The sequence below is a fragment of the Lacisediminihabitans sp. genome (assembly GCF_043726815.1).
GTDB lineage: Bacteria > Actinomycetota > Actinomycetes > Actinomycetales > Microbacteriaceae > Lacisediminihabitans.
Genome location: NZ_JAYSJZ010000078.1, coordinates 1 through 55,827, shown reverse-complemented (window position 1 = coordinate 55,827; position 55,827 = coordinate 1). Strand labels below are relative to the sequence as shown.

General features: G+C 66.5%; 55 protein-coding genes and 2 tRNA genes (1 of these 57 only partly in view). 34 read left to right on the top strand and 23 right to left on the bottom strand.

The window, feature by feature from the left end; translation table 11 throughout:
* The 4 genes from ACHZD8_RS12015 to ACHZD8_RS12000 form a co-directional block, all read left to right on the top strand.
* Positions 1-274, top strand: the final stretch of a protein-coding gene (locus tag ACHZD8_RS12015; protein WP_394770661.1) for a circularly permuted type 2 ATP-grasp protein. It extends 1,388 nt beyond the left edge of the window; only the last 274 of its 1,662 coding nucleotides appear in the window; its start codon lies beyond the left edge, outside the window; it ends in the stop codon at positions 272-274.
* Complete coding sequence (locus tag ACHZD8_RS12010; RefSeq protein WP_394770660.1) at positions 268-1,197, top strand: alpha-E domain-containing protein; 930 nt, start codon at positions 268-270, stop codon at positions 1,195-1,197. Before ACHZD8_RS12015 ends, ACHZD8_RS12010 begins: the two co-directional genes overlap by 7 nt.
* On the top strand, positions 1,194-2,042 hold the full coding sequence (locus ACHZD8_RS12005; protein WP_394770659.1) for a transglutaminase domain-containing protein: 849 nt from the start codon (positions 1,194-1,196) through the stop codon (positions 2,040-2,042). The genes ACHZD8_RS12010 and ACHZD8_RS12005 overlap by 4 nt, the downstream gene beginning before the upstream one ends.
* Positions 2,043-2,132: 90 nt before the next feature.
* On the top strand, positions 2,133-4,181 hold the full coding sequence (locus tag ACHZD8_RS12000; protein ID WP_394770658.1) for an ATP-binding protein: 2,049 nt from the start codon (positions 2,133-2,135) through the stop codon (positions 4,179-4,181).
* Here ACHZD8_RS12000 and ACHZD8_RS11995 read toward each other — a convergent pair.
* Positions 4,162-5,454, bottom strand: a complete 1,293-nt coding sequence (locus ACHZD8_RS11995) for an MFS transporter (RefSeq protein WP_394770717.1) — start codon at positions 5,452-5,454, stop codon at positions 4,162-4,164. The two genes, ACHZD8_RS12000 and ACHZD8_RS11995, sit on opposite strands and share 20 nt — an antisense overlap.
* Positions 5,455-5,459: 5 nt before the next feature.
* The gene (locus ACHZD8_RS11990; protein WP_394770657.1) at positions 5,460-5,873 is read right to left on the bottom strand and encodes a MarR family winged helix-turn-helix transcriptional regulator; all 414 of its coding nucleotides are present in this window, start codon (positions 5,871-5,873) and stop codon (positions 5,460-5,462) included.
* Between the two features lie 96 nt (positions 5,874-5,969).
* Between ACHZD8_RS11990 and ACHZD8_RS11985 the strand changes: the two genes are divergently transcribed.
* The 3 genes from ACHZD8_RS11985 to ACHZD8_RS11975 all read left to right on the top strand — a co-directional run bounded on the left by ACHZD8_RS11985 (position 5,970) and on the right by ACHZD8_RS11975 (position 8,758).
* Positions 5,970-6,845 (top strand): alpha/beta hydrolase, encoded by an 876-nt coding sequence (locus ACHZD8_RS11985; RefSeq protein WP_394770656.1) that lies wholly within the window; start codon positions 5,970-5,972, stop codon positions 6,843-6,845.
* A gap of 499 nt (positions 6,846-7,344) precedes the next feature.
* A complete protein-coding gene (locus ACHZD8_RS11980; RefSeq protein ID WP_394770655.1) occupies positions 7,345-8,394 on the top strand; it encodes a biotin/lipoate A/B protein ligase family protein in 1,050 nt (349 codons plus the stop codon).
* A 67-nt stretch (positions 8,395-8,461) separates the two neighbouring features.
* On the top strand, positions 8,462-8,758 hold the full coding sequence (locus tag ACHZD8_RS11975) for a hypothetical protein (protein ID WP_394770654.1): 297 nt from the start codon (positions 8,462-8,464) through the stop codon (positions 8,756-8,758).
* Positions 8,759-8,773: 15 nt separating this feature from the next.
* On the opposite strand, the gene ACHZD8_RS11970 is transcribed toward ACHZD8_RS11975, so the two are convergent.
* Positions 8,774-9,061, bottom strand: a complete 288-nt coding sequence (locus ACHZD8_RS11970; RefSeq protein WP_394770653.1) for a GNAT family N-acetyltransferase — start codon at positions 9,059-9,061, stop codon at positions 8,774-8,776.
* 69 nt (positions 9,062-9,130) lie between these two features.
* Between ACHZD8_RS11970 and ACHZD8_RS11965 the strand changes: the two genes are divergently transcribed.
* Positions 9,131-9,982, top strand: coding sequence for a DNA-methyltransferase (locus ACHZD8_RS11965; protein WP_394770652.1), 852 nt, complete (start codon positions 9,131-9,133; stop codon positions 9,980-9,982).
* A gap of 6 nt (positions 9,983-9,988) precedes the next feature.
* Here ACHZD8_RS11965 and ACHZD8_RS11960 read toward each other — a convergent pair whose 3' ends face one another.
* Positions 9,989-10,528 carry a flavodoxin family protein gene (locus ACHZD8_RS11960; RefSeq protein WP_394770651.1) on the bottom strand — a complete coding sequence of 180 codons (540 nt, stop codon included), beginning with the start codon at positions 10,526-10,528 and terminating at the stop codon, positions 9,989-9,991.
* A gap of 156 nt (positions 10,529-10,684) precedes the next feature.
* On the opposite strand from ACHZD8_RS11960, the gene ACHZD8_RS11955 reads away from it, so the two are divergent.
* The gene (locus tag ACHZD8_RS11955; protein ID WP_394770650.1) at positions 10,685-12,193 is read left to right on the top strand and encodes an FAD-dependent monooxygenase; all 1,509 of its coding nucleotides are present in this window, start codon (positions 10,685-10,687) and stop codon (positions 12,191-12,193) included.
* A gap of 14 nt (positions 12,194-12,207) precedes the next feature.
* On the opposite strand, the gene ACHZD8_RS11950 is transcribed toward ACHZD8_RS11955, so the two are convergent.
* The 6 genes from ACHZD8_RS11950 to ACHZD8_RS11925 form a co-directional block, all read right to left on the bottom strand.
* Positions 12,208-13,230, bottom strand: a complete 1,023-nt coding sequence (locus tag ACHZD8_RS11950) for a LacI family DNA-binding transcriptional regulator (protein WP_394770649.1) — start codon at positions 13,228-13,230, stop codon at positions 12,208-12,210.
* Between the two features lie 31 nt (positions 13,231-13,261).
* The gene (locus ACHZD8_RS11945) at positions 13,262-14,707 is read right to left on the bottom strand and encodes a GH1 family beta-glucosidase (RefSeq protein WP_394770648.1); all 1,446 of its coding nucleotides are present in this window, start codon (positions 14,705-14,707) and stop codon (positions 13,262-13,264) included.
* A complete protein-coding gene (locus ACHZD8_RS11940) occupies positions 14,704-15,591 on the bottom strand; it encodes a carbohydrate ABC transporter permease (RefSeq protein WP_394770647.1) in 888 nt (295 codons plus the stop codon). Before ACHZD8_RS11940 ends, ACHZD8_RS11945 begins: the two co-directional genes overlap by 4 nt.
* Positions 15,588-16,550, bottom strand: coding sequence for a carbohydrate ABC transporter permease (locus ACHZD8_RS11935; RefSeq protein WP_394770646.1), 963 nt, complete (start codon positions 16,548-16,550; stop codon positions 15,588-15,590). Before ACHZD8_RS11935 ends, ACHZD8_RS11940 begins: the two co-directional genes overlap by 4 nt.
* Positions 16,551-16,629: 79 nt before the next feature.
* Positions 16,630-17,907, bottom strand: coding sequence for an ABC transporter substrate-binding protein (locus tag ACHZD8_RS11930; RefSeq protein ID WP_394770645.1), 1,278 nt, complete (start codon positions 17,905-17,907; stop codon positions 16,630-16,632).
* Between the two features lie 207 nt (positions 17,908-18,114).
* Complete coding sequence (locus tag ACHZD8_RS11925) at positions 18,115-19,953, bottom strand: MDR family MFS transporter (RefSeq protein WP_394770644.1); 1,839 nt, start codon at positions 19,951-19,953, stop codon at positions 18,115-18,117.
* A gap of 205 nt (positions 19,954-20,158) precedes the next feature.
* Here ACHZD8_RS11925 and ACHZD8_RS11920 point away from each other — a divergent pair, with 205 nt between their 5' ends.
* Entirely contained in the window at positions 20,159-20,935 is a 777-nt protein-coding gene (locus ACHZD8_RS11920; protein ID WP_394770643.1) for a M15 family metallopeptidase, read from the top strand.
* A 234-nt stretch (positions 20,936-21,169) separates the two neighbouring features.
* Here the strand turns inward: ACHZD8_RS11920 and pgm are convergent, their stop codons facing one another.
* Complete coding sequence (pgm, locus tag ACHZD8_RS11915; protein ID WP_394770642.1) at positions 21,170-22,789, bottom strand: phosphoglucomutase (alpha-D-glucose-1,6-bisphosphate-dependent); 1,620 nt, start codon at positions 22,787-22,789, stop codon at positions 21,170-21,172.
* A gap of 615 nt (positions 22,790-23,404) precedes the next feature.
* On the opposite strand from pgm, the gene pheA reads away from it, so the two are divergent.
* From pheA to ACHZD8_RS11900, 3 genes are read left to right on the top strand one after another with little or no spacing between them, the layout of a single operon-like run.
* Positions 23,405-24,346, top strand: a complete 942-nt coding sequence (pheA, locus tag ACHZD8_RS11910) for a prephenate dehydratase (RefSeq protein WP_394770641.1) — start codon at positions 23,405-23,407, stop codon at positions 24,344-24,346.
* A 29-nt stretch (positions 24,347-24,375) separates the two neighbouring features.
* On the top strand, positions 24,376-24,840 hold the full coding sequence (locus ACHZD8_RS11905) for a hypothetical protein (RefSeq protein ID WP_394770640.1): 465 nt from the start codon (positions 24,376-24,378) through the stop codon (positions 24,838-24,840).
* Positions 24,837-25,115, top strand: coding sequence for a hypothetical protein (locus ACHZD8_RS11900; RefSeq protein ID WP_394770639.1), 279 nt, complete (start codon positions 24,837-24,839; stop codon positions 25,113-25,115). The genes ACHZD8_RS11905 and ACHZD8_RS11900 overlap by 4 nt, the downstream gene beginning before the upstream one ends.
* A gap of 92 nt (positions 25,116-25,207) precedes the next feature.
* Here the strand turns inward: ACHZD8_RS11900 and ACHZD8_RS11895 are convergent, their stop codons facing one another.
* On the bottom strand, positions 25,208-26,203 hold the full coding sequence (locus tag ACHZD8_RS11895) for a diacylglycerol/lipid kinase family protein (RefSeq protein WP_394770638.1): 996 nt from the start codon (positions 26,201-26,203) through the stop codon (positions 25,208-25,210).
* Positions 26,204-26,241: 38 nt separating this feature from the next.
* On the opposite strand from ACHZD8_RS11895, the gene serS reads away from it, so the two are divergent.
* The 3 genes from serS (at position 26,242) to ACHZD8_RS11880 (ending at position 28,454) form a co-directional block, all read left to right on the top strand.
* Positions 26,242-27,507 (top strand): serine--tRNA ligase, encoded by a 1,266-nt coding sequence (gene serS / locus ACHZD8_RS11890; RefSeq protein ID WP_394770637.1) that lies wholly within the window; start codon positions 26,242-26,244, stop codon positions 27,505-27,507.
* Positions 27,504-28,304, top strand: coding sequence for an HAD family hydrolase (locus tag ACHZD8_RS11885; RefSeq protein WP_394770636.1), 801 nt, complete (start codon positions 27,504-27,506; stop codon positions 28,302-28,304). Before serS ends, ACHZD8_RS11885 begins: the two co-directional genes overlap by 4 nt.
* A gap of 65 nt (positions 28,305-28,369) precedes the next feature.
* Positions 28,370-28,454, top strand: a tRNA-Ser gene (locus ACHZD8_RS11880).
* Between the two features lie 304 nt (positions 28,455-28,758).
* Here ACHZD8_RS11880 and ACHZD8_RS11875 read toward each other — a convergent pair.
* From ACHZD8_RS11875 to ACHZD8_RS11865, 3 genes are all read right to left on the bottom strand, one after another.
* The gene (locus ACHZD8_RS11875) at positions 28,759-29,370 is read right to left on the bottom strand and encodes a TMEM175 family protein (RefSeq protein ID WP_394770635.1); all 612 of its coding nucleotides are present in this window, start codon (positions 29,368-29,370) and stop codon (positions 28,759-28,761) included.
* Between the two features lie 506 nt (positions 29,371-29,876).
* Positions 29,877-30,887 carry a diacylglycerol/lipid kinase family protein gene (locus tag ACHZD8_RS11870; RefSeq protein ID WP_394770634.1) on the bottom strand — a complete coding sequence of 337 codons (1,011 nt, stop codon included), beginning with the start codon at positions 30,885-30,887 and terminating at the stop codon, positions 29,877-29,879.
* Positions 30,888-30,956: 69 nt separating this feature from the next.
* Positions 30,957-31,511 (bottom strand): TetR family transcriptional regulator, encoded by a 555-nt coding sequence (locus ACHZD8_RS11865; RefSeq protein ID WP_394770633.1) that lies wholly within the window; start codon positions 31,509-31,511, stop codon positions 30,957-30,959.
* Positions 31,512-31,589: 78 nt separating this feature from the next.
* On the opposite strand from ACHZD8_RS11865, the gene ACHZD8_RS11860 reads away from it, so the two are divergent.
* Positions 31,590-32,648: an SDR family NAD(P)-dependent oxidoreductase gene (locus tag ACHZD8_RS11860; RefSeq protein WP_394770632.1), complete on the top strand. Its 1,059-nt coding sequence runs from the start codon at positions 31,590-31,592 to the stop codon at positions 32,646-32,648.
* On the opposite strand, the gene ACHZD8_RS11855 is transcribed toward ACHZD8_RS11860, so the two are convergent.
* On the bottom strand, positions 32,645-33,031 hold the full coding sequence (locus ACHZD8_RS11855; protein WP_394770631.1) for a RidA family protein: 387 nt from the start codon (positions 33,029-33,031) through the stop codon (positions 32,645-32,647). The two genes, ACHZD8_RS11860 and ACHZD8_RS11855, sit on opposite strands and share 4 nt — an antisense overlap.
* Positions 33,032-33,061: 30 nt before the next feature.
* Positions 33,062-33,793, bottom strand: coding sequence for an IclR family transcriptional regulator (locus tag ACHZD8_RS11850; protein ID WP_394770630.1), 732 nt, complete (start codon positions 33,791-33,793; stop codon positions 33,062-33,064).
* Between the two features lie 113 nt (positions 33,794-33,906).
* Here ACHZD8_RS11850 and ACHZD8_RS11845 point away from each other — a divergent pair, with 113 nt between their 5' ends.
* Complete coding sequence (locus ACHZD8_RS11845; RefSeq protein ID WP_394770629.1) at positions 33,907-35,748, top strand: glycoside hydrolase family 20 zincin-like fold domain-containing protein; 1,842 nt, start codon at positions 33,907-33,909, stop codon at positions 35,746-35,748.
* 23 nt (positions 35,749-35,771) lie between these two features.
* Here the strand turns inward: ACHZD8_RS11845 and ACHZD8_RS11840 are convergent, their stop codons facing one another.
* Entirely contained in the window at positions 35,772-36,410 is a 639-nt protein-coding gene (locus tag ACHZD8_RS11840; RefSeq protein ID WP_394770628.1) for a TetR/AcrR family transcriptional regulator C-terminal domain-containing protein, read from the bottom strand.
* A 68-nt stretch (positions 36,411-36,478) separates the two neighbouring features.
* On the opposite strand from ACHZD8_RS11840, the gene ACHZD8_RS11835 reads away from it, so the two are divergent.
* The 5 genes from ACHZD8_RS11835 (at position 36,479) to ACHZD8_RS11815 (ending at position 40,087) form a co-directional block, all read left to right on the top strand.
* Positions 36,479-37,120, top strand: coding sequence for a biotin transporter BioY (locus tag ACHZD8_RS11835; RefSeq protein WP_394770716.1), 642 nt, complete (start codon positions 36,479-36,481; stop codon positions 37,118-37,120).
* On the top strand, positions 37,117-37,809 hold the full coding sequence (locus tag ACHZD8_RS11830) for an energy-coupling factor ABC transporter ATP-binding protein (protein ID WP_394770627.1): 693 nt from the start codon (positions 37,117-37,119) through the stop codon (positions 37,807-37,809). The genes ACHZD8_RS11835 and ACHZD8_RS11830 overlap by 4 nt, the downstream gene beginning before the upstream one ends.
* On the top strand, positions 37,806-38,402 hold the full coding sequence (locus ACHZD8_RS11825; protein WP_394770626.1) for an energy-coupling factor transporter transmembrane component T family protein: 597 nt from the start codon (positions 37,806-37,808) through the stop codon (positions 38,400-38,402). The genes ACHZD8_RS11830 and ACHZD8_RS11825 overlap by 4 nt, the downstream gene beginning before the upstream one ends.
* Positions 38,399-38,710 carry a CHY zinc finger protein gene (locus ACHZD8_RS11820; protein ID WP_394770625.1) on the top strand — a complete coding sequence of 104 codons (312 nt, stop codon included), beginning with the start codon at positions 38,399-38,401 and terminating at the stop codon, positions 38,708-38,710. The genes ACHZD8_RS11825 and ACHZD8_RS11820 overlap by 4 nt, the downstream gene beginning before the upstream one ends.
* 141 nt (positions 38,711-38,851) lie before the next feature.
* Complete coding sequence (locus ACHZD8_RS11815) at positions 38,852-40,087, top strand: LCP family protein (protein ID WP_394770624.1); 1,236 nt, start codon at positions 38,852-38,854, stop codon at positions 40,085-40,087.
* Between the two features lie 54 nt (positions 40,088-40,141).
* Here the strand turns inward: ACHZD8_RS11815 and ACHZD8_RS11810 are convergent, their stop codons facing one another.
* On the bottom strand, positions 40,142-40,288 hold the full coding sequence (locus tag ACHZD8_RS11810) for a hypothetical protein (RefSeq protein ID WP_394770623.1): 147 nt from the start codon (positions 40,286-40,288) through the stop codon (positions 40,142-40,144).
* Between the two features lie 218 nt (positions 40,289-40,506).
* Here ACHZD8_RS11810 and ACHZD8_RS11805 point away from each other — a divergent pair.
* A tRNA-Ser gene (locus ACHZD8_RS11805) sits at positions 40,507-40,595 on the top strand.
* 16 nt (positions 40,596-40,611) lie between these two features.
* On the opposite strand, the gene ACHZD8_RS11800 is transcribed toward ACHZD8_RS11805, so the two are convergent.
* Both ACHZD8_RS11800 and ACHZD8_RS11795 read right to left on the bottom strand, forming a co-directional pair.
* Positions 40,612-41,757: a tyrosine-type recombinase/integrase gene (locus ACHZD8_RS11800; protein WP_394770622.1), complete on the bottom strand. Its 1,146-nt coding sequence runs from the start codon at positions 41,755-41,757 to the stop codon at positions 40,612-40,614.
* Positions 41,754-41,966, bottom strand: a complete 213-nt coding sequence (locus tag ACHZD8_RS11795) for a helix-turn-helix domain-containing protein (protein WP_394770621.1) — start codon at positions 41,964-41,966, stop codon at positions 41,754-41,756. The genes ACHZD8_RS11800 and ACHZD8_RS11795 overlap by 4 nt, the downstream gene beginning before the upstream one ends.
* Before the next feature lie 116 nt (positions 41,967-42,082).
* On the opposite strand from ACHZD8_RS11795, the gene ACHZD8_RS11790 reads away from it, so the two are divergent.
* Positions 42,083-42,796, top strand: a complete 714-nt coding sequence (locus ACHZD8_RS11790; RefSeq protein WP_394770620.1) for a hypothetical protein — start codon at positions 42,083-42,085, stop codon at positions 42,794-42,796.
* A gap of 377 nt (positions 42,797-43,173) precedes the next feature.
* Here ACHZD8_RS11790 and ACHZD8_RS11785 read toward each other — a convergent pair whose 3' ends face one another.
* Positions 43,174-44,319, bottom strand: a complete 1,146-nt coding sequence (locus ACHZD8_RS11785) for an ROK family protein (protein WP_394770619.1) — start codon at positions 44,317-44,319, stop codon at positions 43,174-43,176.
* A gap of 196 nt (positions 44,320-44,515) precedes the next feature.
* Here ACHZD8_RS11785 and ACHZD8_RS11780 point away from each other — a divergent pair, with 196 nt between their 5' ends.
* The 6 genes from ACHZD8_RS11780 to ACHZD8_RS11755 all read left to right on the top strand — a co-directional run bounded on the left by ACHZD8_RS11780 (position 44,516) and on the right by ACHZD8_RS11755 (position 52,401).
* Positions 44,516-45,799, top strand: coding sequence for an extracellular solute-binding protein (locus tag ACHZD8_RS11780; RefSeq protein ID WP_394770618.1), 1,284 nt, complete (start codon positions 44,516-44,518; stop codon positions 45,797-45,799).
* Between the two features lie 4 nt (positions 45,800-45,803).
* Positions 45,804-46,811, top strand: coding sequence for a carbohydrate ABC transporter permease (locus tag ACHZD8_RS11775; protein ID WP_394770617.1), 1,008 nt, complete (start codon positions 45,804-45,806; stop codon positions 46,809-46,811).
* Positions 46,808-47,683 (top strand): carbohydrate ABC transporter permease, encoded by an 876-nt coding sequence (locus ACHZD8_RS11770; RefSeq protein WP_394770616.1) that lies wholly within the window; start codon positions 46,808-46,810, stop codon positions 47,681-47,683. Before ACHZD8_RS11775 ends, ACHZD8_RS11770 begins: the two co-directional genes overlap by 4 nt.
* On the top strand, positions 47,680-49,314 hold the full coding sequence (locus ACHZD8_RS11765) for a glycoside hydrolase family 66 protein (protein ID WP_394770615.1): 1,635 nt from the start codon (positions 47,680-47,682) through the stop codon (positions 49,312-49,314). The genes ACHZD8_RS11770 and ACHZD8_RS11765 overlap by 4 nt, the downstream gene beginning before the upstream one ends.
* Entirely contained in the window at positions 49,311-51,062 is a 1,752-nt protein-coding gene (locus ACHZD8_RS11760) for an alpha-glucosidase (protein WP_394770614.1), read from the top strand. Before ACHZD8_RS11765 ends, ACHZD8_RS11760 begins: the two co-directional genes overlap by 4 nt.
* A 346-nt stretch (positions 51,063-51,408) precedes the next feature.
* Complete coding sequence (locus tag ACHZD8_RS11755) at positions 51,409-52,401, top strand: IS481 family transposase (RefSeq protein ID WP_394770613.1); 993 nt, start codon at positions 51,409-51,411, stop codon at positions 52,399-52,401.
* On the opposite strand, the gene ACHZD8_RS11750 is transcribed toward ACHZD8_RS11755, so the two are convergent.
* Entirely contained in the window at positions 52,398-53,462 is a 1,065-nt protein-coding gene (locus ACHZD8_RS11750; RefSeq protein WP_394770612.1) for a hypothetical protein, read from the bottom strand. The genes ACHZD8_RS11755 and ACHZD8_RS11750 overlap by 4 nt on opposite strands.
* Before the next feature lie 210 nt (positions 53,463-53,672).
* On the opposite strand from ACHZD8_RS11750, the gene ACHZD8_RS11745 reads away from it, so the two are divergent.
* The 3 genes from ACHZD8_RS11745 to ACHZD8_RS11735 form a co-directional block, all read left to right on the top strand.
* Positions 53,673-54,311 (top strand): GNAT family N-acetyltransferase, encoded by a 639-nt coding sequence (locus ACHZD8_RS11745; protein WP_394770611.1) that lies wholly within the window; start codon positions 53,673-53,675, stop codon positions 54,309-54,311.
* 128 nt (positions 54,312-54,439) lie between these two features.
* The gene (locus ACHZD8_RS11740; RefSeq protein WP_394770610.1) at positions 54,440-54,946 is read left to right on the top strand and encodes a hypothetical protein; all 507 of its coding nucleotides are present in this window, start codon (positions 54,440-54,442) and stop codon (positions 54,944-54,946) included.
* A gap of 292 nt (positions 54,947-55,238) precedes the next feature.
* A partial coding sequence (locus ACHZD8_RS11735; RefSeq protein ID WP_394770609.1) for a relaxase domain-containing protein occupies positions 55,239-55,827 on the top strand: 589 nt, incomplete at its 3' end.

Genomic DNA, 55,827 nt, shown 5'->3' with positions numbered 1-55,827 from the left:
CGAGGGCGAGCTCGTCGTCAACAGCAGCCAGGGCGGCGGATCGAAGGACACCTGGGTGGTCGGGCACGACCCGCTGCAGGTTTCCCGGCACTCGATCCAGGGCCTCGTCGCCGACCAGGCGACCTCCACCGAGGCGATTCCGATCGTCTACAACGAGGTGCACCACATCGACCAGGCGCCCAGGGACCGTGCGCTCGGCCAGGGCCAGCAGGAACAGCAGCAGCAGGGCCGGTCGGCGGAGCCCGCGACCGTCGCCGAGGAGCCGCAATGCTGAGCCGCATCGCCGAGAGCCTGTTCTGGATCGGCCGCTACATCGAGCGGTCCGACGGAACCGCGCGCATCCTCGACGTGCACCTGCAGCTGCTGCTCGAGGACCCGTGGATCGAGGAGAACCTCGCCTGCCGCTCCCTGCTGAGCGTCATGGGAACCGACGTGCCCGAGGGCACGGTGCTCACCCGCCAGCACGTTCTCGAACTCCTCGCCGTCGACCGCTCAGAGCCCGCGTCGATCGCGTACTCGCTCGGCGCCGCGAGGGAGAACGCGCGCCGGGCCCGCGAAATCGTGTCGAGCGAGCTCTGGGAGTGCCTCAACACGACCAGGGCGCGGATGCCGCGCAAGGTCTCGAGCGACAAGGTTCACGAATTCTTCGGCTGGGTCCGCGAGCGCAGCGCCCTCGCCGTCGGCATCATCGAGTCGGCGACGAGCCGGGACGAGGCGTGGCAGTTCTTCACCCTCGGCCGCTCGATCGAACGTGCGGACATGACCGCCCGGCTGCTCTCCACCCGGTCGCTCACCGAGGCGAGTGGGCCCTCCTGGACCACTATCCTGCGCTCGTGCGGCGCGTACGAGGCCTACCTCCGCACCTACCGCGGCGTGCCGAGCGCTCGCAACGCCGCCGAGTTCCTGCTGCTCGACCGGCTCTTCCCCCGCAGCATCCTCTTCTCCGTGCGCCGCGCGGAGATGTGCATGCGCGACATCGAACCGCGCACCGACCGGGTGGGGGTGTCCGACCAGGCGCAGCGGCTGCTCGGCCAGATCCGCAGCGAGCTCGAGTACCGGCCGATCGCCGAGATCCTCGACGACCTGACCCTGCACATGGACAACGTGCAGGCCGCCACGAGCGCCGCGTCCGAGGCGATTCGCCAGCGGTACTTCCCGACCAATGCCGCGCCCAGCTGGGTCGGTGAGGTCACGTGAATCGCCTCCGCATCAAGCACATGACCGGCTTCCGCTACGGCGGGGAGGTCACCGCGAGCTACAACGAGGCGCGGATGCTGCCGACGAGCAGCGACGGACAGTTCGTGCTCTACTCCAACCTCGAGATCCTGCCGATCTCCTCCCACCACACCTACGTCGACTACTGGGGAAGCCGGGTGTCGTCGTTCGAGATCCTCACCCCGCACCAGGAACTCGCGCTCACCGCCACGAGCCTCGTGGAGGTGCGCCCCCGCGATCATCCGCAGCACGTGGTCACCTGGGAGCAGCTCGCCACCGAGGCGGAGCGGGCGACGGAGTACGTGGAACAGCGCAAGCAGACGAAGCGCACCGAGCCTCCTGCCGATGTCGTCGAGCTGGCACGGACGATCGTCGGCGACACCGAAAATCCGTGCGACGCCGCCCTCGCCATCTGCGTGCGCATCGGCGAGAGCGTGGAGTACATGCAGGGCGTGACCGGAGTGCACACGACCGCCGCCGAGGCCTGGGCGCACCGCAAGGGCGTCTGCCAGGACATCGCGCATCTCGCGCTCGGTGCCCTTCGGTCGGTGGGCATTCCCGCGCGCTACGTCTCCGGCTACCTGCATCCGAAGCCCCAGGCCGCGATCGGCGATACCGTGGCCGGCGAATCGCACGCTTGGGTGGAGTGGTTCTGCGGTGACGGCTGGCGCGGCTTCGACCCGACGAACCAGATCGACATCGGCGACCGGCACGTGACGATCGGCCACGGCCGCGACTACAACGACGTGCCGCCGTTGCGCGGCGTCTACGCGGGTCCGTTCAAGTCGCAACTGTTCGTCAAGGTGGAGATCACCCGCGAGAGCTGAGGGCTCTGTCGAGTCACGACAGGCGGGGTGAACCACCGAGGCGGGGGAACGCCGGTCTGACACAATGGGGCCAGTTCGAGGGGGAGAACCGTGCGACAACACAGCAACGCGGTGGCAATCGTGCGAGCCCTGCCCTCGCCCGCGCGTCTCGGAATCATCGGCGCCGCCCTCATCGCCACGTACCTTCTCGGGGTCTCGGCGGTGTTCCTCACCCCCGCCGGATCCACGACGGCAGCGTGGTGGCCCGCCGCGGGTGCCGCGGTGCTGGCCGTGCTCTTCGCGCGCCGGGCGCGGTGGGCCGTTGCCGTCCTGATCTTCCTCATCGGTGTCGCCTCCAACTTCTCGGCCGGCCGGCCGATCCTCGTCTCCGTGGGATTCGGCGTCGCGAACGCGGGCGAGGCCTGGATCGTCGGCGCGCTACTCTCCGGCGGCCGCCCCGATCCGGGACTGCGCACCATGAAGGACGTGGGCAGGCTGCTCATCGCTGCGACCCTGGGCGCCCTCGCGATCGGCGCCCTCGCCGCCCTCGTCGTGCTGGTCGCGGACGGGGGAGACTTCGTCTCGACGATGGCGGCCGTCACCGCGTCCCACGCCTCGGCGGTCATCGTCATAGTGCCCACGGCCCTCGCGGCATTCGGGGGTCCCCGCTCGGGGCGCCGGATCGAGCAGGCGGCCCAGATTCTGATCGCCGCCGCGGTGGTCGGCTTCGTGTTCTCCCTCTCCAATTCGCTTCCGCTCGCGTTTCTCACCCTGCCGGTGCTGTCCTGGGCGGCCTTCCGCTTCAGCTACGGATTCGTGGTCGCCGAGCTGTTCTTCACCGCCCTCATCGCTTCAGTGCTCACCTCTCTGGGTGGCGGGCCCTTCGTCGGCGCCGAATTCTTCGGTGCGAGCGTGACCAACGAAATGCTGCAGATCTTCATCGTGGCGCAGGCCGGGTCGGTGCTCTTCTACGGCGCCGGGCGGCTCGAGCGCGAACGACTCGCCAGGCAGGTGGTCGCCCGGGAACAGCTCCTGCGCGGCGGACTCGTCGGTGCGCAGGTCGGGCTGCTCATCCTCGAGCCTCGGGTATTTCCCGAGGCGCGGATCGTGCTCGGCAATCTCGCAGCGGCGGAGTTGTTGGGCTGGCCGGAGCTGGAGGGCATCGGGGAGGCCGGTGTGGCCACGAAGATTCTGGATCTCACCCGGCCCGACCCGGTGATCCGCATCCTCGCCAAACACTTCGCGGGCGACGGCTCGGCCGAGACGGGCGAGGTGACCACACCGACCGGGCGGCGGGTGCAGTTCTTTCTCGGTACCCTCGGCCCCGACTCCGACGGCGCGATTCTCACCGCGCAATTCGTCGACATCACGGAGCGTCACGCCCTGGAGGTCGCCAACGAGAAGGCCCTCCTGCGCGAGCAGCAGCTCGTGGACCAACTTCGCGATCTCAACCGGCAGAAGGACGACTTCGTCTCGTCGGTGAGCCACGAGCTGCGCACCCCGATCACGAGCATGCTCGGATTCGCCGAGGAGCTCGAGGACTCCGTCGTGGATCCGACTCAGCTTGGATACGTTCAGGTGATCCTTCGCAATGCCCGGCGGCTGGCCGACCTGGTGGAAGACCTTCTCGAACTCGGGAGCATGACCTCGAGGATGCCGGTGCGGGATGCCGTGCTCGTCGACGCCAATGCGGTGATCCTGGAATGCGTAGTCGAGCAGTCCACCACCGCGAGAGATCGCGGCATCGAGGTCTCGACGTCGCTCTCCACCGAGTCGCCGTGGGTCAGATCCGCCTCCCACGACCTGGCGAGGATCGTCTCGAACATCCTCTCCAACGCCATCAAGTTCTCGCTCGCCCAGGGGTCGGTGAGCGTGAGCACGGCCTGCGAGGCGCACGAGGTGCGCATCACGATCACGGACAGGGGGCCGGGCATTCCGCCCGACGACCTCGAGCGGGTGTTCGAGCGGTTCTATCGCTCGCCGGCGGAGGCGCTGCGGGTGATCCCCGGCACGGGGCTCGGCCTCCCGATCGTCAAGTCGCTCGTGGAGCGCCACGGCGGACGCCTCACGCTCGAGAGCGATCACGCGCGAGGCGGCACCACGGTGTGCGTGATCTTCCCCACCGAGCCGACGCCAGCGGTCAGCCCTTCTGCGCGGTGACCTCGTCCGCGAGCACGGCCTGCAGCCGCTGCTGGCCGTCGTGGCTCAGGCTCAGCCGGCGATCGGCATAGTGCAGCCGGAGGTGCCGGTACCGAACCAGCCAGAACAGCGCGACCGCCGCGGCCAGAATGCCGGATGCTGCCCCCACGCCGAGTGCCCAGCGCGGCCCGAACTCGTTGGCGACCCAGCCGACGACCGGGGCGCCGATCGGGGTGCCGCCCATGAAGATCGCCATGTAGATGGCCATCACCCGGCCGCGCACCGGGGCCGGCGTCGACAGCTGCACCGCCCCGTTCGCGGTGGTCATCAGGGTCTGTGAGGCGAGTCCCACCACGGTGAGGGCGACGGCGAAACCCCAGAAGCTCGGCATCACGGCGGCGACGATGCAGGCCACCCCGAAGATCGCCGTCGACACGAAGAGAAAGCGCAAGCGAGGCTTCTCGCGCCGCGCCGAGAGCAGCGCGCCCACCACCGAACCGATGGCCATCACCGACGAGAGCAGGCCGAATTCGGCGGCCCCCTTGTGGAAGACGGAGGTGGTCATGGTGGAGATGAAGATGGGGAAGTTGAGACCGAACGTGCCGATCAGGAACACCATGACGAGGATCACGCAGATGTCGGGCCGGGTGAGCACGTAGCGGAAGCCCTCGGCGAGTGCGCCGCGTCGGTGCGGCGCCCGCGGCATCCGTTGCAGCTCGCTCACCCGGAGGAACTTGAGGGAGACGAGAACCGCGCCGAAGGAGGCGGCATTGATCAGGAACACCGGACCGGCGCCGACGAGGGCGGTGAGCACCCCGGCGAGGGCCGGTCCGATCATGCGGGCCGCGCTGAAGGATGCCGAGTTGAGGGCGACGGCGTTGGAGAGGTTCTGCCGGCCCACGAGCTGCGAGACGAAGGTTTGACGAGCCGGTGCGTCGAAGGCGGCGGCGCAGCCCAGCAGGAGCGCGAAGACGTAGACATGCCAGAGCTGCACGACTCCGGTGACGGTGAGGATGCCGAGCACCAGGCCAAGCACGCCCATGGTCGCCTGCGTGGTCATGAGCACTTTTCGCTGGTCAAAGCGGTCGGCGACGAGTCCGCTGAGCGGCAGGAGGAGGAGCTGCGGGCCGAACTGGAGCGCCATGACGAATCCCACCGCCGCCGCGTCATGGTGGGTCAGCTGGGTGAGCACGATCCAGTCCTGGGCGGTGCGCTGCATCCACGTCCCCACGTTGGAGACCAGTGCGCCGGCGGCCCACACGCGGTAGTTGAAGCCGCTCAGCGATCGGAACATGGCACTCACTGGTCGGCAAGCTCCCTGAGGATCGGCGCGACCTCGTCGAGCAGGCGTCGCTGCTCAGGGGTGAGCAGCGCGAGTCGCTTGGTGAACCAGGCGTCTCGCCGCCGTCGCGTCTCGTCGATGAAGGCACGGCCGGCCGCCGAGAGGTCGAGCGTGACCTTGCGGGCGTCGTCCTCGGCGGTGACCCTGGTGACGAGTCCCGCCGCGACGAGGGCGTTCACCGTGCGGTTCATGCTCGGCGGCGTCACGTGCTCGTGCTCGCTGAGCGAGCCGAGGGTCTGCGAGCCCTTGTTGTCCAGCGCGAAGAGCACGCTGCGCTGGCCCTCCGTCACGTCTTCGTCGGCCTGCATCGATCGGATGCGACGGGCGAGACGCTGGATGGAGAGGCGGAGTTCCTGATCGTCGTGCGGCACAATTACTTAGCATAGCAAATTAGCCTTGCTAACGAAAATTGGAGGGCCGCCGGGAGCAATACACTGGGGGCACGATTCGCGAGCGGAGGAGGCCGGATGATCCAGTTCATCGCCGAGCGCCAGGAGCGCACCTTCGTCGATGCGGACGGCGTGACCATCCACTTCTACCAGTGGAAGGTCGGCAAGCCGCGCGGGATCGTGCAGATCGCGCACGGCCTCGGCGAGTACGCCGGGCGCTACGAGGAGCTCGCGCAGAAGCTCGTCGCCGCCGGCTTCACCGTCTACGCCGACGACCACCGAGGCCACGGCCAGACGGGACTCGACCAGTGGGGCGGCGACCGCTCGAAGCTCGGCGACCTCGGCCCGGGCGGCATCCGCTCCACAATCGCGGAGGTTCGGCAGCTCAGCCAGATCATCCGCGAGGAGAATCCGGGAGTGCCGCTCGCCCTCCTCGGGCACAGCTGGGGATCGCTCATCGCGCAGTCGATCGTCAACAAGCACGCCGAGGACTACGACGCCCTCGTGCTCACCGGCACCGCGTACCGCACGCTCATCCACATGAACGGCGGCGACCTCGCCAAGAAACACGCCCACCTCGGCAGCACCGGCTACGAGTGGCTCAGCCGCGACGACAGCGTCGGGCAGGCGTTCCTCGACGACCCGCTCACCTTCAAGGCCAACGGGATGAAGCTCTTCGGGCTCGCGGACAGCCTGCGGCTGCTCGGCCGGCCGGCCAGGAACCTCGCCAGGGACATCCCGGTGCTGATCCAGATCGGCAGCGAGGACACTCTCGGCGGGGAGCGCAGCGTGGAGAAGCTTGCCAGGGCGTATCTCAGCCGCGCCCAGCTCAGCGACGTCGAACTCATCGTCTACGCCGATGCCCGGCACGAGATCTTCAACGAGATCAATCGGGAAGAGGTCTACGCGGACACCATCGCGTGGCTGCTCTCCCGCCTCGCCCCCGCCGGCTGACCGCCGAAGCAGTTTCTCATGGCGCGGGTTGCTCGTGCTCGCCTTTCTCGTGCCGCGGATTTCTCGTGCCTCGCGTTTCTCGTGCCTCGCGTTTCTCCGGAGGTTTCGGGTCGTCTGGCCCGTTTCGGCCCTTTCGGGTCTGATTTGGGGCCGGGATCCGCGGATGCTCCGGAGAAACGTGAGTGCGGCGGGCGGTTGGGCTCTCGCGGGGTCGGCGCCGGCGGTGCGGCCGCGCTGCTTGCACTGACGTGCCTTGCGTTTCTCCGGAGGTTTCGCGCCCTCTGGACCGTTTCGGCCCGTTCGAGGCCGATTTGGGGTCGGGATGCGCGGATGCTCCGGAGAAACGCGAGGGCGGCGGTGAGGGCGGCGGCGAGGGCGGCGGGTGAGTGCGGCGGGCGAGTGCGGCGGCGCGGGTGAGGCACGTGAGGGCGGGCGAGCCCGGACGCGCGAGGCTTAGGCTGGAACTGGCAAGCGGGCAGTCGAATCGAGAGGCACATCCATGCACGGCGAGTTCAAGGTTCCTGGCGGCAAGCTGGTGGTGGTCGACCTCGATGTCGTCGACGGCCTGATCGCGAACTTCCACCTGTCCGGCGACTTCTTCCTCGAGCCGGACAGCGCCCTGGGCCGCATCGACCACGCGGTGAACGGTCTGTCGGAAGACAGCGACGCGGCCACGATCGCGACCGCGGTGCGTCGCGCCCTGCCGGAGGACGCGATCCTGCTCGGCTTCGCGCCGGAATCGGTGGCCGTGGCCGTGCGCCGCTCGCTCGCCCGTGCGACCAGCTGGACCGATTACGACTGGCAGCTCATCCACGGGGAGGCCTATCCGCCCGTGCTGCAGATGGCCCTCGACCAGGTGCTTTCGGAGGAGGTCGGCTCCGGTCGGCGCCAGCCGACCCTGCGCATCTGGGAGTGGAATGAGCCCGGCGTGGTGATCGGCAGCTTCCAGTCGGTGAAGAACGAGGTGGACCTCGAGAACGCGGCGAAGTACGGATTCCAGGTGGTGCGCCGGGTGAGCGGCGGCGGGGCCATGTTCATGGAGGCGGGCTCCGTGATCACCTATTCGATCTACGCGCCGATCGAGCTGGTGCAGGGGATGACCTTCGCCGACTCCTACGCCTTCCTCGACGAGTGGGTGATCACCGCCCTCAAGTCACTTGGCATCGACGCGTCTTACCAGCCCCTGAACGACATCACGAGCCCCACCGGCAAGATCGGCGGGGCAGCCCAGAAGCGACTCGGAACCGGCGCCGTGCTGCACCACGTGACGATGAGCTACGACATGGACGGCGACCGCATGGTCGAGGTGCTGCGGATCGGGCGCGAGAAGATGAGCGACAAGGGAACAAAGAGCGCCAACAAGCGCGTCGACCCGCTGCGCAGCCAGACCGGGCTCAGCCGCGCGGCCATCATCACGCGCATGGAGGAGACCTTCACCGGCCTGTACGGGGCGTCAGCGAGCGACGTCACGATGGACGAACTCGCCCGCGCCCAGCAGCTTGTCGTGGACAAGTTCGGCACCGAGGAGTGGCTGCAGCGCGTTCCCTAGGTGCTCGAAACCACCGGGAGATTCCGCGACATCCACGAATCTCCGGAGTGTCGATTACCCTTGAGACATGAACTGGTGGATTTTCGGTGCCGTGGTGCTCGGCATCGTCGTCCTCGGTTACCTCGCGCAGCGCTTCGGCCTGATCGATCTCAGCGGGCACGATAAGCCCAAGAGTTCGGGGACCGGGGCCGGGCTCATCGGCATCGGCGACGAGGTTTTCGCTCCAGCGCGGCACGAGGCGGCGATGGAACTGGATCGCCAGACGATCCTCCCCGCCCCCGCGCCGGTGGCCGGCGATCCGGATCGGGGCATCTATAACGGCCAGGTCAAGATCGACCTCAACCGAGGATCCCGCAGAAGCTAACTAGCCGCGAGCTAACTAGCCGCGCAACTCCAGCTCCTGGTATTCCGGGTGCTTCTCCAGCCAGTCGACCACGAACGGGCACTCTGCCACCACGCGGTAGCTCGTGTCGGTGCGGATGGAGTCGAGCACCGACTGCACCATCTGCGCCCCGAGTCCGCCGCCCCGCAGGTGCGGGTCGATCTCGGTGTGGGTGATGTGGATCGAATTGCCGCGCAGGGTGTAGTCGGTGAGCCCGACCTGTTCGCCGTCCTTCTCGAAGACGTAGCGGTTCTGGCCCGGGAGATGCAGCACTTCGGTAGACATCCGTCGAGCCTACGTTCGCCACGCTCGCCGACGCAACGTGACGGTCCGCCGCGATGGGAGAATGAGGGAATGTCCCAGCTCTTCACAGCCGATTCCCCGAATCGGGTGATCCTGGGAGACAACCTGGAGGTTGCGGCCGGGCTTCCCGACGGCGCCTTCACCCTCATCTACCTCGATCCGCCGTTCAACACCGGGCGCAGCCAGGCCAGGCAGTCGACGACGAGCGTTCGGTCGGCGGACGGCCCGATCCGCGGGTTCAAGGGCCAGCAGTACGAGCGCATCCGCGGCGACCTGATGAGCTATGACGACCGCTTCGAGGACTACTGGCTGTTCCTCGAGCCGCGGCTCGCCGAGGCCTGGCGCCTGCTCGCCGACGACGGCACGCTCTACCTGCACCTGGACTTTCGCGAGGCGCACTATGCCAAGGTGCTGCTCGACGCGCTGTTCGGCCGGGAGAGCTTTCTCAACGAGATCATCTGGGCCTACGACTACGGGGCGAAATCCAAGTCGAAGTGGCCCACCAAGCACGACACGATCCTCGTCTACGTGAAGAACCCGCAGGGGTATCACTTCGACTCGACCGCTGTCGACCGCGAGCCGTACATGGCGCCGGGGCTCGTCACCGCCGAGCAGGTGGCTCGAGGAAAGCTCCCGACCGACGTCTGGTGGCACACGATCGTCTCGCCGACCGGCCGGGAGAAGACCGGATACCCCACTCAGAAGCCGGAGGGGATCCTGCGCCGAATCGTGCAGGCATCCAGTCGCGAGGGCGACTGGGTGCTCGACTTCTTCGCGGGCTCCGGCACGACGGGTGCGGTCGCCGCCGCCCTCGGCCGCCGTTTCGTGCTGGTCGACCAGAGCGAGGAGTCGATCGCGGTGATCGGCGCCCGGTTGGCCAAGGCCGGAGTCGTCTTCTCCTAGCGGGCGTCAGGTGGTGATCGGGATCCCCGCGGCCTTTCCCACGCTGGCGGCCCAGTCGCGGGCTCGGTCGAGTTCGCCATCCTCGAGCACGGTGTCCTTGGACACGAGGAAGCTCGCTCCGGGCAGCACGGCGTGCGAGCCGCGTGCCTTCAGCTCGTGTTCGATGCGTCCCGAGGCGGCACCGGAGAGGAGTCGAGCGATGTCCGCCCGGGTGTCGAACGCCGCGAACAGCGGCGGCACGCGATCGAGGCCGTCGATCCACTCCCGCACCCCGGTTCCGGGGGCGAGGGGTTCGAGGGTGAGCTTCTTCGCCGGGTCGTTGGCCCAACTCGGCGCCTCGTCTCGGGACGTCTGACGGCTCATCCCGTGCACGTGGGTCGGGCCGCCCACCACCAACAGGCTCGCGGACTCCGCGGCATCCTTGGCCGAGGCGTCATTGACGTTGACGAGGGTCACCGGACCGTATGGACCGAGCCCGTCGGCGATCGCCTCGGCGACCTGCCGGGTGTTGCCGAACATGGATTCGTAGACGACGACGATGCTCATTTCAATGCTCTCCCTAAAAGAGTCGCGGGGATGGAAGTACCTCCACGTTCCCTCCTCTGTCGTTGGCGATTAGGGTCCAACGTCCCGTGCCACGGGCGCTGATCGGCGCTCCGCGCGAAACTGGAGGACAATCGGAATCCGGCGGAGGGAGTACCGGTGACGGATGTGGACACCCCGGATGTGCTGGTGATCGGCGCCGGCCCGACCGGCCTGCTTCTCGCCGTCGTGCTGGCGCGTCGCGGCGTGCGGGTCGCCATCGTGGACCGGAAGGCCGGTCCGACGGTCGAATCCCGCGCCGTCGTGCTTCAAGCCCGCACCATGGAGATCTACGACCAGCTCGGCATCGCCGGGCGCATGGCTGCAGCGAGCACCGAGGCTCGGTTCGTCGTCCCGGGATACGGCCGCCGCCGCTTCGGCAAGCTTAAGGTCGGGGCGATCGGCGAGGGAGTCACCCCGTTTCCCCGACTCACGGTGCTCGAACAGAGCAAGACCGAGTCCATCCTGGGAGCGCATCTCGCCGAGCTGGGGGTGTCCGTCGGGTGGAATGCGACGGTCGAGCTGCCAGAAGGCCTCGCCGCGTCTGGCGAGGTGGTGGTGCGTTCGCCGGAGGGCGTTCGCCGCATCCGCGCCCGCTACGTGGTCGGCGCGGACGGCAGCAACTCGGCCGTGCGTCGGGCGCTCGGCATCGACTTCGCCGGCTCGACCTACGGCCACACCTTCTTCGTGTGCGACGCCGACCAGGCGGTGGGGCTCGTGGCGGATGCGGTCAACCTGAGGCTGGGGGACGCCGAGTTCCTGCTGACCTTTCCCCTCGACGCGGACAACGCAGCCGGCCATCACCGCATCATCGGGCTGCTTCCCCCGACCGGCGGGGGCGACATCGTCGAGTCGTCGGCGCGAGCGGCGGTCGACGGTGCGTTCGGCGTCCGCTGGGGGCAGTCGAAGTGGTTCTCGACCTACCGGGTGCAGCATCGCACGGCTGCCGTGTTCCGCAAGGGTCACGTCTTCCTTGCCGGCGACGCGGCCCATGTGCACTCTCCGGTGGGCGCGCAAGGCATGAACACCGGGTTGCAGGATGCCCACAATCTCGCCCTCAAGCTCGTCGACGTTCTCTCCGGGCGGGCCCCGGAGTCGTACCTCGACCGCTATGAGGCCGAGCGGCGCCCGGTGGCGCTCCGATTGATGTCCACCACCGATCGGGTGTTCGGTCTCGCCACCTCCTCGACTCCGCGCGCCCGGTGGGTGCGGCGTCGTGTCGCGCCGGTCCTCGCTCCGTTCGTGATCCGCGTGCTCCCGCGGCTGCCCGGGTCCTCTCGCTTCTTCGAGTACCTCTCCCAGACCCGCATCCACTACTGGATGGATGCCGGGGCGAAGCAACGAGAGAACGGCCGGCGCGACCCCGTCGTCGGCCGACGGCTTCCCTGGACCGGCGGCAACTACGTCTCGCTGCGCTCCTTCGAGTGGCAGGTGCACGGCTATGGAGGGTCCGATGCCGCGGAGGTCGGCGCCGCCCTCGGCGTGCCGGCCCATTCGTTTGCGTCGATCGGTCGCACCGCCCTCGCGCCGGGGCTGCTCTACCTCGTGCGTCCCGACGGCTTCGTCGCGGCGAAGGCGGCTCCTTCGCACGCGGAGCGGGTCTTCGGGGCGGCGCTGCCCTGGCGGTGACGGTCGAAGGCCGGTTACGCGGAGTCGCGCTCCACGATGTGGGTCTCCAGGATGCGCTTGTGCTCCACCGGCTCGCCGCGCAGGAGCGCGAGCATCATCCGGGCCATTTCGGCACCGACCGCCTCGGAGGGTTGGTGCACCGTCGTGAGCTGGATGGTGCCGCTGGTCGCGGCGGGGGAGTCATCGAACCCCATCACGGCGACGTCCGCCGGCACGCTGAGGCCCCGCTCCATGAGCACCTGGATGGCGCCGATCGCCATGAGGTCGCTCGCCACGAACACGGAGTCGAGGTCGGGAAACCGGTCGAGGATCTCGCGCATGGCGCGCGCGCCGCTCGCGAGCGAGAAGTCCCCGTAGGCGATCCGCTCAGTCGAGAGCCCGGCCGCTGCCATGGCACGAGACCAGCCCGCCGTGCGGTCGAGGCCGGCCGGCATGTCGGATGGTCCGGCGACCATCGCGATCCTGGTGTGCCCCTTGTCGATCAGGTATTGCGTGCCGCGCTCTGCGGCGGCCACGTTGTCCACGTCCACGAAGTAGGCGGGTGGGTCGTCCGGACGCAGAGGTCGGCCGCCGTAGACCACCGGCATCGAGGACGCAAGGCTGCCCGGAAACAGATCGCCCGAGTGGTGCGAGACGACGAAGGCGCCATCGACATTGCCGCCGGCGAGGTAGCGCATCGTCTTCTCACGGGGGTGGGACTGTGCCACCTGCAGGGTGAGAACGTAGTCGCTCTCGTCGAGACCCCTGGTGATGCCCTGCACGATCGCGGCGAAGTACGGGTCACCGAAGAACCGTGTGGTGTCTTCGGGAATCACCAGCGCGATCGCCATGGTCTGGTTGTTGGCGAGAGACCGGGCGGCGCGATTGGGGATGTAGTGCAACCGCTCGATCGCCGCGTTCACGGCCGCCTCGACATCCGGGCTCACCTGGTTCGACCCGTTCACGACGCGAGAGACCGTGGACCGCGACACGCCCGCCTCGGCGGCAACCGCTTCCAGGGTCGGCGCGACACGGCGGGGTGGCGGCACAGTAGTCATTTGAAACGAAGTCTAGCCAGTGATCCCGGCCCTACAGCGCTCTCCTCGCGATGATGTCGCGATACTCGATGGCGCTGTCCTTGGGGGTGCGCCGCTGGGTGTCATAGTCGACGCGCACGATGCCGAAGCGCTTGTCATAGCCCCAGGCCCACTCGAAATTGTCCATGAGCGACCAGTAGAAGTAGCCCTTCACGTCGACTCCGTCATCGATCGCGTCGAGGATCGCACCGAGGTGCAGTCGAAGGAACTCGAGCCGGTCGTCATCGTGCACCGAGCCGTCGGCCTCGACCACATCGTTGTACGCCGCGCCGTTCTCCGTGACGTAGAGGTCGACCCCGGCCGGGCCGGTGTACTCGTCGTGCACGCGCCGCAGGAGCCTGGTGAGCCCCTCGGGCTGCACCTCCCACCCCATGGCGGTGAGCGGGAGCTCACGCGGGTGCCAGAACACGCCATCTGCGGCGGGAAACGGCGAGCGTTTCGGTCGTTCGGAAGGCGCGGCGGTCGTGGCTTCAGCGGCCCCGGGTCGTGAGCTCACGAAGTCGCCGTGGTAGTAGTTGACGCCGAGAACGTCGATCGGTGCGGAGATGATGGCCAGGTCGCCCGGCTGCACCACTGTCTCGAAGTCGTTGCCCGCGACATCCGCCAGCACGTCTTCGGGGTATTCGCCGCGGAAGATCGGGTCGAGAAAGAAGCGGTTGAACTGCCCGTCGATGCGGCGAGCGGCGTCGATGTCCCCCGGCTCGTTCGGATCGACCGGGTCGGCCACGGTGAGGTTGAGGGTGATGCCCAGTTCGAGGGACGAGTCGCGCGATCGAAGCTCGTTCACGACGAGGCCGTGACCCAATAGCAGATGGTGGCCGGCGGCCAGGCCCGCGGGAACCTCCTGGCGACCGGGGGCGTGCTCCCCGCCGATGTACCCGAGGAACGCCGCGCACCATGGCTCGTTGAGCGTGGTCCACGCCGTCACCCGGTCGCCGAGCACGTCGTGCACGGTGGCGGCGTATTCGGCGAACCGGAACGCGGTGTCTCGGTTGGCCCAGCCGCCCTTCTCCTCGAGGGCCTGGGGCAGGTCCCAGTGGTAGAGCGTGAGCCACGGCTTGATGTTCTTTTCCAGCAGCTCGTCCACGAGCCTCGAGTAGAAGGCGAGACCCTGCTTGTTCACCTCGCGGCCGTCCGGGCGTACCCGGGACCATGACGTGGAGAAGCGGTAGGTCTGCAGCCCGAGATCCGCCATCAGAGCCACGTCGTCGGCGAACCGATGGTAATGGTCGCAGGCCTCCTCACCGGAGTCGCCGCCCACGACGGCGCCCGGAACGCGGCAGAATGCGTCCCAAATCGAGTCGGTGCGGCCGTCCTCGTGAGCGGCGCCCTCGATCTGGTACGCCGCGGTCGCCACCCCGAACAGGAAGTCCTGGGGAAACGCTCGGCGGGAGCCTTCCCGCGTCGGCCGGATCTCGCGCAGTGTCATGTCGGTCATCCTTTTACTGCTCCCTGCATGATTCCGGCCACCAACTGACGGCCCGCCACAGCGAAAAGGACGATCAGCGGGATCGTGGCGAGGAGCACTCCGGCAAGCACGATCGAGTAGTTCACGAAGTAGTTCGCCTGAAGTGTAGCCAAAGAAACGGGAAGGGTGGGATTCGAGGCGTTCAACACGATGAAGGGCCAGAAGAAGTTTGTCCAGGTCGTGATGAAGGTGAACAGGGCGAGCATCGCGGCGGCGGGACGCGCGGCGGGCAGGCCGACGCTCCAGAACGAGCGGAACATGTTCGCACCGTCCATGCGGGCGGCTTCGATGAGCTCGTCGGGAAGCGACTGGCTCAGATACTGGGTCATCCAGAACACGCCGAAGGCCGTGACGAGCGCGGGCACGATCACGGCGCCGAGGGTGCCGGTCCACCCGAACGAGGACATCGCGATGAACAGGGGGACGACGCCGAGCTGGGTCGGCACTGCCATGGTCGCGATCACAAAGGTGAGCAGCCCGCGCTTGCCCCGGAACCGGAGCTTGGCGAACGCGTACCCCGCGAGCGTGGAGAAGAACACCACCGAGGCCGAGACGACCGTCGAGACGATGATGCTGTTCGTGACCGACTTCCAGAAGTTCACGCTCTCGTTGTTGATCACCGACGCCGCGTTCGTGAAGAAGTTGCCTCCCGGGATCCAGGACATGTTGGGATCGTTGATCGTGCTGGAGTCCCCGCTTCCGATCAGCAGCGACCAATAGAGGGGGAACACCGACCCGAGGATCACCGCGGCGAGGAAGCCGTAGGCGACAAGGCCCGGGCCTCTGCGCTGAAGTGACCGCTTGCGCCGCCTCGTCACTGCAGACGACGCCAGTCGTGGGTTCAGCGCGCTCATTTGCGGACTCCTTCGTTGCTGGCGATCAGGCGGGTGATCGCCAGGTTCACGAGACCGATGATGACAATGACGATGAACAGCAGCCAGGCCACGGCCGATGCGCGGCCGAAGTTGAGTTGGGTCCAGCCGAGGTTGTACAGGTAGAGCGTGAGAGTGAGCCACTGACCGTTGGCGCCGCCGGTGCCGGTCTGGTCGAACAGCTTGGGCTCATCGAAGATCTGGAGACCGCCGATGGTCGCGGTGATGATCACGAAGATGAGTGTCGGCCTCAACTGCGGCACGGTGATGGAGAAGAAGCGGCGTACCGGGCCCGCCCCGTCGATCTCGGCGGCCTCGTAATAGTCCCGCGAGATCGCCTGCATTCCGGCGAGCAGGATGAGGGCGTTGTACCCGGTCCAGCGGAAGTTCACCATCGTCGCAATCGCGAGCTGGCTGGCCAGCGGGTTCGAGTGCCACTGGATCGCGGGCACTCCGATGTGCCCGAGAAGCGTGTTGACGAGTCCGTAGCGGTCCCCGTACAGGTTGCTGAAGATGAGGGCTACCGCCACCGGCATGATGATGTAGGGAATCAGAACCCCCATGCGCCAGAAGGTTTTGCCGCGGAGGTTTTGGTCCAACACCGCGGCAATGACTATCGCCACGGCGATCTGGGGCACCGCCGAGAGCAGGAAGATGCTGAAGGTGTTGCCGAGCGCCTTCCAGAACGTGGCTTGGGACAGCACGAAGGTGAAGTTGTCGAGGCCGACGAAGTCGCCCTGCCCGCCGATGAGGTCCCAGGCGTGAAGCGATACCCAGCCCGTGTAGAGCAGCGGGAAGAGCCCGACCACGGCGAACAGCAGGAAGAACGGCGAGACGTAAAGGTAGGGCGAGAACTTGATGTCCCAGCGACCCAGGGTCTGGCTGAAGGCGATGCGGCGAGGCGAGCGGTCGACGCGACGAAGAGTTGTTGTGGTGGTCATGGAGCACTCCGGGGGTTGGGGGCGATGCATCCGGCGATGAGGCCGTGCCCGTCGGACGGGCACGGCCTCATCGGTGGGACTAGCCCAGCGCCTTGATGTCGGAGACCACCTGGGTCCAGGAGTCATCGATGGACTGCGATCCGGATTCGACCCGGGTGAGACCGTTCTGCACGGCGGTCATGACCGCGGAGTACTTGACTCCCTTGAAGGGGGTCACCTTCACTGCCTTGGCGCGGTCGATGAAGATCTTGCCGATTGCAGCGTTGTTGAAGAACTCATTGGTTGCGCCCGTCAGGGTCGGGTCCGTGTAGGCCGCGACCTGGCTCGGGAAGGTTCCGGCGGTCTTGAAGGCCGAAATCTGCTGGGCGGGAGCGGTCAGCCAGTCCGCGAAGGCCTTGGCCTCGGCGGTGTGCTTTCCCTGGGAGGGGACGGTCAGGTACGACCCACCCCAGTTGCCACCACCGTTGGGGAAGACGCTCGCGATGTTCCAGCCGGTGACCTTCGGCGAGTCGCCGGCGATGACGCCGAGCATCCAGGCGGGGCAGAGCATGGTCGCATAGGCGCCATTGGCCATGCCTGACGCCCAGTCGTTCGTCCACTCCGGCAGGTGCGACGACGAGGTCTTGCTCGCGGCCAACACCGAGTAGAACGCCTTCTTCACGTCGGGGTTGCTCGTGGCGATGACGGTTCCATCGTTCTTTTCATAGAAGTTCTTGTACTGGTTGGCGAGACCCTGGAAGGTCGCCCCCGCGGAGTCGAACCAGGCCGCACCCGTCTTCGCCGCGGTGAACTTGTCGCCGACGGCGAAGTAGTTGTCCCAGTCGCCGGTGAGGAGCTTGGCGACGTCGGCCGGATCGGTCGGCATGCCGGCCTTGGCGAGGAGGTCGGATCGGTAGCAGATCGCCTCGGGGCCGATGTCGGTCCCGAGCCCGATTACCTTGCCGCCAGCGGTTCCGCCGGCTGTCTTCCACGCGGAGTAGCGGCCCTTGTTGTCGGCGCTGGCGAGGTCGACGAACTTGCTCGAGTACTGGCGAAGCTTGGGCATCCAGTCGCCGTCCACCGCCTCGATGTCGCCGAGGCCGGAGCCGGCGGCGAGCTTGGTGAACATGTTGGTCTGCGCGGCGTCCGACGTGGCGGCCTTGTTCTGGACGACGGTGACGTTGGGGTGCAGCTTGTGGTAGCTGGCCAGCAACGCGTCGGAGTAACCGAAGTTGTTGAAGGTTGCCAGGGTGAGGGTGATCGGCTTGCTCGAGTCGGCCGCTGGGGTCGTCGAGGCCGAGCATCCGGTAGCGATGATTGCGAAAGCTGCGGCGCCGGCGATGGCTGCCACAGCCGTGGTGCGTCGTGAAAACTTCACGGTCACTCCTTTGTGTGCGTGTGTGTGTGCGTGGGTGTGGGTGTGGGTGTGGGTGTGGGTGTGGGTGTGTGGGAGCGCTCCCAAATCGAGGTGTGGGAGCGCTCCCACGCAATGCGGCCAACCATACCCAGAGACTTCGGCCGCTGTCAACACAAAAAAGGGCGGCTCACCAAAAACGCTGGTGAGCCGCCCAAAATTGGTCGAGCGCTACGATCCGGTCGGCGCCGGATCCTTGCGACCGCCGCTTGTCGCCGTGTCCGGTTCGAGCGGTGCGCCCATCATCTCGGCGGCCTGTACGGCGAGAATCGCCGCGTCCTGGTCGGCCACCTCCTGGATGGCCGACTTCTGGCGAAGCGGCGTTGCCTTGAGGAAGAAGCTCAGGATGAAGGCCACGAGCACCACGATCAGGCTCACCCAGAATCCGCGCACCATGGCATCCGAGAACCCGCTGAGGAAGGGCGCGGCCAGGGCGTGATTGGCGTGGTTGAGGAACGAGGTGTTGCCGTCCAGCGAGGTGGTGGTGCTGCCCCCGCCGGCGCTGCCCGGGGTGAATTTGGCGAGCACGGTATCGACCACGCCGTGACGCGCGGTGGCGTTCGACAGGTCCACCTGGGGAGGCAGGTTCGCCTTGATCGGGTCCACAATCGCGTTGTAGATCTTGGACATGATGCCCTTGTTGGCCGGATCGTTCGCGATCGCGGGGTTGAGGGCGGCGTCCAGGGCGGCGCGCAGGGTGTCCTTGTTGGTGAAGTTGGCCTTGATGTAGCCGCCGACGACGCTGAACACCACCGAGAAGATCACGGCGACGCCGAGCGTTCCACCGACCTGGCGGAAGAACGTGGACGACGAGGTTGCCACTCCGATGTCGCGTGGTCCGACCGAGTTCTGGCTGGCGATCGTCAGGGTCTGCATGAGCTGGCCGAGGCCCAGTCCCACGAGCAGCATGGCACCGGCGAGCACCCAGTAGTTGGTGTCGGCCTTGATGGTGGTGAACAGCAGGAAGCCGATCACCATGAATCCGGTGCCCACGATCGGGAAGATCTTGTAGCGTCCGGTGCGCGAGATGAGCTGGCCGCTGACGATCGAGGAGATCATCAGGCCGAGGATCATCGGCAGCAGCTGGAAGCCGCTCTCGGTGGGGGTGGAGCCCTTCACGAGCTGCAGGTACAGCGGTACGGTCGAGATCGCGCCGAACATGCCGAAGCCGACGAGCACACCGAGGATGGTGGCGACGGAGAAGGTGGGCGACTTGAAGAGCTTGAGCGGGATGAGCGCGTCGTCTCCCATGAGCTTCTCGGAGACGATGAAGGCGATGATGCCGAGGCCGCCGACGATGTAGCAGGCGATCGCCCCGGCCGAGTCCCAGCCCCAGTCGCGGCCCTGCTCGGCGACGAGCAGCAGCGGCGCGACGGCGATGATCACCGTCGTGGCGCCCCACCAGTCGATGCGCACGCTGCGGTTGACGCTGCGCTTCGGCAGGTGCAGGAACCTCAGCACCATGCCGAGGGCGATGATGCCGATCGGGATGTTGATCAGGAAGACCCAGCGCCAGCCGTCGATGAACAGGATGTACGGCGCACCGGCGAAGAGGCCGCCGATGAGCGGGCCGATGACGCTCGAGATGCCGAATACCGCGAGGAAGTAGCCCTGGTACTTGGCGCGCTCCCGCGGCGCGAGCATGTCGCCCATGATCGCGAGCGGGAGGGCCATCAGGCCTCCGGCGCCGATGCCCTGAATGGCGCGGAATGCGGCGAGCTCGAGGATCGACGTGGCGAAGCCCGAGGCCACGGAGCCCGCGATGAAGATCGAGATCGCGAAGAGGAACAACGGCCGGCGGCCGAAGATGTCGGAAAGCTTGCCGTAGATCGGCGTCGCGATGGTCGACACGATCAGGTAGGCCGTGGTGACCCAGGCCTGCTGGCTCAGCCCGTCCAGGTCATCCGCGATGGTGCGGATCGACGTGCCGACCACGGTCTGGTCGAGGGCGGAGAGGAACATTCCGGCCATGAGGCCGTAGAGCACGAAGAGTATCTGGCGGTGGGTCATGATCCCGCCAGAGTCGTGGACCGCTTGGGCCCGGCTTGCAGTTTCGGCGCGTGACATGGATCCTCGTTCTGGGTGGAGTTGGGGCTTAACCGACAGTGGCCACAGCGGAACGCATCCACCAGTGGCCAAGAAACTTTGCGTAGAGTGCAAACTTACACCTGCGGCAAGCATTTTCGCAAGTTGTGACGAGGCTAAAATCGGCAGCATGTCCTCGCGCAGCAGAAGCCCTGTCTTCGTCTGCGCCGTCGTCGTCGCCGCCGCGCTCGGACTGGTGGGATGCGCGCCGGTGACGGCCCCGATCCGCTCGTCGAGCGCGACCCCCGAAGCCGCCGACACCCCCACCCCGACTCCGACACCCACGCCGTCCGGTTTCGACAAGACCGCCCTGCCAATCGACGATCCTGCGAGCATCTGGGTGGTGGTGAACAAGGTGCGCCCGCTCGAGCCGTCCACCTACGTGCCGGCCGACCTGATCACCACGCCGGTGCCGCACCTCAACCCGCCAGGACTTCGTTCGGAGGCCGCGAGCGCCATGGCGGCCATGTTCGCCACCGCGAAGGCGGAAGGGGCTGGGGGAATGCAGCTCCAGAGCGCGAGCCGCTCGTACGGCGTGCAGGTGAAGGTCTACAACGGTTACGTCTCGAGCGTGGGTGAAGACGGTGCGGATGCGCAGAGCGCCAGGCCCGGATACAGCGAGCACCAGACCGGCCTCGCGGCTGACATCAGCGCCGTTCCGTTGACCTGCGCGCTCGCTGCCTGCTTCGGGCAGACACCCCAGGGGCTGTGGCTGGCCGCCAACGCGTACCGCTTCGGCTTCCTGCTGAGGTACCCGGCGGACAAGACCGCCATCACCGGCTACATGTACGAGCCCTGGCACTTCCGCTACATCGGGGTGCCGCTCGCCACCGAGATGCACGCCACCGGGGTCACGACCCTCGAGGAGTTCTTCGGGCTGCCGCCCGCGCCCGACTACGCCCCCTGAGCCGTCCGCTCGCCCCTCGCGGCGGGGGTTACCGCCCCGCGGCGGGGGCTATCGCCCGCTGCGGCGGGGAAATGTGCTCGCGGCGGGAGTTATGACTCCCTCCCCGACTTCATTTCTCCCGCCGCCGGGCTTCCGGCCGCGACGTCTCCCGCCGCCGGGCTTCCGGCCGCGACGGCTCCGGCCGCGACGGCTCCGGCCGCGACGTCTCCCGCCGCGACGGCTCCGGCCGCCGGATCAGGAGCCGAGGGCGGCGTCCACGATGGTCTTCGCCTCGGCCTGCACCCGCTTGAGGTGCTCCGTCCCGAGGAACGACTCGGCATAGATCTTGTACACGTCCTCGGTGCCACTCGGCCGGGCGGCGAACCAGGCGTGCTCGGTGACCACCTTCACGCCCCCGACGGCGGCGCCGTTGCCCGGCGCCTCGCTGAGCTTTGCGATGATCGGCTCGCCGGCCAGACTGTCCGCCGTGATGGCGGAGCCGTTCAGCTTGCCGAGCGCGGCCTTCTGCGCCTTCGTGGCCACGGCATCCACCCGTTCGTAGACGGGCGAACCGTACTTCTCGGTGAGTTCGGTGTAGAGCTCGCTCGGCGACTTGCCGGTCACGGCGATGATCTCGCTGGCGAGCAGGGCGAGCAGTATGCCGTCCTTGTCGGTGGTCCAGACGGTGCCGTCCTTGCGCAGGAAGCTCGCCCCCGCCGACTCCTCGCCGCCGAACGCGACCGACCCGTCCACGAGCCCGGGCACGAACCACTTGAAGCCCACCGGAACCTCCCAGAGGCGGCGTCCGAGCGAGCTGGCGACCCGGTCGATCATGGTGCTCGAGACGAGCGTCTTGCCCACCGCGGCATCCGACTTCCAGCCTGGCCGGTGGCCGTAGAGGTACTGCACGGCCACGGCGAGGTAGTGGTTGGGGTTCATCAGGCCGCCGTCGGGCGTGACGATGCCGTGCCGGTCGGCGTCGGCGTCGTTGCCGGTGACCACGTCGAAGTCGTCCTTGTGTTTGAGCACGCTCGCCATCACGGATGACGACGACGGGTCCATGCGGATCTTGCCGTCCCAGTCCAGGGTCATGAATCCCCACTGCGGATCGACGGTCGGGTTGACGACGGTGAGGTCGAGACCGTAGCGCTCCGCGATGGCGCTCCAGTAGTGCACGCTCGCCCCGCCGAGCGGGTCGGCCCCGATGCGCACGCCTGCCTTCTTGATCGCCTCGATGTCGATGATGTTCTCGAGGTCGTCCACGTACTTGCCGCGGTAGTCGTAGGTGCCCACCCCGGTCGGCTCGGAGCGCTTCACATCGTGGCTGCCCTCGGCGATGATCTCGTTCGCTCGGTTCGCGATCCAGTGGGTTGCGTCGCTGTCGGCCGGACCGCCGTGCGGGGGGTTGTACTTGAAGCCGCCGTCGCGGGGCGGGTTGTGGCTGGGGGTGACGACGATCCCGTCGGCCTGGTCGTCGTGGCCGGCCGCGTTGTAGGCGATGATCGCGTGGCTGAGCGCGGGGGTGGGCACGAAGTCGTCGAACTCGTCGACCAGGGCGTTCACCCCGTTGGCGGAGAGCACCTCGAGCGCGGTCGTCTCGGCGGGCCTGCTGAGCGCGTGGGTGTCCCGGCCGATGAAGAGCGGCCCGGTGATGCCCTGGGACGCGCGGTACTCCACGATCGCCTGCGTGATGGCGGCAATGTGCGTCTCGTTGAACGCGGCGTCGAAGCTCGACCCCCGGTGGCCGGACGTGCCGAACACCACACGTTGCTCCGGCACCGTCACATCCGGTATCAGCTCGTAGTAGGCGTGTACCAACGCCTTGATGTCGATGAGATCGGATTCCTGGGCGGGCTGTCCTGCGCGAGCGTTCATGCCGCAAGTCTGGCATCCAGCGGTGTCAGGCCACCAGCCACGGATTGTCCGCGCGATGAATTCGCCCTCGTTTGCCCTGCCGCGGCCGGCTCCCGCCTGCGGTGTCCCTTGGCCATCCCGAGCCGGGGGTGGCCCGCCGGCGTTGCCTTCCGTTCCTCGTCGCTCCGCCGCATCATCGCTCCGCCGTGCGCATAACTCCGGCAGGATGCGGGCGGCTCCGGCTCGGACGCCGGAATCCCGGGGGCGATCCTGTTCCCGGCCGAATATTGCCGGAGTTATGCACGAGGACGGGACGGAAAGGTGCAACGGCTGCCGGGGCGGAGCGGGAGATGCGCGCGCGTGGTGCCTTCCGTGCGCCGTCCGTCGCGTCGCGCCGCCGTGCGCATAACTCCTGCAGGATGCGGGCGGCTCCGGCTCGGACGCCGGAATCCCGGGGGCGATCCTGTTCCCGGCCGAATATTGCCGGAGTTATGCACGAGCAGCGCACCCCGGCCCAGCCAGCAGCCCCAGGGCGGCCGGGCAACGACGGCGGCAACGACGGCGGCAACGACGGCGCCAAGCCCACTGAGCACGCGGATGGGCCGGCCGGGGCCGCCCAACCAATAGGCTCGGGGCATGCCCGAAACGCCGCAGCCGGAAACCTATAGCTACCTCGGGCCAGCCGGCACCTTCACCGAGGTCGCCCTGTCCCAGGTTGCCGCCGCCGCCGGTAAGCCCTGGCGCTCGGTCAACAATGTGGGCGAGGCCCTCGACGACGTGGTGTCCGGCCGCAGTGCCGCCGCGATGATCGCGATCGAGAACTCGGTCGAGGGCGGAGTCTCGGCCACCCAGGACGCCCTGGCGAGCATCCCGCACCTGCGCATAATCGGGGAGTACCTCGTGCCGGTGAACTTCGTGCTCGTGGCGCGGCGCGGCACGACCCTCGCCGACGTGCGGGTGATCAACGCGCATCCGGTGGCCTACGCCCAGTGCCACCTCTGGCTCGACGCCAACCTCCCGAGCCACGGCCACATCCCGGCCACCTCCAACGTGGCCGCGGCCGCCTCGCTCTTCGACTCCGATCACGCGGATGCCGCGATCGCCCCGCCCGGGATCACCGCGCACCACGACCTGGACGTGCTGGCCGAGAACATCGGCGACAACCCGAACGCCGTCACCCGGTTCGTGCTGGTGAGCCGCACCACCACGACCCCGGCGGCGACCGGGGCGGACAAGACGAGCATCATCGCCGAGCTCCCGGATGACCGGGCCGGGTCGCTGCTGGAGATGCTCGAGCAGTTCGCCACCCGCGGGGTGAACATGAGCCTGCTGGAATCCCGACCCATCGGCGATGCCCTCGGACGCTACCGCTTCGTGATCGACCTGGACGGGCACATCGACGAGGAACGCGTCGCGGATGCGCTGATGGGCCTCCGTCGGTTCAGCCCGAACGTGACATTCCTGGGCTCCTATCCCCGCGCCGACGGAATACGAGTAAAATTCGACCAACGATACGGCGACGCCGTGTTCACCGAAGCGCGAGACTGGCTCGACCGTTTGAAGTCCGGGCTGGAATAGCCGGAGTCGTCGGTCGCCGAGGGGGCAGCATGACCGACGACCGTGAGCAGCGGATAGATCCGCGCTACAACCCGGAGTTCCAGCGCGGCTACGAGCCGGGCGCCGGGCCCTCGAGGGCGCGGGTCGAGTCCGCGCCGACTCCCTCGAAGCCGATGCCGATGCCGGACGACGCGCCAGCGAGCGCGATCGACGCCAAAGAGCACGCCGAGCAGCTGGCGGAGGCACCGGGTCTCGAGCCGAGGCGCCGCAGCCTCAATCCGTACTTCGCCGTGCTCTGGGTCGTGGGTGTCGGGCTGGTGGCCGGAGGCCTGTTGGCCACGATCCGATCGACGATTGCAAACTTCGGCGGAGTCGAGACGCCGCGGGATGGCTTCGTCCGCACCATGCAGGTGCTGGGCAATCTGGTGGGCCCGACGCTCATGACGGTAGGGCTGCTCACCATCGCCGGCCTCGTCTTCGTCGCGGCCGTGCGCGGCTCCGGTCGCTCGCGATGAATTGGGCCGAGCGGGTGCTGATCGCCCTCGCCGGACTGCTCCTGGCCGCGGTCGCGGCCGGCGCGGTATACACCGCCAACAGCCAGGGCCAGACCTTCACCGAGGGACAGGTTCCTCTCTCGATTTATCTGGGCCAAATCATCTTCGAGATGGCTCCGACGACGGTGCTCGTCGGGCTGGGCATCCTGGTCGGGCTGCTGTTCTCGCGCGGACTTCGCTGGCTCCCGCGCGCAGACTCCGACGAGGCCGACGTCGACGCCGGCAGCCCGGAGTAGCGCAGTAGAGGGCGAAGGCTTCATCCCGAGCGCGTGGCGAGCCCGTCGCTGCTGGCCTAGGAGTCGCTGCTGGCCTAGGAGCCGCTGCTGGTCTAGGAGTCGTCGTCCTCGGTGGGCACCTTCACGGCGAGGGCACCGGCATCCGCCCAGATGTGCACCGACTTGGCGAGGCCGAACTCGTCCCCGTCGAGCTGCACCTCCTGCGTCGTCTCCACCGTGAGGCGCAGGTCTTTGCCGCGAAAGTAGAGAACGTCCTTCACGTCGGCGGTGAGGTCGATGATCGAGCGGCCGAGCGCACTCTTGCGCAGCACCCCGTTCTCCCAGGCGACCTTGTTCCAGACCTTGAGCCAGCCGAACGGACCGCTCGGGCGCAGGACGGCGATGTCGAGGATCCCGTCGTCCGGCACAGCGTCGGGTATGAGCAGGATGCCGCCGGGCAGGGTTCCGCAATTGCCCACCATGATGGTGTGCACGGTCGTAGTCCTCTCGGCGCCCCCGTCGAGGCTGTAGCGCAGGCGCACCGGCTTCAGTTCGGGCAGCGCGCGCACGCCGGCGTCCACGTAGGCCAGCCAGCCGACGGCCTTCTTGAGCTTGGAGCTGGTCTTGGCGATCATCTTCGCGTCGAGGCCCAGACCGGCCATCACCAGGAACACGTGCTGTTCCTCGGTGTCGTCCTCGCGCACGATCTCGGCGATGCCGAGGTCGATCGTGCGCTCGCCGCTTCCGAAGGCCACGCGGATCGACTCCTCGACGTTGTTGAGCGTGAGGGAGAGGTTGCGGGCGAGCAGGTTGCCCGTGCCGGACGGAACCAGCGCGATCGGCACGCCGCTGTCGCGCAGCGCCTCAGCGACCGCGCGCACCGTGCCGTCGCCGCCCGCGGCGAGAACGACGGCCGCGCCGCCGTCGAGTGCCTGCTTTGTCATGCCCTGGCCGGCATCCTGCTCGGACGTCGCGAGCCAGACCGTCGACTCCCAGCCGGCCTCGGCCTCGGCGGACTCCACGATGGCCTCGAGCCTCGGCAGATCCACCTTTATCGGGTTGTAGACGACGGCCGCATGCCGGTTGCTGGGGGCGGGGGTGTCGGGCACGTGACCTACGGTACGGCATTGCTCAATAGACTGGACGGGTGATCGACCCCCAGCTGCTTCGTGACAATCCCGAGGCAATAAGGGACTCCCAACGAGCGCGAGGGGCCGCGGCAGAGCTCGTGGATGTCGCGCTCGCCGCGGACATCAACCGCCGCAGCGCGATTTCGGAGTCCGAATCCCTGCGTGCCACCCAGAAGACCCTCGGCAAGCTCGTGGCCCAGGCCTCCGGCAACGAGAAGGCCACCCTGCTCGCCGAGGCCCAGGAACTCGCCATGCGGGTGAAGGCGCTCGCCCAGCAGGCGACGGATGCCGAGGTCGAGTTCACGCGCGCGGCGCGCGGCATCGCCAACCCCATCATCGACGGCGTGCCGGCGGGCGGCGAGGAGAACTTCGTCACCCTGCGTGAGGTTGGGGAGAAGCCGACGTTCGACTTCGAGCCGCGTGACCACCTCGAACTCGGCGAGCTGCTTCGGGCCATCGACATGACCCGCGGCGCCAAGGTGTCCGGCAGCCGGTTCTACTTTCTGCGCGGAATCGGCGCCCGGCTCGAGATCGCGCTGATGAACCTTGCGCTCGACACGGCGCTCGCCCACGGGTTCGAGCCGCTCATCACACCGACGCTCGTGCGCCCGGAGATCATGGACGGTACCGGCTTCCTCGGCGAGCACTCCGACGAGATCTACTACCTCCCCGCCGACGACCTCTACCTCACCGGCACGAGCGAGGTGGCGCTCGCCGGCTTCCACTCCGACGAGATTCTCGACCTGACCGGCGGCCCTGTGCGATACGCCGGGTGGTCGACCTGTTACCGCCGAGAGGCCGGCTCGGGCGGAAAGGACACCCGCGGCATCCTGCGCGTGCACCAGTTCAACAAACTGGAGATGTTCAGCTACGTGCTGCCGGAGCAGGCGGAGGCCGAGCACGATCGTCTCGTGGCGATGCAGGAGGCGATGCTGCAGGCCTGCGAGCTCAGCTACCGGGTGATCGACGTCGCGGCCGGCGACCTCGGATCGAGCGCGGCACGCAAGTTCGACATCGAGGCCTGGGTCCCCACCCAGGGCACCTACCGCGAGCTCACCAGCACGAGCAACTGCACCACCTACCAGGCCAGGCGACTCGACACCCGCTATCGCACCGAGTCGGGCAAGACCGCCCCGGTCGCGACGCTCAACGGCACCCTCGCCACCACCCGCTGGCTGGTCGCTATTCTCGAGACCCACCAGCAGGCGGACGGCTCGGTGCGCGTGCCGGCGGCGCTCCGTGCGTACCTCGGCGGCCTCGAAGTGATGGAGCCCGCCCTGTGACCGATCGCTGGCTCATCGCCCTGGACATCGACGGCACGATCCTGCGCGAGGACGGCACGGTCTCCGACGAGGTGATCGCACAGGTGCAGCGCGTGCGCGACCTCGGGCACGAGGTCATGCTCGCGACCGGCCGGTCCGTGTCGATGACGCTCCCCGTGCTCGACCGGTTCGACATCTCCCCGCACTACATCGTCTGCTCGAACGGCGCGATCACCCTGCAGCGGGATGCCGACGCACCCACCGGGTACTCGCGCATCGCGGTCGACTCCTTCGACCCCTCCGAGGTGCTCAGCACCATTCGGGAGAGCCTCGCGGATGCCAGCTACGCGGTCGAGGACGAGAACGGCTTCTACCGCTACACGGGATTCTTCCCCGACTCAACGCTCGGCGCGACCAGCCAGAAGGTGGCCTTCGAGGAGCTGCTCGTGCACGAGGCGACGCGGGTCGTCGTGATCTCGCCCGAGCACGCGATCGAGGACTTCCTCTCGATCGTGGAGCGGATGGGGCTGCACAAGGTGACCTACAACGTCGGCTGGACGGCCTGGCTCGACATCGCCCCGGACGGCGTGAACAAGGCGACGGCGCTCGAGCGCGTTCGGGAGTGGCACGGCATCCCCCGCGAACGCGTGATGGCGGTCGGCGACGGACGCAACGACATCGACATGCTCGAGTGGGCATCCCTCGAGGGGCGCGGCGTCGCGATGGGGCAGGCGCCGCCCGAGGTTCTCGCCGTCGCGAGCGAGGTCACGGCCTCCGACCTGGATGACGGCGTCGCCCTACTCTTCGCCGATTTCTGAGCCGCACTGGGGCCGCGATCCGGCCCCTGCCCGACAAGTTCGGTAGGATCGGGGCTGTTCCACCTGGAGGGCTGTCCGAGCGGCCGATGGAGCCAGTCTTGAAAACTGGTGGGCAGAAATGTCTCTAGGGTTCGAATCCCTAGCCCTCCGCAGTTTTTGAGTCCCGAAAAACCCCGGATTTGCGGGGTGAACGCGGCGAAGGTAGTCGCACGTTCCTCCTGAGAAAACCAAGTCATCGGCTCCCTTGTTGGCGACTCGTATTGAGCGCGTCGGCCAAGAACGAGGGGAACGCCACCGCTCTTTTCTTGTAGGTGCTCGGCGCGCCCACCACGATAGATCCCCGCCTCGGTCGCGGAGATGTTGATCGTCTACCAACGGGAAACGCTTTGCCGGATCTACTGTGTGGCGGTGCGATTCGAGACCACTTAGCGACGAGCGAAGGCGCTCGTCGCTGTTAGTCGTCCTCGAGGCCGGTTGGATCGGTCGTCTCTTCGCGGAGCCGGATTACCAGGAAACTCGCAACAACGACGGCGTACAGGACCAGTGACGCAAGCGGTGAGGCGAAAGCCAGTGCCACGCTGGCCACGGCCGCGATCAGGGTCCACATCGAGATTCGGGCGTGGTTTCGCATCCAGGTGACGTCCTCGGACGAAGTGAGGAGGGTGGGATGGCGGATCAAGTACAGGTCAAGGGCGAGCCAGGGGACGCTGATGAGGATCGCCACGATCGCGAACACGAAGATTGCCGCGATCTGATCCGGCCGGTCACCGTCTTCCAGCGCCGCGGAAATGAGCGACGTCGGCCAGGGCATCAGTGTGGCGCCGAGGAGTAACGCAAGATTAAGTGCTTGCACGATAGGGGTCGCGTGGCGGATTCGTGAGACCGCTTGATTGTGGTTCAGCCAGACGACGCCCACGGTGAGGAAGGCAGTGATGAATGCCAAATACGTTGGCCAGTTGGCGAGCAACTCGTGCGGCGTCTGCGCCCCGTCGGGCAGCAATTCGAGAACCAAAAGTGTCAGCACGATCGCGAGAACGGCGTCGCTGAAGGCTTCGAGACGACCCATACCTAGTGTTCGCGTTCGCTTCCCCACGAACGACATCCTTTCATGGGCCTGTCCCGGTTCCGCGGGGTCGCGATATCGCCGTAGCGAACCGGGTGCCCAGGCACGGTCGGGTCCCGCCGGGGAGGCCCTCGTGGCACCGCTCCGGTCCCCTCCGTAGGGCGGCTCCTGCAAACACCGGGAGAGGCGAGCATCCAGGTGCGCACTGGTGACAATCAGGTCATTAATAGCGAGAGCAGAGCCGTCAGGCGTTCCTCACCATCTGCGGGGATTCGATTGCTGCGCTGTAGAAGCGTCAGGCCATGCAGACTGGCCCAGAGCAGCTCTGCAAGGGTGTCGGGCTTGTCTGTGAACGGCTGCACAGCCGCGCGCAGTTCCGAGAAGCCGGCGACCAACTGCGGTGCGGTGCGTTCGTTGGCGAACGCCAGGCCTGTGCCACGAACGAACTACATCGCGAGCGTTCCGGAACCGCGCCCGAAGTCGTTGTGTCCCTGCCCGGCGCCCTCCGCTCAACTTCCCGCGGGAACCCTCACTCGAAGCGCGCCCGGCTCCATCCACGCCTTGAACGCGATCGCCTTGCCGAAGCTGTCCCCGTCAAGCTCTATCTCGTGCGGTTTCGACAATCGAGCGATGAACTCGGTGCCCGTCTCATAGTGGAGATCGCGGTCGTTCTTGTGAGTGCCGGCGAGGGCCCTCCCGGCCGCAGTCCGTCGCACAACTCCGTTGGTCCACGCCACCTTGATCCACACCCGGATCCACCCGAGGAGCCCGCCCGGCCTGGTCATCATCAGATCGAACATGCCGTCGTCGAGCACTGCCTCGGGCATCAACAGGATGTTGGCCGGCAACGATCCACAGTTGCCGAGGATCACGGTGTGAGCCGTCGTGCGTTTCGGTTCGCCGTCGTCGAGGCGAAAGCGAAAGTGGAGTTCCTCCGGGTCGCGCAGTGAGGTAGCCAGCGCCTTGACGTACGCGGCCCACCCCGCCTTGGCCTTGAGCTTCTCGTCGGTGTTGACGATCATCTTGGCATCCAGCCCGAGCCCCGCCATCACGACAAAAGCATGCTCGTCACGGGTCTTGTCGACGCGTTCGATGCGGATCATTCCCAGATCTATGTTCCTGTCGACGCCGGTGAGCGCGGCGCGGATGCTGCCAGGCATGTCATCCAGTGTCATCGAAAGATTTCGGGCGAGGAGGTTGCCGGTTCCCGACGGCAGCAGGGCCACAGCAACGTCGTGGCCGCGCACCGCCTCGACGACAGCTCGCACGGTTCCGTCTCCACCGGCTGCGATCACCAGATCGACATTCCGTTCCAGGGCGCGGGTCGTCGCTCCCTGACCAGCGTCCTCAGCGGAGGTCTCGAACCACAGCGTCTCCGCCCATCCGGCGGCGCCGGCCTCCGAGTCCACCGTCGAGCGCAACAGCTCAAGGTCGACCTTCGTCGGGTTGTAGATGACTGCGGCAGTGCGAGATGTCGAGTTGGTCATGGCGACATCGTACGGCGGCATACGGGCCGGCAAACGGGGTTGACCCGTGCCGCAAACTCGGTAAGAATCGGGGGTTGAATTGTCGCCGGCGTCGCGGTGTGGTCAGCGGTCGAAGGCGGAACGGAACAGCGCGCGCGCCCGCACGGCCACGGCGGCCCGGTCGTCCGCATCCGTCCTGGCGAGAACGACGGCCAGCATCGTCACCGACAGCATCACGTCCTCCGGTGTCACGCGGTTCGCGACCAGCCCGCGCGCGCGGTCCCGGGCGAGCATCGCGTCGACTACTGCCACCACGCGGGTGCCGAGGTGTTCGGCCCGCGGGTCGTGACGGTTGGAGGTGATCATGTCGATGAGTGCGGCGGAGCCGATCGCCTGCTCGGCCACCCGGTCGAAGAGGTCGTCGAGGGTGCTGTCCGGCTCGGCGGCGAGGGACTCGAGGTCGAGGATGTTGTCGTCGAATACGGCCACGGCGAGGGAGATCCGGTCGGGAAAGTGCCGGTAGAGGCTGCCCTGGCCGACGCCCGCCCGTCGGGCGACCGAACTCAGCGGCGCCAGGAACCCGGACTCCGCGAAGACCTCACGGGCCGCGGCGACCAGCGACCTCCGGTTGTCTGGGCCGGCGCTCGGCCCCCGGTTTGTTTTCGGTTTCGACGGCACGGGTGTAGCCTACCGGACAACGGTGTCCGGTAGACCCGCATGATGAATCCCCTCGACCCGAATGAAGGAACAATTCAGATGGCTAAGAACTCAGGCCCGCTCAGCGGAGACTCCTCGATCAGCACCTGGCTCGACGATCCGATCGGGGGCCCGATCATCCGCGACATGCTCGCCCAGGGCGGCCAGGATGCGAGCGTGCTGAAGCCGGTGCGGAGGCTGTCCCTCAAGCGCCTGGTGCAGATGAGCCGCGGGATGTTCACCACCGAGATGGTCGACGACCTGGTTCGCCGCGCCGCCGCCGGTGAGGTTCCCGCGTCTGCCGGTGCCGCCCCCGAGGCGCCCGCCGTCTCGGAGACGAGCTCGGTAGAGCGGCCCGAGTGGGTGGAGCGGGTGACCGAGGGACGCTTCACCGGCAAGACCGTGATCGTGACCGGAGCCGGATCGGGCATCGGGCGCGCGACAGCCTCCCGGATCGCGCGCGAAGGCGGTCGGGTCATCGCCGTCGACATCTCCGCCGAACGGCTCAAGGATTTCGCGGCCGAACTTCCGGACGCCGGCATCGTCACCGTCGCCGGCGACATCACCGACGATGCCGCCATCGCGGGAATCATCGCCGCCGCCGGGGCGCGGATCGATGGACTCGCCAACGTCGCGGGCATCATGGACAACATGACGCCCGTGCACGAGGTCTCGGATGAGGTCTGGCGGCGCGTGTTCGCCATCAACGTGGAGGGCACGATGAAGCTCATGCGGGCGGTGGTTCCGGCGATGCTGGCTCAGGCGAGCGGATCGATCGTGAACGTGGCGTCCGAGGCGGCCCTGCGCGGCTCGGCGGCGGGTGTCGCGTACACCGCGTCCAAGCACGCCGTGGCCGGCCTCACCAAGAGCAGCGCCTTCATGTACGGCCCGAGCGGCATCCGGGTGAACGCCGTGGCTCCCGGACCGACGATCACCAACATCGAGGCCTCCTTCGCGTCCGAGCTCGGCGCCGAGCGCGTGCAGCTCGCGATGGCGCTCCTCCCGGATGCGGCCGAGGCCGACGCGCTCGCCGCGTCGATCACCTTCCTGCTGAGCGACGACGGCGTGAACATCAACGGCGTCATCCTGCCCTCGGATGGCGGGTGGTCCGCCGCCTAGGAGCGTCGGGGGAGCGCGGCGACGACGTCGATCTCGACGAGGCTCTCGAAGAGCTGGGATCCCACGGTGGTGCGCACCGGAAACGGCGCGGCGAAGAACTCGGAGTATGCCGCGTTGTACTCCGCGAAGTCGTGCTTGAGGTTCTGCAGGTACGCGGTGACCTTGACCGAGTCGTTCAGGGTGAGCCCGTGTTCGGCGAGCACGGCGGAGATGTTGCGCAGCACCTGTCGGGTCTGGTCGCCGACGTTGTCGGCGACGCGACCGGTCGTCGGATCCTGCGGCCCGAATCCGGCGGTATAGAGGAACCCGTTCGCCACGATGCCCTGGCTGTACGGTCCGGCCGGAGTGGGCGCGGCGGTGGTCTCGATGGCGATCTTCGTCATTGTGGTTCCTTTCGTGGGGCGTGCGGCGTGCTAGCTGAGTTCCCGGGCGATGAGGGCCGCGGTCTGCAGCATTGCCGGGATGCGGGTCTTGAGCGTGTCGAGGTCTTGGACCATGCGGATGGCGGTGATCGACAGGGCACCGACGACCCCGAGCGGCGTGATGATCGGCACGGCGATGCAGTTGATGAAGTCCTCGAACTCGCGGTCGTCCGCGGCCCAACCCTGTTGCGTCACCAGGTCCAGTTGCCGGTCGAGCTCGGCCCGGGACGAGATGGTGTTCGCGGTGAATCTCACCCACGTCGCCCCCGCGAGCACGGCGTCCCGCCCGCTGTCGTCGAGGCCGGCGAGGATGGCCTTGCCCACGCCGCTCGCATACGGCACGACCGCCTTTCCGATGCTCGAGTACATGCGAACGCCGCTGGGGTCTTCGACCTTGTCGACGTAGACGATGCTGTCCTCCACCAGCGCCGCGAGGTGCACCGTGTTGCCTACGGTGCCATGCAGCGTGCGGAGGTGGTCGCGGGCGGCCCCCCGGAGGTCGAGGTCGTCGAACGCCCGCTTGGCCAGTGAGACCAAATGCAGCCCGAGGCGGTAGCGGCCGTCCTTGCGCCGATGCACGTAGCCGACGCTCTCCAGCGCCTGAAGCTCGCGGAACATCGTCGAGCGGTGGAGATCGAATGCCGCGGCGAGCTCCATCACCGTCTTCGGTTCGTCCGCGATGGCGTCGATGATCCGGGCGGCACGGAGGACACTTTGGGACATCCTGTAATTGTTGCATCATGTGCAACGCGGTTGTGAAATACGCGCAGATGGCCGAGAGTTGAACGACGCTGCTCGTCCAACTCGTCCAACTCGTCCGGTGAGGAAACCACCCCATGCCCACGCCCCTGTTCCCCGTGCCACGCTCGTACCGGGAGCATTCCGGCGTCGGCGCAGAAAAAGTCGGCGCCGAAGAAGTCGGCGCTGAAAATGTCGGCGCAGGGGAATCCGCGCCGGTCATCGTCTCTCTCGACGAGACGCTCCCCGCGCAGGGGTACCGCATCCGCACAACGCCCGAGGCGATCTCGCTCGGCCATCGGGACGCCGCCGGCCTCCGCTACGGCCTTCAGACTCTCGATCAGCTGCGCGCATCCGGAACACTTCGGCGAACCGCGGTCGAGATCGTCGACTGGCCGGACTTCGAGACCAGGGGCTTCATGCTCGACGTGAGCCGGGACCGGGTACCCACCCGGCGCACCCTGGCGCGCTACGTCGAACTGCTCTCGCTCGCGCGGATCAACCAACTGGAGCTCTACATGGAGCACACGTTCACCTATGCGGACCACGACGCCGTGTGGTCGAGGGCCAGCGCGCTCACCGCCGAGGACATGCGCTGGCTGGACGACCTCTGCGCCGGCGTCGGGATCGCGCTCGTCGCGAACCAGAACACCTTCGGCCACATGGAGCGCTGGCTCCGGCACGAACGGTACTCAGCGCGGGCGGAGAAGCCGGGCGGATTCGAGCTCTTCGGACGCCATCGGGAGGCGGGCACCCTCGAGCCGACTCGGGAGAACCTCGACCTCGTCGGCGAGCTCCTGGTCGAACTGACGTCGACGCTGCGCAGCCGGCGGGTGAACATCGGTGCCGACGAGCCGTTCGAACTCGGTCTCGGGCGCAGCAGCGGCGAGGTCGAGCGGCGGGGTGGCGGGGCCGTCTACTTCGACTACGTGTCCGAGGTCATGCGTCCGCTGCTCGACGACGGCTTCGAGGTCGAGTTCTGGGCGGACATCTTCGGCGACTACCCGGAGCTGATGGGTTCGGTGCCCGCCGGCGCCATCCCGGTGGTGTGGCAGTACGACTCGCCATCGGTCAGCCGCGCGGTCTGGGGCATCGCCACTCCGCGGGAGCGTGCCGACTGGGACAGCGTCCCCCTCGACGTCGAGGCGCTCGGCAGGGGATTCTCGGCCCGGGCAGCGGCGATGATCGAGGCCGGCACGCCCTTCTGGGTGGCTCCGGGCACGAGCACGTGGCAGTCCTTCGTCGGTCGCATCGACAATGCCCTCGAGAACATGGTCGATGCCGCCGAGGTGGGGATCGCAAACGGCTCCACCGGCTACATCAACACGTTGTGGGGCGACCACGGGCACTTCGATCCGCCGGCGGTGTCATTCGGGCCGGTCGTCTTCGGTGGGGCCGTCAGCTGGTGCCTGGACAGCAATCGTGGAATCGACCTGGCGGCGGTGCTCGATCGCCGCGTCTTCGACGACGAGGAGAGTGTGATCGGCGGCGTGCTGATGAGAATCGGCGAGACGGCGCTCGCGCTGGGGGCGCCGATGCTGAACGCCTCCCCGCTGTTCCTCGCGCTGCTGCGCGGGGGCGACATCGCTGAACTGCCGGCGATCCTCCCCGAGGCCCTCGAGGCCGTCGACGCCACCTTTGTCGCGGAGCTGGCCGAGCTCGACTTCGCGCGGCCGGCGAGTGCGGATGGCGACATCGCCGTGCGGGAGCTCCGTCTGGCCATCCGGTTCGCGCGCCTCGGAGTGGAGGTGATCCGCCGTGGCGGAGTCGACCGGATGGCGCCCGCCGAGGCTCGCCGCCTCCTCAGCCTGCTCGAGTCGTTGCTGGTGGAACAGCGGGAGTGTTGGCTCCTGCGCTCTCGGCCCGGGGGCGTGGACGACAGCCTCGAGTACCTGGCGGATCTACGCTCGGCGCTGACGGTGCAGGCGAGACGCGGGTAGCGCGGCCGCATCCCGCGGTCGCGCTACCGCGCCGAGTCCCCAAGCAATCGTGCCGGTGCCTGCGACTCGAGCCCGGTGAGCAGGAGCGTGATGCCAAAGTCGAAGGCCGCCCGCCCGCCGATCGCCGTCGCCGGGTCGGCGGAGTGGCCCGCGGCGACGACGCCGAGGCTGTCGGCCTGAAGGCGCTGCTGTTCGTGCGAGACGTGCCCGAGCACGAAGTGGAGGAGCGCCGCCGCCGCGACCTCGCTCGTCTGCCGATCGAAGCCGCCGCCTCGTATCGCCGTCGCAAGGCTCGTCTGCGGCTCCCCGGCGCCGAGCCCGAGCGCGAGGGTGCTCGACACCACCTCGGCTCCATCGCGGAAGGCGAGAAGCGCATCGCGCAGCGCCTCGGCCTCGGCGCGGACGGCTCCCGACCAGCCGCCATCGCTCACCTCGCGGGGGACGGCTCGGGAGACTATCTGGTCGGCGATCGACGCGAGGAGGGTCTGCTTGTTGGCGAAGTGCCAGTAGAGAGCACTCGGCTGCACGTCGAGGGTGGCGGCGAGGCGTCGCATCGTCAGGTCGGGAAGGCCGTGCTGGTCCAGGATCGCCAGGGCGGCTTCCACCACGTCTGCACGGGAGTGGCGGGTGTGCCTGGTCTCCACGTCGTCAGATTTCGTCATCGTGTCTGTAGCGTAGCAGCGACCTGTACAGTGTTCAGGTGAACAGCGTTCAGGTGAAGGAGCACAGCATGGGCAATCGAGTTCGAATCGACATTCGTGACATCACGCGGATCGCGGTCTTCGCGGCGATCATTGCCGTGCTCGGGCTGCCGGGAGCCATACCGGTCTTCGGCGCGGTGCCCATCACGGCGCAGACGCTCGGGGTGATGCTGGCCGGCGCGGTGCTGGGCTCCTGGCGGGGCGCGGCCGCCGTCGCCATCTTCGAGGTGCTCGTGCTGCTGGGCCTGCCCTTGCTCTCCGGGGGCTACGGCGGGGTCGGCGTCTTCGTCGGTCCGTCGGCGGGCTACCTGATCGGCTGGATCTTCGGAGCCTTCGCGATCGGCGCCATCGTGCGCGCCGATCGGCAGAATCCCACCTGGTGGAGGACGGCCCTCGGCTGCCTCGTGGGCGGCATCGGAGTGGTCTACGCGTTCGGCATCCCGGTGCAGGCGCTCGTGACCCAGATCCCGCTCGGCCCCACCGCCCTGTCGAGCGTCGTCTTCCTGCCGGGGGATGCGCTCAAGGTGGTCGTGGCGACCCTCGTCACGATGGCCCTCTGGCGTGCCTACCCGCAGGGTTTCCGGCGCGGCGCCACGTCGACCGCCCCGTCGGTCGCGCTTCCCGCCGACGACTCGGCATCCGCTCACGCGGCGGTGAGTCGGCCCGAGTGATCGAGCATCCGGAGATCGTCTTCGACGCCGTGTCGGTGGACTTCGGCGGCCGAACGGCCCTGCGCGACGTCAGCGTGAGCCTCGACCAGCGTCGGATCGGGGTCATCGGGTCGAACGGCTCCGGCAAGTCCACCTTCGCCAGGATGATGAACGGGCTCGTGCTGCCGAGCAGCGGGGCGGTGCGGGTGCACGGCCTCGACCCGGCGCGGCAGTCGAAGCTGCTCCGGCGGCGGGTCGGCTTCATCTTCAGCAACCCCGACGTGCAGATCGTGATGCCGACCGTCGCCGAAGACGTGGCCTTCTCCCTGCGGGGCCGAGGGTTCCCCGCCGCCGAGTCCGCTGCGCGCGTGTCGGCGGTACTCGACCGGTTCGGACTCTCCACCCATTCGGACGCTCCGGCGCACAGCCTCTCCGGTGGCCAGAAGCAGCTTCTCGCGCTCAGCTCGATCCTCGTCGGGGAGCCCGCCCTGCTCGTGGCCGACGAGCCCACCGCGCTCCTCGACGCCGCCAACACTCGGCGGATCGCCGACCACCTGCTCGACGAACTCCCCCAGCAGCTCGTTCTCGTGACCCACGACCTTCGGCTGGCGGCCCGCTGCGACGTGGTGCTGCGATTCGACGCCGGCCGGCTCGTGGAGTGCGGCGCCCCGAGCGACGTCGTCGGACGCTACGAACGGGAACACGCGTGATCGCGCTGTACCGGCCGGGGGCGAGCCCCGTCCACCGAGCGCCCGCCGGCCCCAAGGTGCTCGTCTTCATCGCGATCACGCTCGCGATCACGCTTTCGGCGCACAGCCCATGGACGCTCCCGGCGGCGGCCGCCCTCGTCGTGGCCGGCTACCTGATCGCCGGGCTCGGGTTGCGCGAGCTGGCGGCCCAGGTGATCACGCTCCGCTGGCTGATCGTGATCATGCTCGCGACCCAGCTCGTCTTCCTCCCGGCTCCCGTCGCACTGGCGAATACCGGTCGCGTGGTCGCGGTGGTCGCGCTGGCCGCGCTCGTCACGCTCACCACCCGGGTGCCGGCCCTCCTCGATTCGACCGAACGCACTCTCGCGCCCCTGCGCCGCTTCGGGGTAAACCCCGCCGGGGTGGGACTCATGCTCGCGATGACGATCACCACGATCCCCGTCATCGCCGGGCTCGCCGCCTCGATCCGCGAGGCGCAGCGCGCCAGGGGTGTCCCGGTTCGGCCCGCCACCTTCGTCGTTCCGCTTCTGGTGCTGTCCCTCAAACACTCGGACGACCTCGCGGATGCCCTCGCCGCCCGGGGCATCGAATGATCGTCTTCGGCGAAACCATCGACGACCAGACCCGATGCGTCCACTACGGGTCGCCGAAGGACGTCATAGCCATCAAGTTCAAGTGCTGCGGCCGCTACTACCCCTGCCACCTCTGCCACGCGAACGCCGAGAACCACCCGGCCGCCCAGTGGACGGTCGCCGAGCGTCAGCAGAAGGCCGTGCTGTGCGGCGTGTGCTCGACGGAGCTCAGCATCGACGGCTACCTCGAGGTGGACGGCTGCCCGTCCTGCCACGCGCCCTTCAATGAGGGATGCCGGCTGCACTCCCACCTGTACTTCGAAAGCTGACCGACGGATGCCCGCCGACACCGGCCGCAACCGACGAAACTTCGAGTCGACTGGGCTATCCTTGCGAGGGCCAATCGTGGTGTGTAACCCGGGGCCATCCGCACCACAGCCTCCGCGCCATCCACCTCGAAGGGGGACGCCATGAGCGAGACCCGACCCCGGTCGAACCGGTCCGGCGTGCCGGGAATCGCGCGTCACGGCAGGCTCCAGAAGTCACACGCCACCGTCACGGTGCTCAAGTTCCTGGCGGCCGCGCTCGCCGTCGTTCTGGTCAGCGGGGCATCCGTCGCCGGTATCGCCCTCAGCCAGATCAAGGCCAACATCAAGACCGTCACCCTCGTCGGCGAGACCGAGGGTCCGCCGCCGCAGCTCGGCGCCTTCGACGGCGGCTTCAACCTGCTGCTCGTCGGCAGCGACACCCGCAAGGGGCAGGGCGCATACGCGGGCAAGGACGACGGCGTGCTCAACGACGTCACGATGCTCCTGCACGTGTCGGAGGACCAGACCAACGCCGTGGCGGTGAGCATTCCCCGCGACATGGTGGTGCCGATCCCCGCGTGCCCGCGCGAAGACGGCAAGGGCAACTACGGGGCGATGTCCGCCCAGCCGATCAACAACACCCTCGCTTACGGCGGACTGCCCTGCACGGTGCTCACGGTGAAGGCACTCACCGGCCTCGACATCCCGTTCGCGGCGCTCATCACCTTCCAGGGCGTCATCGACATGTCGACGGCCGTCGGCGGAGTCCCGGTCTGCATCAACGGTCCGCTCAGGGACAAGTACTCGGAAATCGACCTCCCGGCCGCCGGCACATACACGCTCTCCGGATTCCAGGCCCTCGCCTTCCTGCGCAGCCGTCACGGGGTCGGCGACGGAAGCGACCTCGGCCGCATCAGTTCCCAGCAGGTCTTCCTGTCGTCGCTCGTACGCACGGTGAAGAGCGACAGCACCCTCACCGACTTCACCAAGCTCTTCGGACTCGCCACCGCGGCCTCCAAGAACATGACGCTGTCGAAGAATCTCAGCAACCTCAACACCATGGTGTCGATCGCCCTGGTGCTCAAAAAGATCCCGCTCAACCGGATCTCGTTCGTGCAGTACCCGGGCACCACCGGGGTGGGCGGCGTCTACGCCGGCAAGGTCGCGCCGATCGTCTCCGCCGCCAACGCGCTCTTCGCGAAGATCAAAGCCGACGAGCCGTTCAGCCTGGACTCCGGAACGGGGCGGGGATCCATCCCCGATCCCAACGCCCCGGCTTCGACGGCTCCGTCCGCGTCGGCGGCCCCGGATGCGGCGGCGAGCGATGCACCGGAGGTTCTGCCCGGTGTGCTCGGCCAGACGGCCGCGGACTACACCTGCTCGAAGGTGAACAACTAAGAGGGTGAAGCGCTGGCTGGCCCCCAATTGACGTCGGGGGACCAGCCAGGCGTCCTAGCGTCGGGTCGTCCCGCGGCGATTGCGGCGGCTGAGCCAGAGGAACACGAGAGCGATTCCCAGGGCCACGATTCCGAGCGCAACGATCACGATTCCGATGGATGCGGATCCGGTCGCTACCAATGCTGTGGTTGAGGGAGCCAACGGGTTGATCCCCTCGAGTTTGGTTGTTCTATGGTGTTTTCGGTACGGCGCGTGTCCGCCTGAATTACACTCTACGAGCCGCCGATTCGGCGGACAACGGATTCGAATCCCCAGTCCGGGGGTGGGCTGCTCCCCAATTCAGGGGCCGACAAATCGTTCGCGGCCCGGGCCGAATCGGCCGTTGGCTGGTGTGCCGCTATGATTGCAGTCGAACACTTGGAGCTGTCGCATAGTTCGGCCTAGTGCACCACCCTGCTAAGGTGGAGTACCCGTAAGGGTACCGTGGGTTCAAATCCCACCGGCTCCGCTCAAAAAAATGCTGGCTAGACTCGTTTTTCGTTGCGCTCTTTCGACTCGCCTATTCCTTGGCCCGCGTTCACAGGAATCGCCTGAGGGTCCCGTGAGGGTCCCGACGCGAGTTCGTTGAGGCGTCGAAGCGCCTCTATTGTCTGTCGTTCGCCCATGACATGCGCGTAGACGTTGAGCACCGTCCTCGGGTCGTCACCGAGCCACTCCGCGACCTGGTTGACCGGGATGCCCGCGCGCAGCCACTCGGAGGCGCAGTAGTGGCGAAGCATATGCGGTCGTTTGCGCGGGGCGGTGACAGACCAGCGCGTGAAACGCCGGTAGAGGGTCGCGCGGAGCTGGCGCCCCGTGGGGCTCGCGAACAGGTAGCCGTCGACCCTCTTTCCGGCGGCCGACCCGAGCGCGATCTCCCGTGCCCTGTCGGTGAGCGGCACGGCCCGCTCGCCGTTACGTGTCTTGGGCGTCTTTTCGTCGTATCCCTCCGATTGGGCCCGTCGCACCCAGACGGCCGGGAAGGGCACGGCCTGAAGATCGCCGACCCGTAGCGCACGAGTCTCCGACCAACGCAGGCCGGTGAGTGAGGTCCATTCCGTGATCGTGGCGTAGTGCGGGGAGAAGGTGCGCTGTTCCGTGAGGGTCGCGGCCAGGCTTTCGGCCGTGAACCACTCGTCAGCCGGCTTCTGGCTCGCACCGGGCGGGAGCTTGACCCCCTGCACAGGATTCGTCGCGATGTACTTCTCGCGAACCGCGTGGGTGAACAAGGCGCTCAGCGAGGTGCGCGTCCTCGCGACCGTCGAACGCTCTTTGACCTTGAGTTGGTCGGTGAGAAACTCAAAAACGTCCCCCTGGCCGATCGAGCCGATGGGACGCGCTCGGAGTTGCGGGGGCAGCGCCGCGAGGTTGTCGCGGTCGGTGCGCTGCGAGTGCGGGGCGATCTGGGTCGTGCGTGCGTCCAGGAATTCGGCGATCACCTGGCCGAGCGGCACCTTCGCCTGCTGGGGCGGCAGAAACGTTCCGAGCTGGAGGGCGCGCATCTGCGCGCGTTCCCAGGTCTCGGCGTCGCCCTTGAACCGGAACGTCTGCTGGGCAACGATCACGCCGCCGCTCTTGATGCGCGCCTTCCACCGCACCGCACCCTCCGTGAGCGTGCGCCTCTCGATCACCGATTGCTCCCGGGGTGCGCCAGCGCGTCGATCGCGGCCGCGGGATAGAGACGTCGGCTGCCGGCCTCAACGGGCACGACCGGGGAGCGGCCCGTCTTCGCTAGTCGACCGAGCGTCGAAGGGTGCACCCGCAGTGCTTCTGCGGCCTCCGCCTCGGTGAAGAACAACCGCCCCGGCCGGGCGGACTCATCCACAGGGTGATTGTCCATGACTCGCATCTTCTCCCTACTCATCGCATGTACAAGCCGTTACGCGCGATTAAAGCACCAAACGCGTGTAATTGCAAGAGCATGCATGGAAGGCATTCGCCGATATCATCAGAGATGTGAAGGACTTGAACCCACCGTTTGCCAACCAGGGCAAGGACGGCCTGATTCGACCAGAAGACCTGCCCGGGGGGTGGCTTCTGCCCACGAGGTTCCCCGGAGAGCGCAGCACTGACGCCAGCGCACAGATAGACGCCAGCCTGGGATACGACGACTGGACCGGCGATGGCTCCGACCTTGGAGCGCGGCTCGGATCTGAGCAGAACGAGACCGTTGACGGCCGCTGGCGTTACCTCGAACACGTCGAGACCCACACGCGGGTCTTTGTCAGACTGCAACGCCAGATGTACGCCGTGCCAGAGGAGGTGCGCATCACCGGCGTGGTCTATCTGCCGTGGCGCCCAGGTGATCCCATCACCAGCAGGATGCTGCGCGAGCTGCCCACGGCGCAGATCGAGGCCGCGATCAACAAACGCCTGTTTGCCATGAAGCGCGCGCACACCATCACCGGGGGCAAGATCGTCCTGCCCAGCGGACGCAAGATCCCCGAGCGCGCCCTACTCAATCCCCTCGGAGGTACCGCCAAGCAAGATCCCGACTTCTACCAGCGAGTTGCTCTCCAGCACGGTCGCCTCACGCAACAGGGCGACAAGAACCCCAGCGCCACCATCGCGCAGATTAACGGTGTCGCCCTTTCCACCGCTCAGGGGTGGGTCGCCAAGGCTCGCGCCCGAGGGCTGCTGCCTGCGGGCCGCCGCGGGCGCGCCGGATAGCGACTTCGCGGGGCCAGCTCTGCCTGGCAGTGCATCGAGAGGCGCGTCCAAACGGAGGTCACCATCGAGGCAGTTCGGATTGAACCCATCTGTCGCGTATGACGTACCTGAGCGCGAATTCCCAACGGGACACCTATACGGACATCGTTTGATCTCGAGCGGGTCCGATGTCAATGACGACGGGGGAGTGTCCGTAGGGGGTCCGGCTTTCGGGAAGGCGTGGGCTCGCTCGTCTGAAGGCGAGTCTTGACGCGCGGCCGTCGGCTGCTCAAGCGGTCTCGATTGGTCGGCGGCAGCGGTGAGGGCAGGCGTGTCGTGGGGTTCGGGATCTGTTGAACCTGTCTGACAGTCCTAGCTGCTTGGCGTTGCCCCTCCGGCTATCGTTTGCCGAGCACGTACCGTTGGATGGCAATCACGGCGGCTCCGCGACACCATTCGGAGTCATCTCCTGGGGTCGTGACAATGTTCAAGGGTCTTGCCCGTGGATCCCGGTCGATGCTGATGCCCTCGTGGACGGCGTCGGTAGCTACGTCCACGAGCCGCACACCTTCGCCGCCAAGGATGATGCGCTGCGGGGAGGTGAGGTTGGCGACCGCGGCAAGGAGCCGGCCGAGCCCGCGCCCCGCGTCGTCAACGACCCGTCTTGCAAGCGGGTCTCCCAAGATCGCAAGGGAGAGTGCCTCGTCATAGTCCACGGTGCGCCCGAGCGCCAAAGAAACCGCCTGACTGATGGCGGAGAGAGTCAGTGTGCTCCGCGCGCAGCCGCGATGTCCGGCCGGGCAGAGCGGTCCGAATGGGTCCAGTGGCCAGTGCCCGACGAGCCCGAGCCCCGAGTCGGCGTCAACGACGATCTCGTCGTGGATCACGAGGCCGTAGCCGATGCCGACACCCAGAGTGATGACGGCGAATCGGTCGGCTCCGCGCCCGGCACCAAACCAGTGTTCCGATTCGGTGAAGGCCACTACGTCGTTGTCAATGACGACCGGGAGCCCAGTGAGTGCTTCGAGCATTCGTCCCAGGTCGATGTCGTTCCATCCGAGGAATGGCGCGCTCAGCACAACCGAATGATCTGCCACCAGGCCACCGATTCCCACCCCCATCGCAGTCACGGAGGGAACGAGTTCGCGGAGTTGCCTGGCCAGCTGCGCGATAACGGAGGCCACATCCGCTGGTTCACGAGAGGGAAGCGGAAGAGATCGGGAGTGGAGGATGTTCGCGCGCAGGTCGGTCACAACGGCGAGGACCGCGTCGCCGGTGAGCTTCATACCGAGGAAATGTTGCGAATTGGGCACGATGTCGAGCGGCCGCGTCGGTCGTCCGGCGCGCCCATCGGCGCGTTCCTCGACCTCGACCAGGAGGCCGCTGTCGATGAGGGGGGTGCTCAATCGGGTTAGCGAACCAGGCGAAAGATCGAGTTTCCGGGCGATGTCGCTTCGCGAGATGGGCCCATTTATGAGGACTTCCAGCGCTACCAGGCGCGACGCCCCCGTGTCCGGCGTCCAGGGCGGCGTGGAAATGACCATCGGCCTTCCTCTCGTCTCGACAGCCTCGAATTGGAAAAACGGGTTAGTTCCGTGGATAAACAATATATCGCCCTGAGGCGGGTTTTTGCCAACTATTGACACCCTATTACTTTTGCCGTAGAACTATTCACACTGCAGCAATTCTCACGGCGGTGAGACAACACCAGTGTCCGACAATGACGACAGGAGAATCGCAATGAAGCGTTTTAGCACGATCGGATCGGCGGTGGCAGTGGCAGCGGCCGTTGCCCTCGTTGCTGCCGGTTGCTCTTCGGGTTCGACCGGAGCAAGCACCGCGAGCAAGCCGGTCACGATCACGTTCTGGGGTGCCTACGGGAACGGCGGCAATTCCACCCAGCAGGATGCCCTCAACAAGGAGTTGATCCCGGCATTCGAGAAGGCAAACCCGGGAATCACCGTGAACTACGTCGACGTGGCGTACGACGCCCTGCTGCAGAAGCTCACGACGAGCGCCGCAGGCGACCAGCTACCCGACCTCGTACGAGCCGACTTGGGATGGGTCCCCCAGTTCGCCGACCTCGGGGCCCTGGTCCCGCTCAGCGCGAAAATGCCCGACTACACGGCGCTGTCGAAAGCGGTCTACCCAGGGTCCCTTGCGACCAACCTATACAAGGGCAAGTACTACGGGCTTCCTCTCGACACCAACACCCGGGTGCTTATCTCGAGCCAGAAGTCCCTGGACGCGGCGAAGATGACCGCCCCGCCGAAGACCTTCGCGGAGCTGAAGACCATGGCGTCTGCCCTCAAAGGCACCGGCCTTTCGGTGTTCGCCGACGGCGGCCTCGGCGCATGGAACATCTCCCCTTGGATCTGGTCCGGCGGCGGCGCAATCACCAACAGCAAGCAGACCAAGTCGACCGGGTACCTGAATGATTCGAAGAGCGTTGCTGCCGTGCAGATGCTCGTCGACCTGTACAAGGCGGGAGAGATCCCAAATCTGATCACCGGGAATCAGGGAGCGAAGTCGACCTCGGACGGTCTTCCGGGAGGCGTCTACGCGAACATTCTCGACGGACCATGGATGCAGGGAATCTGGACCGGCCAATATCCCGACTTCAAGCCCATCTACTCCCCGGTTCCGGCCGGCGACGGCGGGTCGGTCAGCGTGGTCGGCGGTGAGGACATCGTTCTCACGTCCTCGTCGAAGCACCAGGATGCTGCGATGAAGTTCATTCGCTTCACCCAGTCGGAGAAGTTTCAGATCGCGATGGTCAAGACCGGGCAGATGACTGTGGTGCCCGCCTTCGCCAGTCAGCAGGCGAGCATCGCGCCCTACTACGGCACCTTCGCGAACCAGCTCAAGACCGCGAAGTCGCGCCTCGCGATTCCGCAGGCATCCAAGGTGGACACGATCCTCTCGACGGATCTGACACCGGCGTTCACCGGAACGACCACAGTGAAGGATGCCCTCACCAAGGCCGCCGGTGAGATCGACGGTCTTCTGGCCGGCGGAAAGTAAGCAATTGCCACTGATCACCATGGACCCGTCCTCGGTGGGCAGCGCGACGGAGAACCTCTCCGTCGCGCTGCCGCGCGAGGCAGGTCCCACACCCCGCAGGCGCAGGCGCCCGCTGACCGCGATTCGGTTCCGCACCCTGGCGATCCCGTACCTCTTCCTCGCGCCGGGAGTGCTTCTCTTCGTCGCTGCGATCGTCTATCCGGCGCTCCAAGCCTTCCGGATGAGCTTCTTCGACTGGAAGATCGTCTCCGGCGCGGTCAGCGACTTCATCGGCCTCGACAATTACGCCAGAGCGTTCCAGGACGGCCACTTCTGGCTGAGCCTGTCGAACAGCGGAATCTACATGCTCGCCACCGTGCCCCCGCAGATCATCATCGGCCTGTTCATCGCGACACTTCTCAAGCGCAAAAGCCCCTCCCAGCCCCTCTTCCGTGTCCTGTTCTACCTCCCGGTGGTCACGAGCTGGGTGGTGGTCTCCCTCCTGTTCAAGTACCTGTTCGCCGACCAGGGACTTGTGAACTTCACCCTCCACGACTTCCTTCACCTCATGACCAGCGACGTCTCCTGGCTGTCGACCCGCGGAACGGCACTTGTCGCCATCTGTGCGCTGGGGATTTGGAAGGGCATCGGCTGGTCGATGATGATCTTCCTCGCCGCCCTGCAAGGCGTTCCCCAATCCTTGGAAGAGGCCGCGACGGTCGACGGAGCCAACAGCTGGCAACGGTTTCGCGCAGTGACCCTCCCCGCGATCTCCCCCGCGACAGTGTTCGTAACCGTCATGCTCGTCATCGGCGGATTCAACGTCTTCACCTCCGTCCTGCTCCTCACTGGCGGCGGACCAATCGGATCGACGGATGTCGTCCTCAGCTACATGTACACCCAGGCATTCACCTATCTGGACTTCGGGTACGGGTCGGCGATCGCCGTGATCCTGTCCGTGATCGTGTTCGCCCTGGCGATCCTGCAGCTTCGGCTGTTCCGTGAACAGGCGACAGGGGAGGAACTCGCATGACCGCGATCCGCACACAGACGACCCACGCACGATCCGGCACAGCTGCAGCACGCGGTGCCGCCACGACATTCCGCTACGTCGTTCTCATCGTCGGCGCTCTTGTCATGGTCACACCGTTCGTGTACATGGTCTCGACGAGCTTCAAGGCCCAGGCGTACGTGCTCACCTTCCCGCCACAGTTCATCCCGAACCCGGCGACGACGGCGAACTATTCCGAGGCGCTCACGAGCCAGAACTTCCTGCTCTACTTCGGCAATTCGCTCATCGTCGCCGTCACCGCGACGGCCTTCTCGGTGCTGATCAGCTCGATGATGGCCTTCGCGTTCGCCCGCTTCGCCTTCGTCGGGAAGGAACTCATCTTCCGCATCCTCCTGGCTGGGCTGGCGATTCCGGCCGTGATGCTCTTAATCCCCCAGTTCGTGCTTGCCAAGTATTGGAACCTGCTGGACTCCCTTCCGGGGCTCATCGTCTTCTATGTCGCCGGTTCGCTCGCGCTGAACACCTTCCTGCTGCGCGGATTCCTAGCCTCGATCCCCGGCGAGCTTGACCAGGCCATGCAGGTCGACGGAGCAAGCGCGTGGTCCCGGTACTGGCGCCTGGCCTTGCCCCTTGCCCGGCCCGCGATCGCGACTGCGACGATCTTCACTTTCCTCGCCTGTTGGGACGAATTCCCGCTCGCGCTCACGATGATCAACAGCCCGGAACGCCGGACGTTGCCGCTGGCGATCGCGGCATTCCACGGCGCGAATGCAACCCAATGGGGGCTCGTCTTCGCGGCATCGCTGATCGCCGTAATCCCGGTGATCATCGTCTTCCTCGTCTTCCAACGCCACTTCGTCCAGGGGCTCACCTCCGGGGCGGTGAAGGGATGAGTGCTGCAGAGCTGCTCCCCACGGGCGCTCGATTCGGAAGCGACGAGCCAGTCGAGATCGAGGTCCGCGGATCCACCAACCCCGGTCGAATCACGGTGTGGAGTCTCGGAGACCCCATTCACCACGCGGACTACAGTGGACTGGGCACCATCACCCTCCCCCTGCTTCCCCCTGGCGGGTACGGGGTGGAATTGCGGATCGGTGATCGTGTCGTGCGCACAGCCATCGAGGTCAGCGACGACGCACGAGCCCGGCTGCGGTATGGCTTCGTCGTCGACTACTCCCCGGGACGGGACGTGGCCGAGGTGAGCGATTTGGTCCGTCGCCTGCACCTCACGGGAGTGCAGTTCTACGACTGGGCCTACCGTCACGCCGACCTCCTCGGCGGGGGCGAGGACTACCGTGACGCTCTCGGGCAGCCCGTCTCGCTCGACACCGTGCGGCGTCTGGTTTCAGCAGTGCAGCGGGCAGGATCCCGGGCGCTCGGCTACGCGGCGGTCTACGCCGTCGGACCCGATGAATGGCCGCACTGGAAGCAGCACGCCCTGCTCACGGCACGCGGGGAACCGTACGGCCTCGGCGACTTCCTCTTCCTTCTGGACCCGGCGGCTGAGGAGTGGCTCGACAGTTTCACCGGCCAACTCCAGCAGGCGATAGCCGCGATCGGATTCGATGGCTTCCACCTCGACCAGTACGGCTATCCGAAACGGGCGCTGCGGGCGGACGGCGCCGCGGTCGACGTCGCCGAATCGTTTCAGGCCATGATCGGCTCCGTGCGCGCAGCCACTCCGGACGCCCACCTGGTCTTCAACAACGTCAACGACTTCCCCACCTGGGCGACGGCTCGCTCGCCACAGGACGCCGTGTACATCGAAGTGTGGCCTCCGCAGGTAACACTCGGCTCTCTCGCTGCGGTGGTGACTCGGGCACGAAGCATTTCGGCGGGCAAGCCCGTCGTCGTCGCGGCCTACCAGCATGTGTACGACACCGCGTCGGCGGCTGCTGCAGACCTCGCAACGTCATTCACTATGGCGACGCTCTTCTCGCACGGAGCAACGCAGTTGCTCGCAGGAGAGGCCGACCGCATTCTGGTCGACCCGTACTACGTGCGAAACCATGTCGTCGAGCCGTCAACCGCGACGATGCTCACCCGATGGTACGACTTCGTCGTGGAGCACGACGCACTTCTGCTCGCGCGGGGAATTATCGACGTGACCGGGGCTTATACCGGAAGTTACAACGACGACTGCGACGTGAGCTTCGTCGCGGCGCCCGTCTCGGAGACGGCAGACGCCAGGTCCGTCTGGAGACGGGTCACCCAGATCGGGGATCGGCTGGTCGTGCATCTGATCAACCTCGTCGGCCAAACCGATGCGCTGTGGGATTCGGCACGGAACACCCCGGTGAGCCCGGGCCCAGGCACGCTTCGCATTCGACTCCCCGGGCCTGACCTTCCCCGGGTACGGGTGGCCGACCCAGACACCAGTCCCCGCCTGATCGACGTTGCCGTCAGTCGCGAAGGCGACTACGCCATTGCCGAATTGCCGGCTCCGACGATCTGGCAACTCATCCTCATCGATCTGGTCGGTGAACCCGAAACGCCACTGACAGAAACGGGACGTCACCGATGACCGACGCAGCGACCCTCCTCGTGGAGACCACCCCAGAACAGACGGACGCATGGTGGAAATCTGCCGTGGTCTACCAGGTCTACCCGCGCAGCTTCGCCGACTCGAACGGCGATGGCATAGGCGATCTGCCGGGGATCCTCCACCATGTCGACTATCTCGATGAGCTGGGGATCGATGTCGTCTGGCTCTCGCCGATCTATGCCTCACCCCACGCCGACAACGGCTACGACATCAGCGACTACCAAGCGATCGACCCGAGCTATGGAACTCTCGACGACTTCGACCGACTGGTGGCCGAGCTTCACCGGCGAGGCATGAAGATCGTGATGGATCTCGTCGTGAACCACACCTCGGACGAGCATCCGTGGTTCATCGAATCGGCCAGCGGGCCGTCGAGCCCGAAGCGTGACTGGTACTGGTGGCGCGCCCCGCGTCCGGGGCAACTCGGAGGAGATCGAGGGGCCGAGCCCACCAACTGGGAGTCCTTCTTTTCCGGCCCCACGTGGGAGTTCGATAAGTCTTCCCGCGAGTACTACCTTCACCTCTTTGACCGCAAGCAGCCTGACCTCAACTGGGAGAACCCTGAGGTGCGCACGGCGATCTACTCGATGATGCGGTGGTGGTTGGATCGAGGAGTTGACGGATTCCGGATGGACGTCATCAACCTCATCTCGAAGGATCCGGCGTTGCCCGACGGGGAAGTGCAATCACCCAGCGGCCTCGGCAACGGCTTTCCACATTTCAGTTACGGGCCTCGCATCCATGAATTCCTGCACGAAATGCACGTCGAAGTGTTCGGCTCACGGGGCGGCGATTTCGTGACGGTCGGCGAGATGCCCGGAGCCACGGTAGAGCAGGCGCGGCTCTACACCGACCCGGTACGTCAGGAACTTGACATGGTGTTCCAATTCGAGCACGTCGGTATCGACCAGGGCGCGACCAAATGGCAGCACGTGCCGTTCGACCTCCTCACGCTCAAGCGCTCCTTCATGCGCTGGCAAGACGGTCTGGCGGAATCCGGCTGGAACAGTCTCTACTGGAACAATCACGATCAACCACGGATCGTCAGCCGCTTCGGCAACGACGGCCGGTACTGGTCGGAATCCGCTCGGCTCCTGGCCGCGGTGCTGCACCTTCAGCGAGGCACGCCGTTCGTGTACCAGGGTGAGGAGCTCGGCATGACAAACGTGCCCTTCGCCTCTCATGACGACCTTCGGGACATCGAGTCTCTCAACTACGTGTCGGAGGCCTTGCGAGATCCCGATGTCACTGCGGACTCGACGCTGGCGAACATCCGGCGCGTGGGGCGGGACAACGCCCGAACTCCGATGCAATGGTCCGCCGCGGACAACGCAGGATTCTCCACCGGCACACCGTGGATAGACACCAACGCGAACTACATCACGATCAACGCCGCCAGCCAGCGCGGCATAGCCGGGTCGGTGTTCGAGTTCTATCGTTCCCTCATCCAGCTTCGACACGACGAACCGGCCGTAGCCCATGGGGACTTCCGGATGCTCGCCCCGGATAATCCGAGCGTGTTCGCGTTCACGCGCACAGCCGGGACTACACAACTTCTCGTCATCGCCAACTTTGCGGACGCGCCCACCGATCTTGAGAACGTCGAGGAGATGGACCTCGAAAGCTGGTCCGGCTCGGAACTCCTGCTTGCCAATTACGCGCCGACGGCGGCCGACATGTTGCTTCGCCCGTGGGAAGTCCGGATCCTTCGGCGCTATTGCCTCTAGCGCTGGACGGACATTTCATCGGTGTACCTGCACATAGCGCGTCGGCTTGACCTTCCCGAGCGACACAGCCAAGGCGGTCCGCCGAAAGTGGAGCGGGTCCAAGGCTGTCGCGCTGGTGGTTCCCCATTTGCCTACTGGGTTCGTTCGCAGTCGTGGGCGATTAAAGAGCCATGGGATGAAACTATTCGAGCTTGTTGAGCGAGACGTGGCTGCTAGGTGTACTGCCCAGGCAGGTTGGTTGAGTGGATGTGACGACTCGCTGTAGTCGGTGAACGTGAGCGAGGACCTCCGGGAGTGAAAGTGGGAGCTGTCAAAGGCAAACCACAACACGATCCTGGAGGTCCTCGTGTCCCACGCTAATGCTGCTCTGACTCCGAAACACCGTTTGCGCATCGCGCGTCTGATCATCGACGACGGGTGGCCGGTCGTTCAGGCCGCCCGGCAGTTCAACGTGTCCTGGCCGACCGCGAAACGGTGGGCCGGCCGGTACGCGGCGATGGGCGTGGCGGGGATGGCCGACAGGTCGTCGCGCCCGCACCACAGCCCGAAGAAAACCCCGCAGAACCTGGTGCGGAAAGTCGTGCATCTGCGGTGGAAGAAACGGCTCGGACCGATCGCGATCGGCGCGAAGCTCGGCATGCCGGCATCGACCGTCCATGCCGTTCTGGTGCGCTGTCGACTCAACAAGCTTCACCACGTCGATGTCAGGACGGGTGAGGTCGTGCGTCGTTACGAACACGAGAAGCCGGGGGATCTGATCCACGTCGATGTGAAGAAACTCGGCAACATTCCCGGCGGCGGCGGCTGGCGTTATGTTGGACGCGCTCAAGGGCAGGCGAACCGAGTGGCAACCGCAACGACTAAGACCAGCCCCAGCGGACACCGGTTGATCGGCACAGCGTTCGTCCACACTGTCATCGACGATCACTCCCGCGTCGCCTACGCCGAGATCCACGACGACGAGACCGCTGCGACCGCCGTCGGCGTCCTGCTGCGCGCCGTGTCGTGGTTCGCCGTCCGCGGCGTCATCGTCGAGCGGGTGCTCTCCGACAACGGGCCCGCCTACAATTCCTACCTCTGGCGCGATACCTGCGCGGAGCTGGGCATCAAGGCAAAAAGGACCCGCCCCTATCGGCCGCAGACCAACGGGAAAATCGAGCGCTTCCACCGCACGCTCGCCAACGAGTGGGCATTCTCCCGCCACTACGCCAGCGAATCAGCGCGGAGAAACGCCCTTCCAGCCTGGCTCCATGAATACAATCACCACAGGCCCCACACCGCGACCGGAGCCAAGCCACCCATAAGCCGGTTAACCAACGTCCCTGGGCAGTACAGCTAGGCGGCCTGCGACAGCAGCACCCATTCAAGGTAGAAGGTGGATATTCCGGCGGTGACGAAGAGGATGGCGACGATCCAGTAGCGAACAATCAAGTTGATGTCGCTGAGATTGTCGCCTCGTCGCGCGGACAGCGTCGGCTCGGACCCGTTTGATACGGAGCCGATCACTCGTCGTAACACTGGCCAGAGTGCCAACGGCGCTGCGAGGAGGACGAGCAGCAGCTCGGTGTGGCTCAGCGCGGCCAACGCCGACAGGGTGCCGCCCACGGCGAAGGCGCCGTCGTGGCCGAAGTGGATTTGCGCGGGATGAGTGTTCCACCATAGAAAGCCGAGGAGCGCTCCGGCCATGCAGGCTGCAGTCGTCGCCAGATCGAGCGGATTCGCCACCGAATAGCACTCAGGCGCCGGGACGGCAGCAGCCGAGTTTGTCGAGGAGTGACAGATTTGATTGAACTGCCAGAAGCCGATGAGCACGTAGGACCCGATTGCGGCGACGGCTGCTCCAGGAATCAACCCGTCGACACGGGTCGCCGAACCGATGCCGATGGTCACCGCGGAGGTCAGCACCACAATCAATGCGACGGCCGCGATAAATGCCAGGACCGTTCCGGACCACAAGACAGGTCCGACGTCCCGGGTGAACGAGATCGAAGTGTGCGCCAAGGGGAGACCGCGTGCGTTCTTCATCGTCAGCATCGCGACGGCAAACACGAGAGCGGCGGCGGGGATGACGATCAGCGTGACCCATCGCCGAAGTCGCCGAGGACCGCTCGAGGGGTAGAGGTCGGTCCCTGAGGCTGCACCAATCCCACCGAACACGACCGCAAGGGCGAGTACTGCGAGTCCGGGCGTGGTTGGCGTACTCTGCGAAACGAGGTGGGCGGAGAAATAGGCGAGAACCGCCGAGATAACGACCAATGTGCCCCCGCTCTCGTGTAGCCATTTGCGGAAACCAGTCGTGGTCGGCCGTTGCCTGAGCGACTTGTGCACCTTGATTGCGAGGAAGCTCAAAACAAACGACACCGCGGTGGAAGCGACTCCGCCGATCATGATCGTGATCATCGGTACCGCCACCCAAGCGGGGCATACTTCGAAACTAGTTCCGTCGATACGGGCTGAATGCTCGATTCAGTTGTCATGCGACGCACTTGGGATCCTCTCGGGCGGCAACTACGCCGAACCAAACATGAGGCGTATTCCAATCATTATGTCGAGCAGATCCGGTACCGGAGCGTTGCCTCCCGGTTGTGAACGATTCTGAATAATGCCGTCGTGGCCACTCTGATCCAAGGGCGGCCATATGAAGTGTCGTCGTCGTTGCTCTCTCGGTCCTCGGTGGACACCTGGACTATCGAGACCAGACAACCCGACCGCACTGAAGCGACTTCAATCCCTACACAAGCCGAATGTGCCGCCCAGCCCTATGATCTGGTCATGGGGACGCTCGTAAACGCAGCGACGGTCGATGACGCAGCCGGAATCGCGCACGTCAATGTCGCATCCTGGCGCCAAGCCTATGCCCACCTTCTTTCGCCGGGCTTCCTCGCGCGCATTTCTGAGCAAGACATCGCCAATGGCTTTCGGCGCGCCCTAGAGCTTGGCCGCACCGTCTGGGTTGCCAGAGTCGACGATCAGATCGTCGGATTCGCTGTCGCACGCGAGCCGCGCGAAGAGAACCCTCCGCGCGACTTGGAACTTGGCCTGATCTACGTTCTGCCGGGGAATCACGGGAGCGGGTTGGCTCAGCCTCTCCTCGATGCAGCGATCGGCACCGCGCCGTGCATGCTCTGGGTTGCTTCCGACAATCCGCGGGCACACGCCTTCTATCGTCGCAACGGATTCAGCTTCGACGGAGCGACGAAGATCGAAGATCAATGGGAGAACATGCAAACGTCCCGAATGATCCGCTGAGGGTTCCTCGATTAAGATCGTCGAGGTGCAAGTCCGAGTTGACCGATTGTCTTCGCGTGGGGTGCAGCTATGAGATTGGTGACGGATGTCGAGTCTTTGTGCCATGGGCTAGTCGGTACCATGAGCCCATGGACGGCGAAACGGTACGACTCATCACCATAGCAGCTAGCGCAGTCGTCGCAGGCCTCGGCGGCGCCTGGATCGCCGGCAGTTTCAACCGCAGGAATTCAGAGGCAGCGATCGCTGCGGCTGAGCTCCAATGGGATCAGAGCCGAAATCTCGAACATCGTCAGTGGCTCCGAGAGCGCAAGCGAGAGGCCTACGCTGACTTCTTGGGCAAGGCGAGGGACATTGATCTGACGCTAAGCGAGCTCGACGCTGGACTAAGACGAGATGCCGGACTCATGGCCGATACGACGCGTGCGCTCACAACAGCGCATCTGCACCTATATGCCCCCGAAGACGTTCAGGCCATCGCGGCCGACGTGCTTCAAGCAATTCAACGAGCAGCTAGTGCCCTGCACAGGGAGCCAGAGGCAGGCCTCGGGACGGAATTCAAGAGCGCAAGCGGCAACCTCGTGGCAATGATTCACAAGCTGGAGCGCGCGATTCGTGCCGACCTGAGCACCGCGTAGCCACAACGGCCAGTTGGGCAGAAGCGGGCGTTGATGGTTGGGCAGAACTCTCGCCAAAGCAGACAAGAATGTCCTCGCGCTTGAGAGAGCGAATCCTCGAGGCGATAGAGGCCTACGGCCTCCTCGCAAATCATGAGCCCCTCCAATTCCGAAGTCCCAACGGCAACGACCGGAACCTGCCCGCCGCGGCTCGACTTCCATCTGTTCCTCCCCCTACGATTACCCGCTATTGAATGGACGTATGCTACCATCGTTAGTTGCTAATACATGAGCAAGAACGCGAGGTATGGGCATGAGAGGCGGCGTGATCCTGTTCCGGGGTTCGGGTGCGGACGCCCGCCGTTATCTGGAATCCGATCGCTCCCGGGCTGATGAGTACTACCTGGAGGGCGGGGTCGCTCTGGCGGAGTTCTCCGTGGTCGACTGCTGCGGTGTCGTGATTGGTGAGGGCGCGCTGACGCCGGAAGAGTACGGCCTATGGGTCGATTGGATCAACCCGTTCACGGACGAGTCGATTGGGACTCCGCGACAAGCGGGCGAGGACCGGCACGGGTCGCCACGGTTTGCCGAGATGGTAGTCAACGCGCCGAAGTCGCTGTCTATCGCGGCCGCGCTGCATTCGGATGTGTCGGAGGCGTTGGATGTGGCGCAGAGGGACGCGATGAGCGAGGTCCGGCGCTGGCTCGGCCAGCACTCAGTCACCCGGGTCGGGCCGCGCGGTCGGCAGGAAGTTGTCCCGGTCGAAAAGCTGGAGACAGTGTCGGTCGTCCATAAGACCTCGCGGGCAGGGGATCCGCACCGGCACATCCACTTTCAGGTCGGGACGAGGGTGTGGGCGGCCGGCGCCTGGCGGGGGTTGGACACCGCGGCGCTGTTCAAGC

Excerpts from the sequence above, each read along its gene's own strand:
- ACHZD8_RS12010 (WP_394770660.1), top strand. The coding sequence starts at position 268 with ATGCTGAGCCGCATCGCCGAGAGCCTGTTCTGGATCGGCCGCTACATC.
- ACHZD8_RS11995 (WP_394770717.1), bottom strand. The coding sequence starts at position 5,454 with ATGTTCCGATCGCTGAGCGGCTTCAACTACCGCGTGTGGGCCGCCGGC.
- ACHZD8_RS11985 (WP_394770656.1), top strand. The coding sequence starts at position 5,970 with ATGATCCAGTTCATCGCCGAGCGCCAGGAGCGCACCTTCGTCGATGCG.
- ACHZD8_RS11980 (WP_394770655.1), top strand. The coding sequence starts at position 7,345 with ATGCACGGCGAGTTCAAGGTTCCTGGCGGCAAGCTGGTGGTGGTCGAC.
- ACHZD8_RS11975 (WP_394770654.1), top strand. The coding sequence starts at position 8,462 with ATGAACTGGTGGATTTTCGGTGCCGTGGTGCTCGGCATCGTCGTCCTC.
- ACHZD8_RS11970 (WP_394770653.1), bottom strand. The coding sequence starts at position 9,061 with ATGTCTACCGAAGTGCTGCATCTCCCGGGCCAGAACCGCTACGTCTTC.
- ACHZD8_RS11965 (WP_394770652.1), top strand. The coding sequence starts at position 9,131 with ATGTCCCAGCTCTTCACAGCCGATTCCCCGAATCGGGTGATCCTGGGA.
- ACHZD8_RS11960 (WP_394770651.1), bottom strand. The coding sequence starts at position 10,528 with ATGAGCATCGTCGTCGTCTACGAATCCATGTTCGGCAACACCCGGCAG.
- ACHZD8_RS11950 (WP_394770649.1), bottom strand. The coding sequence starts at position 13,230 with ATGACTACTGTGCCGCCACCCCGCCGTGTCGCGCCGACCCTGGAAGCG.
- ACHZD8_RS11945 (WP_394770648.1), bottom strand. The coding sequence starts at position 14,707 with ATGACCGACATGACACTGCGCGAGATCCGGCCGACGCGGGAAGGCTCC.
- ACHZD8_RS11940 (WP_394770647.1), bottom strand. The coding sequence starts at position 15,591 with ATGAGCGCGCTGAACCCACGACTGGCGTCGTCTGCAGTGACGAGGCGG.
- ACHZD8_RS11935 (WP_394770646.1), bottom strand. The coding sequence starts at position 16,550 with ATGACCACCACAACAACTCTTCGTCGCGTCGACCGCTCGCCTCGCCGC.
- ACHZD8_RS11925 (WP_394770644.1), bottom strand. The coding sequence starts at position 19,953 with ATGACCCACCGCCAGATACTCTTCGTGCTCTACGGCCTCATGGCCGGA.
- ACHZD8_RS11920 (WP_394770643.1), top strand. The coding sequence starts at position 20,159 with ATGTCCTCGCGCAGCAGAAGCCCTGTCTTCGTCTGCGCCGTCGTCGTC.
- pgm (WP_394770642.1), bottom strand. The coding sequence starts at position 22,789 with ATGAACGCTCGCGCAGGACAGCCCGCCCAGGAATCCGATCTCATCGAC.
- pheA (WP_394770641.1), top strand. The coding sequence starts at position 23,405 with ATGCCCGAAACGCCGCAGCCGGAAACCTATAGCTACCTCGGGCCAGCC.
- ACHZD8_RS11905 (WP_394770640.1), top strand. The coding sequence starts at position 24,376 with ATGACCGACGACCGTGAGCAGCGGATAGATCCGCGCTACAACCCGGAG.
- ACHZD8_RS11900 (WP_394770639.1), top strand. The coding sequence starts at position 24,837 with ATGAATTGGGCCGAGCGGGTGCTGATCGCCCTCGCCGGACTGCTCCTG.
- ACHZD8_RS11875 (WP_394770635.1), bottom strand. The coding sequence starts at position 29,370 with ATGGGTCGTCTCGAAGCCTTCAGCGACGCCGTTCTCGCGATCGTGCTG.
- ACHZD8_RS11860 (WP_394770632.1), top strand. The coding sequence starts at position 31,590 with ATGGCTAAGAACTCAGGCCCGCTCAGCGGAGACTCCTCGATCAGCACC.
- ACHZD8_RS11855 (WP_394770631.1), bottom strand. The coding sequence starts at position 33,031 with ATGACGAAGATCGCCATCGAGACCACCGCCGCGCCCACTCCGGCCGGA.
- ACHZD8_RS11850 (WP_394770630.1), bottom strand. The coding sequence starts at position 33,793 with ATGTCCCAAAGTGTCCTCCGTGCCGCCCGGATCATCGACGCCATCGCG.
- ACHZD8_RS11845 (WP_394770629.1), top strand. The coding sequence starts at position 33,907 with ATGCCCACGCCCCTGTTCCCCGTGCCACGCTCGTACCGGGAGCATTCC.
- ACHZD8_RS11840 (WP_394770628.1), bottom strand. The coding sequence starts at position 36,410 with ATGACGAAATCTGACGACGTGGAGACCAGGCACACCCGCCACTCCCGT.
- ACHZD8_RS11835 (WP_394770716.1), top strand. The coding sequence starts at position 36,479 with ATGGGCAATCGAGTTCGAATCGACATTCGTGACATCACGCGGATCGCG.
- ACHZD8_RS11820 (WP_394770625.1), top strand. The coding sequence starts at position 38,399 with ATGATCGTCTTCGGCGAAACCATCGACGACCAGACCCGATGCGTCCAC.
- ACHZD8_RS11815 (WP_394770624.1), top strand. The coding sequence starts at position 38,852 with ATGAGCGAGACCCGACCCCGGTCGAACCGGTCCGGCGTGCCGGGAATC.
- ACHZD8_RS11795 (WP_394770621.1), bottom strand. The coding sequence starts at position 41,966 with ATGGACAATCACCCTGTGGATGAGTCCGCCCGGCCGGGGCGGTTGTTC.
- ACHZD8_RS11785 (WP_394770619.1), bottom strand. The coding sequence starts at position 44,319 with ATGGTCATTTCCACGCCGCCCTGGACGCCGGACACGGGGGCGTCGCGC.
- ACHZD8_RS11780 (WP_394770618.1), top strand. The coding sequence starts at position 44,516 with ATGAAGCGTTTTAGCACGATCGGATCGGCGGTGGCAGTGGCAGCGGCC.
- ACHZD8_RS11770 (WP_394770616.1), top strand. The coding sequence starts at position 46,808 with ATGACCGCGATCCGCACACAGACGACCCACGCACGATCCGGCACAGCT.
- ACHZD8_RS11765 (WP_394770615.1), top strand. The coding sequence starts at position 47,680 with ATGAGTGCTGCAGAGCTGCTCCCCACGGGCGCTCGATTCGGAAGCGAC.
- ACHZD8_RS11760 (WP_394770614.1), top strand. The coding sequence starts at position 49,311 with ATGACCGACGCAGCGACCCTCCTCGTGGAGACCACCCCAGAACAGACG.
- ACHZD8_RS11750 (WP_394770612.1), bottom strand. The coding sequence starts at position 53,462 with ATGATCACGATCATGATCGGCGGAGTCGCTTCCACCGCGGTGTCGTTT.
- ACHZD8_RS11740 (WP_394770610.1), top strand. The coding sequence starts at position 54,440 with ATGGACGGCGAAACGGTACGACTCATCACCATAGCAGCTAGCGCAGTC.